The 57,671-nt window shown below is 70.9% G+C and carries 42 protein-coding genes, 1 tRNA gene and 1 pseudogene (1 of these 44 running past the window's edge); 24 read left to right on the top strand and 20 right to left on the bottom strand.

From position 1 onward, the window contains the following. Nucleotides 1-1,337, top strand: partial view of an ATP-dependent helicase HrpB gene (hrpB, locus tag AB0I83_RS22075; protein WP_363305838.1) — the 3' portion only. It extends 1,165 nt beyond the left edge of the window; 1,337 of the gene's 2,502 nt are visible here — the last part of the coding sequence; its start codon lies off the left edge, out of view; its stop codon occupies nt 1,335-1,337. A 125-nt stretch (nt 1,338-1,462) separates the two neighbouring features. Here the strand turns inward: hrpB and AB0I83_RS22070 are convergent, their stop codons facing one another. Continuing rightward, on the bottom strand, nt 1,463-3,148 hold the full coding sequence (locus tag AB0I83_RS22070) for a lytic transglycosylase domain-containing protein (protein ID WP_363305837.1): 1,686 nt from the start codon (nt 3,146-3,148) through the stop codon (nt 1,463-1,465). Between the two features lie 187 nt (nt 3,149-3,335). On the opposite strand from AB0I83_RS22070, the gene AB0I83_RS22065 reads away from it, so the two are divergent. Further along, nucleotides 3,336-4,214, top strand: a complete 879-nt coding sequence (locus AB0I83_RS22065; RefSeq protein ID WP_363305836.1) for a DUF4184 family protein — start codon at nt 3,336-3,338, stop codon at nt 4,212-4,214. Nucleotides 4,215-4,218: 4 nt separating this feature from the next. Here the strand turns inward: AB0I83_RS22065 and polA are convergent, their stop codons facing one another. Continuing rightward, nucleotides 4,219-6,930: a DNA polymerase I gene (polA, locus tag AB0I83_RS22060; RefSeq protein ID WP_363305835.1), complete on the bottom strand. Its 2,712-nt coding sequence runs from the start codon at nt 6,928-6,930 to the stop codon at nt 4,219-4,221. Between the two features lie 239 nt (nt 6,931-7,169). On the opposite strand from polA, the gene AB0I83_RS22055 reads away from it, so the two are divergent. The 7 genes from AB0I83_RS22055 (at nt 7,170) to AB0I83_RS22025 (ending at nt 16,366) form a co-directional block, all read left to right on the top strand. Next, entirely contained in the window at nt 7,170-9,446 is a 2,277-nt protein-coding gene (locus AB0I83_RS22055) for an FdhF/YdeP family oxidoreductase (protein ID WP_363305834.1), read from the top strand. A 93-nt stretch (nt 9,447-9,539) separates the two neighbouring features. Beyond that, on the top strand, nt 9,540-10,010 hold the full coding sequence (locus AB0I83_RS22050; protein WP_205019536.1) for a hotdog fold thioesterase: 471 nt from the start codon (nt 9,540-9,542) through the stop codon (nt 10,008-10,010). A gap of 608 nt (nt 10,011-10,618) precedes the next feature. Then, nucleotides 10,619-11,827, top strand: coding sequence for a branched-chain amino acid ABC transporter substrate-binding protein (locus tag AB0I83_RS22045; protein ID WP_356533784.1), 1,209 nt, complete (start codon nt 10,619-10,621; stop codon nt 11,825-11,827). Nucleotides 11,828-11,935: 108 nt separating this feature from the next. Further along, nucleotides 11,936-12,865 carry a branched-chain amino acid ABC transporter permease gene (locus AB0I83_RS22040; protein ID WP_356533692.1) on the top strand — a complete coding sequence of 310 codons (930 nt, stop codon included), beginning with the start codon at nt 11,936-11,938 and terminating at the stop codon, nt 12,863-12,865. Between the two features lie 5 nt (nt 12,866-12,870). Beyond that, nucleotides 12,871-14,679 (top strand): branched-chain amino acid ABC transporter permease, encoded by a 1,809-nt coding sequence (locus tag AB0I83_RS22035; protein ID WP_363305833.1) that lies wholly within the window; start codon nt 12,871-12,873, stop codon nt 14,677-14,679. A gap of 5 nt (nt 14,680-14,684) precedes the next feature. Then, a complete protein-coding gene (locus tag AB0I83_RS22030) occupies nt 14,685-15,653 on the top strand; it encodes an ABC transporter ATP-binding protein (protein WP_363305832.1) in 969 nt (322 codons plus the stop codon). Continuing rightward, nucleotides 15,650-16,366, top strand: coding sequence for an ABC transporter ATP-binding protein (locus AB0I83_RS22025; protein WP_356533687.1), 717 nt, complete (start codon nt 15,650-15,652; stop codon nt 16,364-16,366). Before AB0I83_RS22030 ends, AB0I83_RS22025 begins: the two co-directional genes overlap by 4 nt. A 78-nt stretch (nt 16,367-16,444) precedes the next feature. On the opposite strand, the gene AB0I83_RS22020 is transcribed toward AB0I83_RS22025, so the two are convergent. Then, the gene (locus tag AB0I83_RS22020; protein WP_356533686.1) at nt 16,445-17,101 is read right to left on the bottom strand and encodes a response regulator; all 657 of its coding nucleotides are present in this window, start codon (nt 17,099-17,101) and stop codon (nt 16,445-16,447) included. A 98-nt stretch (nt 17,102-17,199) separates the two neighbouring features. Between AB0I83_RS22020 and AB0I83_RS22015 the strand changes: the two genes are divergently transcribed. Together AB0I83_RS22015 and AB0I83_RS22010 are read left to right on the top strand one after the other, a co-directional pair. Continuing rightward, nucleotides 17,200-17,274, top strand: a tRNA-Leu gene (locus tag AB0I83_RS22015). A 109-nt stretch (nt 17,275-17,383) separates the two neighbouring features. Next, nucleotides 17,384-18,157 carry a helix-turn-helix domain-containing protein gene (locus tag AB0I83_RS22010; protein ID WP_363305831.1) on the top strand — a complete coding sequence of 258 codons (774 nt, stop codon included), beginning with the start codon at nt 17,384-17,386 and terminating at the stop codon, nt 18,155-18,157. 6 nt (nt 18,158-18,163) lie between these two features. Here AB0I83_RS22010 and pyk read toward each other — a convergent pair whose 3' ends face one another. Beyond that, nucleotides 18,164-19,597, bottom strand: a complete 1,434-nt coding sequence (pyk, locus tag AB0I83_RS22005) for a pyruvate kinase (protein WP_363305830.1) — start codon at nt 19,595-19,597, stop codon at nt 18,164-18,166. A gap of 271 nt (nt 19,598-19,868) precedes the next feature. Between pyk and AB0I83_RS22000 the strand changes: the two genes are divergently transcribed. Further along, nucleotides 19,869-21,680 carry a 5'-nucleotidase C-terminal domain-containing protein gene (locus tag AB0I83_RS22000; RefSeq protein ID WP_363305829.1) on the top strand — a complete coding sequence of 604 codons (1,812 nt, stop codon included), beginning with the start codon at nt 19,869-19,871 and terminating at the stop codon, nt 21,678-21,680. 185 nt (nt 21,681-21,865) lie between these two features. Here the strand turns inward: AB0I83_RS22000 and AB0I83_RS21995 are convergent, their stop codons facing one another. The 5 genes from AB0I83_RS21995 to AB0I83_RS21975 form a co-directional block, all read right to left on the bottom strand. After that, complete coding sequence (locus AB0I83_RS21995) at nt 21,866-23,296, bottom strand: SidA/IucD/PvdA family monooxygenase (protein ID WP_363305828.1); 1,431 nt, start codon at nt 23,294-23,296, stop codon at nt 21,866-21,868. Further along, on the bottom strand, nt 23,293-24,687 hold the full coding sequence (locus AB0I83_RS21990; protein WP_363305827.1) for an aminotransferase class V-fold PLP-dependent enzyme: 1,395 nt from the start codon (nt 24,685-24,687) through the stop codon (nt 23,293-23,295). Before AB0I83_RS21990 ends, AB0I83_RS21995 begins: the two co-directional genes overlap by 4 nt. 333 nt (nt 24,688-25,020) lie before the next feature. After that, nucleotides 25,021-27,573, bottom strand: coding sequence for an aminopeptidase N (gene pepN, locus AB0I83_RS21985; protein ID WP_363305826.1), 2,553 nt, complete (start codon nt 27,571-27,573; stop codon nt 25,021-25,023). Between the two features lie 188 nt (nt 27,574-27,761). Then, nucleotides 27,762-28,085, bottom strand: coding sequence for a chorismate mutase (locus tag AB0I83_RS21980; protein ID WP_356841247.1), 324 nt, complete (start codon nt 28,083-28,085; stop codon nt 27,762-27,764). A gap of 218 nt (nt 28,086-28,303) precedes the next feature. Further along, nucleotides 28,304-29,080 (bottom strand): serine protease, encoded by a 777-nt coding sequence (locus tag AB0I83_RS21975; RefSeq protein ID WP_356533673.1) that lies wholly within the window; start codon nt 29,078-29,080, stop codon nt 28,304-28,306. 250 nt (nt 29,081-29,330) lie between these two features. Here AB0I83_RS21975 and AB0I83_RS21970 point away from each other — a divergent pair, with 250 nt between their 5' ends. After that, nucleotides 29,331-30,245 (top strand): hypothetical protein, encoded by a 915-nt coding sequence (locus AB0I83_RS21970; protein WP_363305825.1) that lies wholly within the window; start codon nt 29,331-29,333, stop codon nt 30,243-30,245. A 38-nt stretch (nt 30,246-30,283) separates the two neighbouring features. Next, a complete protein-coding gene (locus AB0I83_RS21965; RefSeq protein ID WP_363305824.1) occupies nt 30,284-31,399 on the top strand; it encodes an ankyrin repeat domain-containing protein in 1,116 nt (371 codons plus the stop codon). 217 nt (nt 31,400-31,616) lie between these two features. On the opposite strand, the gene AB0I83_RS21960 is transcribed toward AB0I83_RS21965, so the two are convergent. The 4 genes from AB0I83_RS21960 to AB0I83_RS21945 all read right to left on the bottom strand — a co-directional run bounded on the left by AB0I83_RS21960 (nt 31,617) and on the right by AB0I83_RS21945 (nt 35,706). Next, nucleotides 31,617-33,296 carry a DEAD/DEAH box helicase gene (locus AB0I83_RS21960; RefSeq protein ID WP_363305823.1) on the bottom strand — a complete coding sequence of 560 codons (1,680 nt, stop codon included), beginning with the start codon at nt 33,294-33,296 and terminating at the stop codon, nt 31,617-31,619. Nucleotides 33,297-33,495: 199 nt separating this feature from the next. Further along, complete coding sequence (locus tag AB0I83_RS21955; RefSeq protein ID WP_015607926.1) at nt 33,496-33,699, bottom strand: cold-shock protein; 204 nt, start codon at nt 33,697-33,699, stop codon at nt 33,496-33,498. Nucleotides 33,700-34,216: 517 nt separating this feature from the next. After that, nucleotides 34,217-34,747: a pyridoxamine 5'-phosphate oxidase family protein gene (locus AB0I83_RS21950; RefSeq protein WP_363305822.1), complete on the bottom strand. Its 531-nt coding sequence runs from the start codon at nt 34,745-34,747 to the stop codon at nt 34,217-34,219. 215 nt (nt 34,748-34,962) lie between these two features. Next, complete coding sequence (locus AB0I83_RS21945; protein ID WP_363305821.1) at nt 34,963-35,706, bottom strand: VWA domain-containing protein; 744 nt, start codon at nt 35,704-35,706, stop codon at nt 34,963-34,965. A gap of 167 nt (nt 35,707-35,873) precedes the next feature. On the opposite strand from AB0I83_RS21945, the gene AB0I83_RS21940 reads away from it, so the two are divergent. Both AB0I83_RS21940 and AB0I83_RS21935 read left to right on the top strand, forming a co-directional pair. Further along, nucleotides 35,874-36,788: a rhomboid family intramembrane serine protease gene (locus AB0I83_RS21940; RefSeq protein ID WP_356533665.1), complete on the top strand. Its 915-nt coding sequence runs from the start codon at nt 35,874-35,876 to the stop codon at nt 36,786-36,788. Between the two features lie 135 nt (nt 36,789-36,923). Beyond that, nucleotides 36,924-38,177 carry an SLC13 family permease gene (locus AB0I83_RS21935; RefSeq protein ID WP_356841240.1) on the top strand — a complete coding sequence of 418 codons (1,254 nt, stop codon included), beginning with the start codon at nt 36,924-36,926 and terminating at the stop codon, nt 38,175-38,177. 146 nt (nt 38,178-38,323) lie between these two features. Here AB0I83_RS21935 and AB0I83_RS21930 read toward each other — a convergent pair whose 3' ends face one another. The 3 genes from AB0I83_RS21930 to AB0I83_RS21920 form a co-directional block, all read right to left on the bottom strand. Next, a complete protein-coding gene (locus AB0I83_RS21930) occupies nt 38,324-39,784 on the bottom strand; it encodes a glutamate synthase subunit beta (RefSeq protein WP_356533662.1) in 1,461 nt (486 codons plus the stop codon). Continuing rightward, complete coding sequence (gene gltB, locus AB0I83_RS21925; protein WP_363305820.1) at nt 39,777-44,345, bottom strand: glutamate synthase large subunit; 4,569 nt, start codon at nt 44,343-44,345, stop codon at nt 39,777-39,779. The genes AB0I83_RS21930 and gltB overlap by 8 nt, the downstream gene beginning before the upstream one ends. A 441-nt stretch (nt 44,346-44,786) precedes the next feature. Continuing rightward, a complete protein-coding gene (locus tag AB0I83_RS21920; RefSeq protein ID WP_363305819.1) occupies nt 44,787-45,518 on the bottom strand; it encodes a VIT1/CCC1 transporter family protein in 732 nt (243 codons plus the stop codon). 237 nt (nt 45,519-45,755) lie between these two features. On the opposite strand from AB0I83_RS21920, the gene AB0I83_RS21915 reads away from it, so the two are divergent. The 7 genes from AB0I83_RS21915 to AB0I83_RS21885 all read left to right on the top strand — a co-directional run bounded on the left by AB0I83_RS21915 (nt 45,756) and on the right by AB0I83_RS21885 (nt 53,593). Next, on the top strand, nt 45,756-46,883 hold the full coding sequence (locus AB0I83_RS21915; protein WP_363305818.1) for an ADP-ribosylglycohydrolase family protein: 1,128 nt from the start codon (nt 45,756-45,758) through the stop codon (nt 46,881-46,883). Nucleotides 46,884-47,026: 143 nt separating this feature from the next. Then, on the top strand, nt 47,027-48,202 hold the full coding sequence (locus AB0I83_RS21910; protein WP_363305883.1) for an ADP-ribosylglycohydrolase family protein: 1,176 nt from the start codon (nt 47,027-47,029) through the stop codon (nt 48,200-48,202). After that, nucleotides 48,147-49,334, top strand: coding sequence for an ADP-ribosylglycohydrolase family protein (locus AB0I83_RS21905; protein ID WP_356533654.1), 1,188 nt, complete (start codon nt 48,147-48,149; stop codon nt 49,332-49,334). Before AB0I83_RS21910 ends, AB0I83_RS21905 begins: the two co-directional genes overlap by 56 nt. Further along, nucleotides 49,331-50,698 carry an ADP-ribosylglycohydrolase family protein gene (locus AB0I83_RS21900; protein WP_363305817.1) on the top strand — a complete coding sequence of 456 codons (1,368 nt, stop codon included), beginning with the start codon at nt 49,331-49,333 and terminating at the stop codon, nt 50,696-50,698. Before AB0I83_RS21905 ends, AB0I83_RS21900 begins: the two co-directional genes overlap by 4 nt. Continuing rightward, nucleotides 50,695-51,579 (top strand): ribokinase, encoded by an 885-nt coding sequence (rbsK, locus tag AB0I83_RS21895; RefSeq protein ID WP_363305816.1) that lies wholly within the window; start codon nt 50,695-50,697, stop codon nt 51,577-51,579. The genes AB0I83_RS21900 and rbsK overlap by 4 nt, the downstream gene beginning before the upstream one ends. Then, nucleotides 51,576-52,784 (top strand): CoA transferase, encoded by a 1,209-nt coding sequence (locus AB0I83_RS21890; RefSeq protein WP_363305815.1) that lies wholly within the window; start codon nt 51,576-51,578, stop codon nt 52,782-52,784. Before rbsK ends, AB0I83_RS21890 begins: the two co-directional genes overlap by 4 nt. Then, nucleotides 52,781-53,593 (top strand): CoA ester lyase, encoded by an 813-nt coding sequence (locus AB0I83_RS21885; protein WP_363305814.1) that lies wholly within the window; start codon nt 52,781-52,783, stop codon nt 53,591-53,593. Before AB0I83_RS21890 ends, AB0I83_RS21885 begins: the two co-directional genes overlap by 4 nt. 126 nt (nt 53,594-53,719) lie before the next feature. On the opposite strand, the gene lgt is transcribed toward AB0I83_RS21885, so the two are convergent. The 4 genes and pseudogenes from lgt to trpB form a co-directional block, all read right to left on the bottom strand. Next, entirely contained in the window at nt 53,720-54,748 is a 1,029-nt protein-coding gene (gene lgt, locus AB0I83_RS21880) for a prolipoprotein diacylglyceryl transferase (protein ID WP_363305813.1), read from the bottom strand. 98 nt (nt 54,749-54,846) lie between these two features. Next, nucleotides 54,847-55,668, bottom strand: a complete 822-nt coding sequence (locus AB0I83_RS21875; protein ID WP_356533645.1) for a thioredoxin domain-containing protein — start codon at nt 55,666-55,668, stop codon at nt 54,847-54,849. Nucleotides 55,669-55,743: 75 nt separating this feature from the next. Continuing rightward, the gene (trpA, locus tag AB0I83_RS21870; RefSeq protein ID WP_356533644.1) at nt 55,744-56,556 is read right to left on the bottom strand and encodes a tryptophan synthase subunit alpha; all 813 of its coding nucleotides are present in this window, start codon (nt 56,554-56,556) and stop codon (nt 55,744-55,746) included. Further along, nucleotides 56,553-57,578: pseudogene (gene trpB / locus AB0I83_RS21865) on the bottom strand (tryptophan synthase subunit beta); the annotation flags it as partial. The pseudogene trpB and the gene trpA, both read right to left, overlap by 4 nt. Between trpB and AB0I83_RS21860 the strand changes: the two are divergent. Next, nucleotides 57,577-57,671: DUF397 domain-containing protein (locus AB0I83_RS21860; protein WP_363305882.1), on the top strand; the 95-nt coding region annotated here is incomplete at its 3' end. The pseudogene trpB and the gene AB0I83_RS21860 sit on opposite strands and share 2 nt — an antisense overlap.

The following is a 57,671-nucleotide window of genomic DNA, read 5'->3' as shown; positions in this document are numbered from 1 at the left end:
TCGCACTCCTGGACCCCCCGCCCGCCGGGGCCATGGGCGCGGCACGCGAGGTGCTGGGCGCGGTCGGCGCGGTGGACGCCGCGGGCCGGGCGACGGACCGGGGCGTACGGATGTCCCGGCTCGGCCTGCACCCCCGGCTGGCCCGGGCCCTCCTGGACGGCGCGGACGAGGTCGGCGGGCGCCGCGCGGCGGAGGTCGTGGCACTGCTGAGCGAGGAGCCCCCGCGCGACTACGGCGACGACCTGGCGCACGCGCTGCGCACGGCACGGCGCGGCGGGGACGGGTACGCGGCGCGGTGGCGCCAGGAGGTGCGGCGGCTCTCGCGGTCCCTCGGCCGCGGCGGGGGCGAGGGCGCCGGCACGGACGACTCCGCGGTGGGCGTGGTCGCGGCGCTGGCGTTCCCCGAGCGCGTGGCACGGGCCAGGGGCGACGGCACGTTCCTGATGGCGTCGGGCACGGGCGCCGAGCTCGGGAACGGCTCACGGCTGCGCAGCGCGCCGTGGCTGGCCGTCGCCGTCGCCGACCGGCCCGCCCACGCCGCCTCCGCGCGGGTGCGGCTGGCCGCGGTGATCGACGAGGACACGGCGCGACTGGCCGCGGGGCACCTGCGGTTCTCCGGCGATGAGGTCCGCTGGGCGGACGGCGACGTCGTGGCACGGTCGGTGGAGCGCCTCGGGGCCGTGGAGCTGTCGGTGCGCCCTCTGCGCAGGCCGGCCCCCGGGCTGGTGCGCGGGGCCCTCCTGGAGGGGCTGCGCCGCGAGGGGCCGGGACTGCTGCGGTGGACCAGGGACAGCGGGCAACTGCGGCTGCGGCTCGCGTTCCTGCACCGGGCGCTCGGCGCGCCCTGGCCCGACGTGTCCGACGGGGCGCTGCTCGCGCGGGCCGACGAGTGGCTGGAGCCCGAGCTGTCACGGGCCGGACGCCGCGCCGACCTGGCACGGATCGACGCCGGGCAGGCGCTGCGCAGGCTCCTGCCGTGGTCGACGGGGGACGCGGCCCGGCTGGACGAGCTCGCGCCGGAGCGGATCGAGGTGCCCAGCGGGTCCCGGATCCGTCTGGACTACGCGGGCGAGCAGCCCGTACTCGCGGTGAAGCTCCAGGAGCTGTTCGGCCTGCGCGAGACGCCCCGGGTCGCCGGGGTGCCGCTCCTGGTCCACCTGCTGTCGCCGGCCGGGCGGCCCGCGGCGGTGACGGCGGACCTGGCGTCGTTCTGGCGGGAGGGGTACAGGAGCGTGCGGGCGGAGCTGCGGGGCCGCTACCCGAAGCACCCGTGGCCCGAGGACCCGACGACGACGGAGGCGACCCGCTTCACCTCGGCACGGCTGCGCCGGGAGTAGGCCCCCGGTGCCGGGCCCGGCACCGGGGGCCTCACCGGGCGGCAGGCACGTGGCCCCGGGCCGGACGCCGGCCGAAGGGTGCCTGCCTGCCCCGGATCCGGCCGGCACCCCTGCTCTCGTACGGGTCAGGCCGCGGGTGCCGCCTCGACCTTGAGCTCGACGGTCAGCGTGACGCCGCTCGCGGTGGTGAGCCGCAGCTTGTACGTGCCCTCGGTGTCGTCGGCGAAGATCCCCGGGAGTTCGAGGAGCCCGTCGGCGCCCGTGGCCAGGTCGAGAGTGCGCACCGGCTCGCCCTCGGCATCCTTGAAGTACGGGCCCTTGTCGTTCTCGGCGGGCTTCTCCGCGTCGGTGATCATCGTGGCGGTGACCGCGGTGTCCGCGAGCCCCTTGCCCTTGTAGGTCGTCCGGATCTCGACGCGGTCGGCGAACTCCGCGCCCGGCGCGGCCGTCAGGGCCTTGTCGCCGGTCCGTACGACGGCGTCCGCCTGCCGGGCCGTGACGGTCGCCGCGTAGTTGAGGGTGCGCGGCTTGGCGGTGCCGGCGACGGCCGTCACCTTGAAGACACCGGCCTTCTCACCAGCCGTCAGGACCGGTGCGGTGACGGTGCCGTCGGCTCCGGTGCTCAGCGCGACCGTGGTCTTCCCGCCGGGGAAGCGGGCGTCCGTGTCGCCGACGACGGTAAAGGTGACCGGGGCCTTGGCGAGCGGGGCGCCGAGGGTGTTCCTGGCCCGGACCTTGACGCGCTGCGCGAACGCCTCGCCGGCGGTGGCCTTCAGGGGGGCGGTGCCGGCGTTCTCCAGGCTGCCCAGGGTCTGCGGCGGCGTGGGCGGAGTGGTCGGCGGCTCCGTCGGCGGCTTCGTCGGCGGGGGAGGCGTGGGGTCGGGGCTCGGTGTCGTACCGCCTCCGTGCGCCGGCGGCTTCGGCCCGGGGCTCGGCTTCGCGCCGCCGCCGCTGTGCTCGGGCGCGGGCGTCGGCGTGGGCGACGGGGTGGTGCCGCCCGTGCCGACCGGGAGGACGCCGGTGCCGTCGGGGACCTCGTGGGTGCCGCGGTTGTAGAAGGCGAACCAGGAGCGCACCGTGCGCAGGTACTCCGTGGAGTGGTTGTAGCTCAGCACCGCCCGGTCGAGGTCCGGGGCGAGCGACAGGTCGCGGGTGCCGGCGCAGAGGTAGCGCCCGGCGGCCAGCGCCGCGTCGTAGATGTTGTTGGGGTCCTTGCGTCCGTCGCCGTTGCCGTCCTGGCCCCAGGTCGCCCAGGTGGACGGGATGAACTGCATCGGGCCGACCGCACGGTCGTGGGTCGAGTCACCGTCGTACGCCCCGCCGTCGGTGTCCTTGATCAGCGCGAAGCCCTGGCCGTTGAGGGCCGGGCCGAGGATCGGGGAGAAGGTGGTGCCGTTCGCGTCGACCTTGCCGCCGCGGGCCTGGCCCGACTCGACCTTGCCGATCGCCGCGAGGAGCTGCCACGGCAGACGGCACGCGGCGTCGGTGCCCGCCAGACCCTGCTCGGCCTGCTTGTAGGCCGCCAGGATCGAGGCGGGTATACCCGATTCGGCACTTCCGGTCACCGGCAGATTCACGGACGACCCGGGCTTGTTGGGCGTATTGAGCGGCGGCAGGTCGGTGTGGTACGGCGAGTTGCCGGTGGCGGCGCTGTCGCCGGACGGAGTCGCACCGGCCGCGGTCTGGTCGCCCGCACCGTCGGGCTGCGGTGCGGCGGGGGCCTGCGAGGCGGAGAGAGCCGCCACGGCTGCCGCGGCGACCGCGGTGGTGGTGGCCCCCCTGCGCAGTCTGCGGCCGAATTGAGCTGCCATAGGTGTCGGTCCCTCCCCGTCGACGGCTGCCCGCGCTCCCCGCGCGAGGACTCAGGCGACCCTACGGCAACTCCCGCCGGCCGGACACCGGCCGCCGACCGGTTCTCACACATTCTTCAGCTTCGCGTCGCCAAGTCGTCAGGTCCGCCCCGGCGGATGACGCGGGGTCACCCGCATACTTGCCGCCATGCCCTTCACGCTCAGCCACGCCGCGGCGGTCCTCCCCGGCATCCGCCGGTCCGGCACGGGCCGCGGCCCACTGGTGGCATCAGCTCTCGTCGCCGGCTCCTTCGCCCCGGACCTGACCTACTACGCGGACACCGTCGTCCCCGGGGCCATGGAGTTCGGCGAGGTGACACACGCCGCGTGGGGGGTGTTCACCGTGGACGTCCTCGTCACGGGCGCCCTGGTGGCCCTGTGGCTGATGCTGCGCGAACCACTCGTCGCGCTGCTGCCCCGGGCGGCGCAGGGCCGCGTCCACACCTACGTACGAGGACAGCCCGGGGAGCCCGGCGCCCCGGCACTCCCCCGGGCTGCGTGGTTCGTCGTGTCCGCCGTCATCGGCTCGGGCACCCATGTCGTGTGGGACGCCTTCACCCACCACGACCGGTGGGGCACGGAGCTGATCCCCGCGCTCAGCCGGAGCGTCGGCGGGTTCCCCCTCTTCCAGATCGTGCAGTACGGCAGTTCGGCCCTGGCCCTGACGGTCCTGGCGTGGTTCGCGTACACGGGGCTGCGGAGCACCGGAGCCCTGGCGCCGCCGGAGTCCGTACCGGTGCTCGGCCGTGCCGAACGCGTGTGGGCGGGGTCGTTCCTCGGCCTGTGCGTCCTGCTGGGCGTCATCCACCGGTGCGCCCGCTGGTACGCCTACTTCGGGCGGATCGACACCCCGCTGGACATCATCCCGACGGCCTGCTTCGGCGCCGGGGCGGGCCTGGCGGCCGGCCTGGTGCTGTACGGGGCGTGGATGCGGCTGCGGAGGAAGCCGGCCGCCGCCCCCCGACCGCCGGAGGGGCCCGGTGCGGATACCGCACGGACCCCTCCGGCCGGCCGGGAGGCCGGCTGAGACCTCAGTGCGCGGCCGTCTCCCAGTCCGTGCCGACGCCGACCGAGACGTCCAGCGGTGCGCGGAGCTCCACCGCCGTGGACATCTCCCGGCGCAGGATCTCCTCGACCCGCTCCCTCTCGCCCTTCGCGATCTCCAGGACGATTTCGTCGTGGACCTGGAGCAGCATCCGTGACGTCAGCCCCGCCTCCGTCAGCGCCCGGTCGACGTTCAGCATCGCGACCTTCACGATGTCGGCGGCCGTGCCCTGGATCGGGGCGTTGAGCGCCATCCGCTCGGCCGTCTCACGCCGCTGCCGGTTGTCGCTGTTGAGGTCGGGGAGGTACCGGCGCCGGCCGAAGGCCGTCTCGGTGTAACCGGTGGACCTGGCCTCCTCCACCACCCGGTGCAGATAGTCGCGCACCCCTCCGAACCGCTGGAAGTAGGTGTCCATCAGCCCGCGCGCCTCACCGGCCTCGATGTTCAGCTGCTGGGAGAGGCCGAACGCCGAGAGCCCGTACGCCAGTCCGTAGGACATCGCCTTGATCTTGCGGCGCATCTCCGCGTCGACCGCGGACTTCTCGACACCGAACACCTGCGAGGCGACCGTCGTGTGCAGGTCCTCGCCCGAGGCGAACGCCTCGATCAGACCGGCGTCCTCCGAGAGGTGCGCCATCACCCGCAGCTCGATCTGGCTGTAGTCGGCCGTCATCAGCGTCTCGAAGCCCTCGCCGACGACGAAGCCCCGGCGGATCGCCCTGCCCTCGTCCGTACGCACCGGGATGTTCTGCAGGTTGGGCTCGGTGGAGGAGAGGCGGCCCGTCGCGGCGACCGTCTGGTTGAACGTGGTGTGGATACGGCCGTCCGCACCGATCGTCTTGACCAGGCCCTCGACCGTCACACGCAGCTTCGCCTGCTCACGGTGGCGCAGCATCAGCACCGGCAGCTCGTGCTCGGTCTGCGCCGCCAGCCACGCCAGCGCGTCCGCGTCCGTCGTGTAACCCGTCTTCGTCTTCTTCGTCTTCGGCAGGGCCAGCTCACCGAAGAGGACCTCCTGGAGCTGCTTGGGCGAACCGAGGTTGAACTCACGGCCCACCGAGGCGTGCGCCTCCTTCACCGCCTGCTGCACCGCACCGGCGAACTGCTGCTGCATGCCCTCCAGATGGGACCGGTCGGCGGCGATGCCGTGCCGCTCCAGACGGGCCAGCATGATCGACGTGGGCAGCTCCATGCCGTGCAGCAGCTCCGTGGCCCCGACCTCCCGCAGCCGGGCCGTGAACGCGTCGCCGAGATCCAGCACCGCCCTGGCCTGCGCCATCAGGGCGTCCGCCTCCGCACGGTCGTCCGCGCCGAAGGCCAGCTGCCCGTCCGACGAGGCCGCCGGTGCCAGCTCACGGCCGAGGTACTCGACGGCCAGCGCGTCCAGGGCGAAGGAACGCCGGCCCGGCTTGACGAGATACGCGGCGAGCGCGGTGTCCATCGTGATGCCGTCCAGCCGCCAGCCCTGCTCCGGGAAGACCCGCAGCGCGTTCTTGGCGTTGTGCATGACCTTGGGCCGCTGCGGGTCCGAGACCCACGCGGCGAACGCCCGCTCGTCGGCCTCGCCGAGCTCCGCCGGGTCCAGCCACGCGGCGGCCCCGTCCGCCGCGGCGAGCGCGACCTCCGTGACCGTGCCGGCGCCCAGCGACCAGGTGTCCACCGTCATCACACCGAGGGGCTGCCCGCCGTGCGCCTCCAGCCACGGGGCGACCTCGCCCGACCCCAGCACCACGCCGTCCAGCTCGATACCGGCCGCAGGCTCCGGGGGCGCCGCCTCCTGCGCACCGGGGTCCACGGCGAGGAGCCGCTCACGCAGACTCGGGTTACGGATCTCCAGGACGTCCAGCACACCCGTCACCGCAGTGCGGTCGTACGGCGCACGCTCCAGCTCGGACGGGACCTTCGGCAGCTCCACGTCACGGACCATCTCGGTCAGCACACGGTTCATCTTGACCGCGTCCAGGTGGTCCCGGAAGTTCTGACCGGCCTTGCCCTTGACCTCGTCGGCCCGCTCGACCAGCTCCGCGAACGAACCGAACTGGTTGATCCACTTCGCCGCCGTCTTCTCACCCACACCCGGGATACCCGGAAGGTTGTCCGACGGGTCACCGCGCAGCGCAGCGAAGTCCGGGTACTGGGCGGGCGTGAGACCGTACTTCTCCTCGACCTTCTCCGGGGTGAAGCGCGTCAGCTCCGAGACGCCCTTCGTCGGGTACAGCACGGTCACGTTCTCCGTGATCAGCTGGAAGGAGTCCCGGTCCCCCGTGACGATCAGGACCTCGAAGCCCGCCGCCTCGGCCTGCGTAGCCAGCGTCGCGATGACGTCGTCCGCCTCGAACCCGTCCACCGCGAACCGGTCCGCGTGCATCGCGTCCAGCAGCTCGCCGATCAGCTCGACCTGCCCCTTGAACTCGTCGGGGGTCTTGGAGCGGTTCGCCTTGTACTCGGGGAACTCCTGGGCGCGCCACGTCTTGCGGGACACGTCGAACGCGACCGCGAAATGCGTGGGCGCCTCGTCGCGCAGCGTGTTCGCCAGCATCGACATGAAGCCGTACACGGCGTTCGTCGGCTGCCCCGTCGCCGTCGTGAAATTCTCCGCGGGCAGGGCGAAGAACGCCCGGTACGCCAGGGAGTGCCCGTCCATGAGGAGCAGGCGCGGTCGGTTGTCTGCCGTCTTCTTCGATGCCGTCTCAGCCACGCCCCCGATCCTGCCACGTACCACCGACAATCCGGACCGGCCGCCGCTCGACCCCGGCTCGGGCGCCGCTCGACCCCTCCGGCGCACACACCCCGCACCGCCCTCCGCACCCGCCCGCCTCCCACCGGGACACCCCGGCACACGTGCATGACAGGATCGAAAGACAGCGAAGGCGTAGGCAGACGTGACAGGACGCGCACGCGGGACCACGCGCCCGCAAGCGCACGAAGGGGAGCACCATGGCCACCAAGCCCCCGACCGGTGACCCGGTCCAGGACGCGCCGCGGATCGACGCGGTCCAGCACTCCGCCGCCGGACTGCCCGCGGTCGCGCACACCCTGCGCATCGCACAGCAGCAGATGGGCGTGCGCCGCACCGCGCAGACCCTGCTCAAGGTCAACCAGAAGGACGGCTTCGACTGTCCCGGCTGCGCCTGGCCGGAGGGCGACAAGCGGCACACCGCCGAGTTCTGCGAGAACGGCGCCAAGGCCGTCGCCGAGGAGGCGACCCTGCGCCGCGTCACCCCGGACTTCTTCGCCGCGCACCCCCTCACCGACCTCGCCGACCGCAGCGGCTACTGGCTCGGCCAGCAGGGACGCATCACGCAACCCGTCTACCTGCCCGAGGGCGCCGACCGGTACGAGCCCGTGACCTGGGAGCGCGCCTTCGCGATCATCGCCGAGGAACTCACCGCGCTCGCCTCCCCCGACGAGGCACTCTTCTACACCTCGGGCCGCACCAGCAACGAGGCCGCGTTCCTGCTCCAGCTCTTCGCCCGGGAGTTCGGCACCAACAACCTGCCCGACTGCTCCAACATGTGCCACGAGTCGTCCGGCTCGGCCCTCACCGAGACCATCGGCGTCGGCAAGGGCAGCGTCAGCCTGGAGGACCTCCACCAGGCCGACCTGATCATCGTCGCCGGACAGAACCCCGGCACCAACCACCCCCGGATGCTGTCGGCCCTCGAACAGGCCAAGGCCTCCGGAGCGAAGATCATCTCGGTGAACCCGCTGCCCGAGGCCGGACTCGAGCGGTTCAAGAACCCGCAGACCGCCCGCGGCATGCTCAAGGGCGCCGCCCTCACCGACCTCTTCCTCCAGATCCGCATCGGCGGCGACCAGGCCCTCTTCCGCCTCCTCAACAAAATGATCATCGAGGCCGACGGCGCCGTCGACACCGATTTCATCGCCGAACACACCCACGGCTACGAGGAGTTCACCGAAGCCGCCCGCACCGCCGACTGGGACCGGACCCTCACCGCCACCGGCCTCGACCGCGACGCCATCGAACAGGCACTCGCCATGGTCCTCGCCTCGGAACGCACCATCGTCTGCTGGGCCATGGGCCTCACCCAGCACAAGCACTCCGTACCGACCATCCGCGAAGTGGTCAACTTCCTCCTCCTGCGCGGCAACATCGGCAGGCCCGGCGCGGGCGTCTGCCCCGTACGCGGCCACTCCAACGTCCAGGGCGACCGCACCATGGGCATCTTCGAACGCCCCGCACCCGCCTTCCTCGACGCCCTCGACCGCGAATTCGGCATCACCTCACCACGCCACCACGGCTACGACGTCGTACGGTCCATCCAGGCACTCCGCGACGGCGACGCCAAGGTCTTCTTCGCCATGGGCGGCAACTTCGTCGCCGCCACCCCCGACACCGCCGTCACCGAAGCCGCCATGCGCCGCGCACGGCTCACGGTCCACGTCTCGACCAAACTCAACCGCTCCCACGCCGTCACCGGCACCCGCGCCCTGATCCTGCCCACCCTCGGCCGCACCGACAAGGACGTGACCGCCTGCGGGAAGCAGTTCGTCACCGTCGAGGACTCCATGGGCCTGGTCCACCCCTCACGTGGCAACCTCACCCCCGCCGGCCCCCACCTGCTCTCGGAACCCGCGATCATCGCCCGCCTCGCCCGAGCCGTCCTCGGCCCCTCCTCCACCACACCCTGGGAGGACTTCGAGAAGGACTACGGCACGATCCGCGACCGCATCTCCCGCGTCGTACCCGGCTTCGAGGACTTCAACGCCCGCGTCGCACCCCCCGGCTCCGCAGGATTCACCCTCCCCCACGCACCCCGCGACGAACGCCGCTTCCCCACCGCCACCGGCAAGGCCAACTTCACCGCCGCACCGGTCGAACACCCCGAACTCCCCGAAGGCCGCCTGCTGCTCCAGACCCTGCGCTCCCACGACCAGTACAACACCACGATCTACGGCCTCGACGACCGCTACCGCGGCATCAAGGGCGGCCGCCGCATCGTCATGGTCAACCCCGAGGACGCCCACGACCTCGGCCTCGCCGACGGCTCCTACACCGACCTCGTCAGCGAATGGAAGGACGGCGTCGAACGCCGCGCCCCCGGTTTCCGCGTCGTCCACTACCCCACCGCACGGGGCTGCGCCGCCGCGTACTACCCGGAGACCAACATCCTCGTCCCCCTCGACGCGACCGCGGACACCAGCAACACCCCGGCCAGCAAGTCGGTCGTCGTCCGGTTCGAGACGGCCTGACCCGGACGAAGAACGGCTAAGCGCACGCTCAGCCGTTCTGATAAGAACAGTGCACACAGCAACGAACGACGCACACGATCGGAGCCGGACGCCATGGGCGAGCACACCGCACCCACGTTCCCCCAGGAGATCATCGACGAGTACGCCGCACTCGGCGTCGACCTCCCCGCACTCTTCTCCGCCGGACACCTCGGCGAGCGCATGGGCGTCACGATCGTCGAGGCCTCCGCCGAGCGCGTCGTGGGCACCATGCCCGTCGAGGGCAACACCCAGCCCTACGGACTGCTCCACGGCGGCGCGTCCGCCGTCCTCGCCGAGACCCTCGGCTCCGTCGGCACCATGCTCCACGGCGGCGCCACCAAGATCGCGGTCGGCGTCGACCTGAACTGCACCCACCACCGCGGCGTCCGCAACGGACTCGTCACGGGCGTCGCCACCCCCGTCCACCGCGGCCGCTCCACCGCCACCTACGAGATCGTCATCACCGACGAGCACGACAAGCGGGTCTGCACCGCCCGCCTCACCTGCCTGCTCCGCGACGCACCCCGCCCCGACGCGGGCTGACCCGACCCTGCGACACCCCACTGCCCGGCCGGAGAACGCACCGCGTTCCGGACCGGGCAGACCCATATCCGGAGCAATTCGCAGAAGTTGACGGACACGCTCGGTCAACACCCTTGACGGTAGAACCCGTTCAATGAGCCACTTCAACAGCCACACCACCCCCACGGCACTTCAAACACATCCCACGGATGTAACACTGCGTAACATGTGTGCAATACACGAAAAACCTCGCGAGCCGCACCCGCACACACCGCGCCGACTTCCGCCGTGCCCCATGCGCCCCGATTCGGGTGACAGCACCAAGATCACCCCAAGCCCCTTAGCAGAGCTGCGCGTTCTCACCATGCGGTCACTTCAGCCATCGGCGAAAAGCCGCACATGTCCACACAGCGACCACGAAGCCTTCCCCATGGCATAACAAGACAGTCACATCATCAGCGGACCCGTCCCGCACCCCCTCACCTGCCCATAGAGTCACGGCCAGTCACCGCGCCGCCGGGTGCGACCACTGCACCGCTCCGAAACGACCAGTACCGCCCGGCGACCGTCACGGCACCTCAGCAGAGGAGGCCGCGCCAGGGAAAGGACCTTTCGTGCGACACCGTTCTTTGCTCATCCTCACCACAGTGCTCACCACAGGCGCACTGACACTCACCGCCTGCGGATCGCGCGACGACGACACCAAGAGCAGCGGCGGCGGCGACACCCAGACCGTCGTCATCGGTGTCGACGCACCCCTGACCGGCGACCTCTCCGCCCTCGGCCTCGGCATCAAGAACTCCGCCGACCTCGCCGCCAAGACCGCCAACGCGGACAAGACGGTCCCCGGCATCAAGTTCGAGATCCAGGCACTCGACGACCAGGCCCAGCCCTCCGTCGGCCAGCAGAACGCCCAGAAGTTCATCGGCAACAAGGACCTCCTCGGCGTCGTCGGCCCGCTGAACTCCGGCGTCGCCCAGTCGATGCAGAAGCCCTTCACCGACGCCAAACTCACCCAGGTCTCCCCCGCCAACACCGGCACCGAGCTGACCCAGGGCAACAACTGGAAGACCGGCGACAAGAAGCGCCCCTACGCGGCCTACTTCCGCACCGCCACCACGGACGCGATCCAGGGCGCCTTCGCCGCGAACTACCTCTTCAAGAACGCCAAGGTCAAGGACGTCTACCTCATCGACGACCAGAAGCCCTACGGCGCAGGCCTCGCCGCCTCCTTCAAGGCGACCTTCACCGAACTCGGCGGCAAGATCGTCGGAACCGACCACATCAACCCCGACGACCGCGACTTCAACTCCGTCGTCACCAAGGTCAAGAGCTCCGGCGCCAAGGCCGTCTACTACGGCGGCGAGTACCCCGCCGGCGCACCCCTGAGCCAGCAGCTCAAGGACAGCGTCCAGATCCCCCTCATGGGCGGCGACGGCATGTACAGCGCCGACTTCATCAAGCTCAACAAGAAGGCCGAAGGCGACATCGCCACCTCCGTCGGCAAGCCCGTCGAAGAACTCGACTCCGCCAAGAAGTTCATCGCCGACTACAAGACCGCCGGCTACAAGGACGCCTACGAGGCCTACGGCGGCGGCACCTACGACGCCGCCTGGTCCGTCATCGAGGCCGTCAAGGCAGTCGTCGCCGACAACGACGGCAAGCTCCCCGACGACGCCCGCGCCAAGGTCCTCGAAGCCATGGCCAAGGTCAACTTCGACGGCGTCACCGGCCCCGTCTCCTTCGACCAGTACGGCGACACCACCAACACCCTGATGACCGCCTACCAGGTCACCGGCGGCAAGTGGACCTCCAAGCTCAGCGCAGCCGTCAAGTAGGTCCACCAAGGACCCCCACAGCAACACCCCACGTACACAACACCGCGCGGGAGCGCTACGAGCACTCCCGCGCGGCGCCATATCCGAACCACCCACGGAGGCCCTGCGGTGAACGAACTGCCGCAACAGCTGGCCAATGGACTCATCCTCGGCGCGATGTACGGTCTCATCGCGATCGGCTACACGATGGTCTACGGAATCATCCAGCTCATCAACTTCGCACACGGCGAGATCTTCATGATCGGGGGCTTCGGAGCCCTCACGGTCTACCTCGGGCTTCCGTCCGGACTCTCCCTGCTCGCTGCGATACCCCTCATGATCGCCGGCGGAGTCATATGCTCCGTCGCCGTCAGCGTCGCCGCCGAACGCTTCGCCTACCGCCCCCTGCGCAGCGCACCACGGCTGGCCCCCCTCATCACCGCCATCGGCCTCTCCCTCGCACTCCAGCAAGCCGTATGGATGTGGTATCCCGACGCCACCAAGGACCGCTCCTTCCCCCAGTTCAAGGGCGAAGCGATCGACATCTTCGGCGCCCACATCCAACGAGGCGACCTCTTCGTCCTCATCGCCGCACCCCTCTGCATGCTCGCCCTCGGCCTCTTCGTCTCCAAGACACGAGCCGGCCGCGGCATGCAAGCCACCTCTCAGGACCCCGACACCGCCAAGCTCATGGGCATCAACACCGACCGCATCATCGTCATGGCCTTCGCCATCGGTGCCGCGTTCGCCGCCGTCGCCGCCGTCGCCTACGGGCTCAAGAACGGCCAGATCGGCTTCCGCATGGGCTTCATCATGGGCCTCAAGGCCTTCACCGCAGCCGTACTCGGCGGCATCGGCAACATCTACGGCGCCATGCTCGGCGGAGTCGTCCTCGGCGTCGCCGAAGCCCTCGCCACCGGCTACATGAGCGACGTCCCCGGCATGGAACTCTTCGGAGGCGGAGCCTGGAAGGACGTATGGGCCTTCGTGCTCCTCATCCTCGTCCTCCTCATACGCCCCCAAGGCCTGCTCGGCGAACGCGTCGCGGACAGGGCGTGACCACCATGACCACCACGACCCCCGCCGCGCACAGCGCCACACTCCCCCTGCCCACCACAGCAGCCCGCGCCGCCACCACCACCGGCGCCGCACTCGCCCTCATCGGCACCTTCCTCGCCTGGACCTACACCGACACCTTCCCCGGCGACCTCACCGTCACCGGCTACCCCGGCGGCCTCCAGGTCCTCACCCTCATCACCTCAGCGCTCACCCTCCTCTTCGCCCTCGCCGGATACGGCATCAAGGGCCTGCGCTGGCTCACCCCCGGCGGCACCAACAGCCCCACCAGGCTCCTCGCCCTCGGCACCCTCATCACCACCGCCTACACCGTCATCGCCGTCGTCGTCACCAAAGACGACAACGGCAACCTCCTCGGACTGGTCGAACTCGAACCCGGAGCCTGGGTCAGCCTCACCGGCGCACTCGTCGCCACCGTCGCCTCCCTCGGACTCCCCAACGACCAGCCCCTCGACGACACCACCAAACCCAGCGCACTCAACCGATTCCTCGGCAGCCTCCGCGCACCGGCACCCGCCCGCGCCAAGGCACTCCCCTCCTGGGCCGAAATCCTCATCATCGCCGGAGCCTTCGGCGCAGCACTCGAAGTCTTCACCTACGGCATCGACACCGAATACGCCGAACTCTTCATCGGCTACGTCATCGCCGTCGCCTTCGGCTTCACCGCACTCACCCGGGCCGGACTCATCGCCCGCATCACCGCGCTGACCGCCAAACACCGCAACGTCACCCTGTGCGCCGCACTCGTCGCAGCCTTCTGCTTCCCCTTCACCCAGCAGAACGAGGAATACGCCCTCATCGGCGCCAATATCCTCATCTTCGCGACCGTCGCACTCGGCCTCAACGTCGTCGTCGGCCTCGCCGGACTCCTCGACCTCGGCTACGTCGCCTTCCTCGGCGTCGGCGCCTACGCCGCGGCACTCGTCTCCGGCAGCCCCCTCTCCCCCGTCGGCGTCCAGTTCCCCTTCTGGGCCGCCGTCCTCACGGGAGCAGCGGCATCACTCGTCTTCGGCGTCGTCATCGGCGCCCCGACACTCCGCCTCCGCGGCGACTACCTCGCCATCGTCACCCTCGGATTCGGAGAGATCTTCCGACTCACCGTCAACGCCCTCAACGGCGTCAGCGGACCCGACCTCACCAACGGCTCCCAGGGCATCCCCAGCATCCCCGACCTCAAGCTCCTCGGCTTCGACTTCGGACTCAGCCACGACGTCGGCGGCTTCACACTCGGCAGATCAGCCAACTACTACCTGCTGATGCTCGTCTTCACCGCCGTCGTCGTCCTCGTCTTCCGACGCTCCGGAGAATCCCGCATCGGCCGCGCCTGGGTCGCCATCCGCGAAGACGAAACCGCAGCCACCGCCATGGGCATCAACGCCTTCCGGCTCAAACTGCTCGCCTTCGCCCTCGGCGCCACCCTCGCCGGACTCGCCGGAACCGTGCAGGCACACGTCTCCTACACGGTCACCCCCGAGCAGTACCAGTTCGCCGGATCCGTACCCCCGAACTCCGCGTTCCTCCTCGCCGCCGTCATCCTCGGCGGCATGGGAACCCTCAGCGGCCCCCTCGTCGGAGCCGCACTGCTCTACCTCATCCCGGCCAAGCTCCAGTTCATGCAGGACTACCAGCTCTTCCTCTTCGGAATCGCACTCATCCTCCTGATGCGCTTCCGCCCCGAAGGCCTCGTCGCCGACCGCAGGAAGCAGCTCGAATTCCACGAGACCGGCCAACTCGACGTACCACCCGACACACCACTCACCGACACGGCCGCCGGCACCACGAAGGCGGGGGCGTGACCACCATGACCACAACAGACACACCCACCACCGGCACCATCGTCCTCGACGCCAGCGGCGTCACCATGCGTTTCGGCGGCCTCACCGCCGTACGCGACGTCGACCTCACCGTCAACGCGGGCGAGATCGTCGGCCTCATCGGACCCAACGGCGCCGGCAAGACCACCTTCTTCAACTGCCTCACCGGCCTCTACGTCCCCACCGAGGGCAAGGTCAGCTACAAGGGCACCGTCCTGCCGCCCAAGCCCCACCTCGTCACCCAGGCAGGCATCGCCCGCACCTTCCAGAACATCCGCCTCTTCGCCAACATGACCGTCCTGGAAAACGTCCTCGTCGGACGCCACACCAGGACCAAAGAAGGCCTCTGGTCCGCCCTCCTGCGCCTCCCCGGCTACAAGAAGGCCGAGAACGCCAGCCGCGAACGCTGCATGGAACTCCTGGAGTTCATCGGCCTCGCGGACAAGGCCGACCACCTCGCGCGCAACCTCCCCTACGGAGACCAGCGCAAGCTCGAAATCGCCCGCGCCCTCGCCAGCGACCCCGGCCTCCTCCTCCTGGACGAGCCCACCGCAGGCATGAACCCCCAGGAAACCCGCGTCACCGAAGAACTCATCTTCGCCATCCGGGACCAGGGCATCGCCGTACTCGTCATCGAGCACGACATGCGGTTCATCTTCAACCTCTGCGACCGGGTCGCCGTCCTCGTCCAGGGCGAAAAACTCGTCGAGGGCACCGCACCCGTCGTACAGGGCGACGAACGCGTCGTCGCCGCCTACCTCGGCACCCCCTTCGAAGGCGCCCCCGGCGCCGAAGAAGCCGCCGAAGTCGCAGCAGCCGAAGCCACCGCCGCAGGCACAAGCACAGGCACAGGCACAGGCACAGGCAAGGCAGACGCACCGGCCCCGGAACCGGACAGGACAGGCACCACCCACAACACCGACACCACCCGCACCGAGGAGGAGGACACCCGATGACCGCACTGCTCGAGGTCGAAGACCTCCGCGTCGCCTACGGCAAGATCGAAGCCGTCAAGGGCATCTCCTTCACCGTCGAAGCCGGCCAGGTCGTCACCCTCATCGGCACCAACGGCGCAGGCAAGACCACCACCCTGCGCACCCTGTCCGGACTCCTCAAGCCCGCCGGCGGCCGCATCCTCTTCGAGGGCAAACCGCTCACAGGCATCCCCGCACACAAGATCGTCTCCCTGGGCATCGCCCACTCCCCCGAGGGACGCCACATCTTCCCCCGGCTGACGATCGCCGAAAACCTCCTCCTCGGCGCCTACCTCCGCAGCGACAAGGCAGGCATCGCCAAGGACGTCCAACGCGCCTACGACCTCTTCCCCATCCTCGGGGAACGCCGCAAGCAGGCCGCGGGAACCCTCTCCGGCGGCGAACAGCAGATGCTCGCCATGGGACGCGCACTCATGTCCCAGCCCAAACTGCTCATGCTCGACGAGCCCTCCATGGGCCTCTCACCGATCATGATGCAGAAGATCATGGAGACCATCGTCGAACTCAAGGCGTCGGGCACCACCATCCTGCTCGTCGAGCAGAACGCCCAGGCAGCCCTCTCCCTCGCGGACCAGGGCCACGTCATGGAGGTCGGCAAGGTCGTCCTCTCCGGCACCGGCGGCGACCTCCTCCACGACGAGTCGGTACGCAAGGCCTACCTCGGCGAGGACTGAGCACCACCCACGCGCACGGAAAGAGCCCGCCCCCGGCCGGACACCGGGGACGGGCTCTTTCCGTATCCGCTCACAGGACTACTCGGCAGCCTTCTTCTTCTCCTCGGCGTCCTCGATCAGCGCCTCCGCCAACTGCTGCATCGACATACGCCGGTCCATCGACGTCTTCTGGATCCAACGGAACGCGGCCGGCTCGGAGAGCCCGTAATCCGTCTGCAGGATGCTCTTCGCCCGGTCCACCAGCTTCCGGGTCTCGAGCCGCTGCGAAAGATCCGCGATCTCGCTCTCCAACGCCTTCAGCTCCGCGAACCGGGACACCGCCATCTCGATGGCCGGCACCACGTCGCTCTTACTGAACGGCTTCACCAGATACGCCATCGCCCCGGCGTCCCGGGCCCGCTCCACGAGGTCGCGCTGCGAGAACGCGGTGAGCATCAGAACCGGGGCGATCGACTCCTCGGCGATCTTCTCGGCCGCCGAGATCCCGTCCAGAACCGGCATCTTCACATCGAGGATCACCAGATCCGGCCGGTGCTCCCGAGCCAGCTCGACGGCCTGCTGCCCGTCCCCGGCCTCACCGACGACCGAGTAGCCCTCCTCCTCCAGCATCTCCTTGAGGTCGAGGCGGATGAGCGCCTCGTCCTCGGCGATGACGACGCGGGTCGTCAGCGGCGGGACGTGCGACTTGTCGTCGTCGGCGGCGTCTACGGGCTGGGGCGACTCGGGGGTGGTCACGGGGGCTCCTTGTTTCAGGGCAGGTACAGCTCCCACGAGCCTACCTAGCTGCGATATGGTGACACTACGCAGGTCAGCTTCCGCCCTACGTTTCCAAGGCCCCAGTACTCCAACTGGTTAGAGAGGCCGCTCTCAAACAGCGGACAGTGTGGGTTCGAATCCCACCTGGGGCACTTTTCCTTAGATTCCAAGGCGTTGCGGGAACGATGAAATTTCACATGAACGTGTGAACAACGATGTATCCCGGATCAGGGTCAGCGCGGCGCGACAAAGATCGCCAGTATGTACGACCTTGATACGCGAAAGCGTGCTCTGACGCTGGTGGCTCAGGGCTTCAGCCAGAACTCCGTCAGCAAACAGACCGGCATATCGCGAGCCGCGATCCGATCCTGGCTGAAACGACTGGAGCCTCTCGGCTGCAACCGTGCTGCCGATTGCCCTCGGTGCGATACCGCAAGCCCTCCCGCAGACCCCGCCTCGTACTCCTACCTCCTCGGTCTCTACTTGGGGGATGGCTGCATCAGCTCGGCAAAACGGGGCGTCTACTCCCTCCGTATCGCGTGCGCCAACGCTTGGCCTGGCCTTATCGACGACTGCGTCGCAGCTGTCCAGCGTGCTCGCCCGGGCAACAAGGTATGTCGGGTGCAGGGCAAGGGCTGCCAGTACGTCACAAGCTTCAGCAAGCACTGGCCCTGCCTCTTTCCGCAGCATGGGCCCGGCAAGAAGCACGACCGCGAGATCGCACTGGAACCCTGGCAGCGGCAGATCGTGGACGCCCACCCGTGGGAATTCATCCGTGGCCTCATCCACTCCGACGGCTGCCGGATCACCAACTGGACCACCCGCCTCGTCCGTGGTGAACGGAAGCGCTACGAGTACCCCCGGTACTTCTTCACCAACAAGTCCGACGACATCCGCAAGCTGTTCAGCGACACGCTCACTGCCGTAGGTGTCGAGTGGACGACCCTCGCTCGCAGGAGCGACCCGTACAACATCTCCGTAGCCCGACGGGCGTCCGTGGCTCTCATGGACACTCACGTCGGGCCGAAGTACTGACGACCGCTACTTCGGGCTGTCGTCCTCGCCGATGTGGTGCACCCGTACCAGGTTCGTGGAGCCGGCGACCCCGGGCGGCGAGCCCGCCGTGATCACCACGACGTCGCCCTTCTTGCACCGACCGATCCGCAGCAGTTCCTCGTCCACCTGCGCCACCATCGCGTCCGTCGAGTCCACGTGCGGCCCGAGGAACGTCTCCACACCCCACGTGAGGTTCAACTGCGCGCGGGTGGCCTGGTCCGGGGTGAAGGCGAGGAGCGGGATCGGGGAGCGGTAGCGGGAGAGGCGCTTGACGGTGTCGCCGCTCTGGGTGAAGGCCACCAGGAACTTGGCGCCGAGGAAGTCGCCCATCTCGGCTGCCGCGCGGGCTACGGCGCCGCCCTGGGTGCGGGGCTTGTTGCGGTCGGTGAGGGGCGGGAGGCCCTTGGCGAGGATGTCCTCCTCTGCCGCTTCGACGATGCGGGCCATGGTGCTGACGGTCTCGACGGGGTATTTGCCGACGCTGGTCTCGCCGGAGAGCATGACGGCGTCGGTGCCGTCGATGACGGCGTTGGCGACGTCGGAGGCCTCGGCGCGGGTGGGCCGGGAGTTGTCGATCATCGAGTCGAGCATCTGGGTGGCGACGATGACGGGCTTGGCGTTGCGCCTGGCGAGTTTGATGGCGCGCTTCTGGACGATGGGGACTTGTTCGAGGGGCATTTCGACGCCGAGGTCGCCGCGGGCGACCATGATGCCGTCGAACGCGGCGACGATGTCGTCGATGTTGTCGACGGCTTGGGGCTTTTCGACTTTGGCGATGACGGGGAGACGGCGGTCCTCCTCGTCCATGATGCGGTGGACGTCGTCGATGTCGCGTCCGGTGCGTACGAAGGAGAGGGCGATGATGTCGGCGCCGGTCCGGAGGGCCCAGCGGAGGTCGTCGATGTCCTTTTCGGAGAGGGCGGGGACGGAGACGGCGACGCCGGGGAGGTTGAGTCCTTTGTGGTCGGAGACCATGCCGCCTTCGATGACGGTGGTGTGGACGCGGGGTCCGTCGATGCCGGTGACTTCGAGGGTGACGCGGCCGTCGTCGATGAGGATGCGTTCGCCGGTGGTGACGTCGGAGGCGAGTCCGTCGTAGGTGGTGCCGCAGGTGGTGCGGTCGCCTTCCATGGGTTCGACGGTGATGGTGAAGTCGTCGCCGCGTTCAAGGAGTACGGGGCCTTCGGCGAAGCGGCCGAGTCGGATCTTCGGGCCTTGTAGGTCGGCGAGGATTCCTACGCTGCGGCCGGTTTCCGCGGAGGCTTTGCGTACGTGGTGGTAGCGCTCTTCGTGTTCGGCGTAGGTGCCGTGGCTGAGGTTGAGGCGGGCGATGTCCATTCCCGCTTCGACGAGTGCCTTGATCTGCTGGTACGTGTCGGTTGCGGGGCCCAGGGTACAAACGATTTTTGCTCGGCGCATGGTTCGAGCCTAGACCTTACCTGTGGGTAGGGATTTGTCTCCGCGTGACTGTCCAACAGCCTTTGGATGAAGGGTTATTGACAACTGTTGAATTGTGCGGCGGTGCGCTCCGATGAGCGTGCGGGGGTGGTCGGGTGCGGTCGGGCGGGTGGGTGGGCGGGGGTTGCGGGCGGGGTTCTGGTCATCAGATCGAAACCTGTCGGGGGTGTTGCGGGTGGGGGTGGCTGGGCCAGAATCTACGCGCGTTGTTCGCAGACACGAGGAGTCAAGGATGCCGTTGAACCGTAGGACGTTTCTGGGCCGGTCGGCTGTCGCCGGTGCGGGTGTGGCGCTGGCCGGAGGGGCCGGTACCGGGTCGGCCGCGGCATCGGAGTCGCGGGGGCACGGTCACGGCCGGCCGGCGAAGCGGTACTCGTTCACCGTGATGGGGACGACGGACCTGCACGGGAACGTCTTCAACTGGGACTACTTCACGGACAAGGAGTTCGACGACACGGCGCACAACGACGTGGGGTTGGCGAAGATCTCGACGCTGGTGGACCGGATCCGTGAGGACCGGGGCCGTCGTAACACCTTGTTGATCGATGCGGGTGACACGATCCAGGGCACTCAGTTGTCGTACTACTACGCGAAGATCGATCCGATCACGGCGAAGCGTGGCCCTGTGCATCCGATGGCGCAGGCGATGAACAAGATCGGTTATGACGCCGCGGCGCTCGGTAACCATGAGTTCAACTACGGCATTCCGGTGCTGCGTAAGTTCGAGGAGCAGTGCGATTTCCCGTTGCTGGGTGCGAACGCGTTGGATGCGAGGACGTTGCGGCCGGCGTTCGCTCCGTACGTGATCAAGCGGGTTCGTACGCCGCATGGTCGCGATGTCCGGGTGGCGGTGCTGGGGTTGACGAATCCGGGTATCGCGATCTGGGACAAGGCGAATGTGGGCGGGAAGATGGTGTTCCCGGGTCTTGAGGAGCAGGCGGCGAAGTGGGTGCCGAAGCTTCGTTCGATGGGTGCGGATGTGGTGATCGTTTCGGCGCATTCGGGTTCGTCGGGTACGTCGTCGTACGGGGATCAGTTGCCGTATGTGGAGAACGCTGCGGGTCTGGTGGCGGAGCAGGTGCCGGGGATCGATGCGATTCTGGTGGGTCACGCACACTCGGAGATTCCTGAGTATTTCGTGACGAACAAGGAGACGGGTAAGCAGGTTGTTCTCTCGGAGCCGTTGAAGTGGGGGCAGCGGCTGACGCTGTTCGATTTCGATCTGGTGTGGGAGAAGGGCCGTTGGGTGGTCGAGAAGGTCGGTGCCTCGGTGCTGAACTCGAACACGGTGGAGGAGGATCCGCGGATCGTGTCGATCCTCGGGGACGAGCACAAGAAGGTTGTGGCGTATGTGAATCAGGTGATCGGTACGTCGGTGGCCGCGATGTCGACGGTGGATGCGCCGTGGAAGGACGAGCCGGTCATCGATCTGATCAACCTGGTGCAGGCGGAGACGGTGAAGGCGGCGTTGGCGGGCGGGGAGTACGCGGCGTTGCCGGTGCTGTCGCAGGCGGCGTGCTTCTCGCGTACGGCGGCGATTCCTGCGGGTGAGGTGACGATCAAGGATGCGGCGGGGTTGTATCCGTTCGAGAACACGTTGGAGGCGCGGCTTCTGACGGGTGCGCAGCTGAAGGATTATCTGGAGTATTCGGCGAGGTACTACGTGCAGACGGCTGCGGGGGCGCCGGTGGATACGTCGAAGTTGACGAATGCGGAGAATATTCCGGATTACAACTATGACGTGGTGTCGGGGGTGTCGTACGAGATCGATATTGCGAAGCCGGTGGGTTCGCGGATCGTGGGGTTGTCGTTCGATGGGGTTCCGGTGGATGGGGCGGCGCAGTTCGTTTTTGCGGTGAACAACTATCGGGCGAGTGGTGGGGGCAACTTCCCGCATGTGCCGGGTTCGAAGCAGTTGTGGGCGAATTCGGATGAGATCCGGAACACGATCATCGGGTGGGTTCAGGCGAAGGGTTCGGTGGATCCGGCGGAGTTCGCGTCGGTGGACTGGCGTCTGACGCGTGATGGTGTGCCGGTGTTCTAGCGGTTGGCGGGGCCCGGCGTGGACGCGCCGGCCGTGTGCCGGTGAAGGTGTCGTTGCGTGTGCCGGTGAGGTGTGTTTGCCGGTGCACGGGCGGTGGTCGGTGCCGGTCGGGTGTGCCGGTGGTCTTTTCGGTTGGTGGGTGTGGCGGCCGTTCCTGTTTCTGGGGGGCGGCCGCCTTTGTGTTGTCAGTGGTCCTGTGTGAAGGGGGCGAGGGGGGTGTGTTGGCCCGGTACGGCGGGTGCGGGGTGGGGGGTGAGGCCGAAGGTGGTGAAGGCGGTGCGTTGTGGGAGGGGGTAGGGGGTGGTGCCGGTGAGGTTGTTGAGGATGGTGGCGCTGCGCCAGGCGGCGAGGCCGAGGTCGGGGGCGCCGACTCCGTGGGTGTGGCGTTCGGCGTTCTGGACGTAGATGTTGCCGGTGAGGGCGGGGTCGAGGTCGAGGCGGAAGTCGGTGTGGATGCGGGGGCGTCCTTGGGTGTCGCGGCGGATGTGGGGGGCGATGCCGGTGAGGAGGGTGTCGAGGGGGCGTTCGCGGTAGCCGGTGGCGAGGACGACGGCGTCGGTGGTGAGGCGGCTTCGGGTGGCTTGTTGGGTGTGTTCGAGGTGGAGTTCGATGCGGTTGCCGGTGCCGGTGAGTCGGCCCGCGGTGCGGACGCTGACGCCGGGGGTGAGGGTGGCGTCGGGCCAGCCGCCGTGGAGGGTGCGTCGGTAGAGCTCGTCGTGGATGGCGGTGATGGTGTCGGTGTCGATGCCTTTGTGGAGTTGCCATTGCTGGGGGACGAGTGTGTCGCGTACGGGTTCGGGGAGTGCGTGGAAGTAGTGGGTGTAGTCGGGGGTGAAGTGTTCGAGGCCGAGTTTTGAGTACTCCATGGGTGCGAAGGCCTGGGTGCGGGCGAGCCAGTGGATTCTTTCGATGCCTCGGGGGCGGGCGCGTAGGAGGTCGAGGAAGATCTCGGCGCCTGACTGGCCGGAGCCGATGACGGTGATGTGGTCGGCGTCGAGGAGCTGTTCGCGGTGGTGGAGGTAGTCGGCGGAGTGGATGACGGGGACGCCGGGGGCTTCGGCGAGGGGGCGGAGTGGTTCGGGGATGAAGGGGGCGGTGCCGACGCCGAGGGCGATGTGGCGGGTGTGGGTGCGGCCGGGGGTTCGGGTTTCGCCGTCGGGGTCGTGGCGGGTCCAGTGGACTTCGTAGTGGGAGTGGTCGGTGTTCCAGTGGATGGAGTCGACCTGGTGGTTGAAGTGGATGGTGGGGAGTTGTTCGCTGACCCAGCGGCAGTAGGCGTCGTATTCGGTGCGGTGGATGTGGAACTGCTCGGCGAAGTAGAAGGGGTAGAGGCGGTCGCGGGTGCGGAGGTAGTTGAGGAAGGTCCAGGGGCTGGTGGGGTCGGCGAGGGTGGTGAGGTCGGCGAGGAAGGGGACTTGGAGGGTGGCGCCTTCGATGAGGAGGCCGGGGTGCCAGTGGAAGGCGGGGCGTTGTTCGTAGAAGGCGGTGGTGAGGGGTCGGCCGGGGGTGGTGGGAATGCCGTGGGCGAGGGCGGCGAGGGAGAGGTTGAAGGGGCCCAGGCCGATGCCGGTGAGGTCGTGGGTCCGGTCGCCGTGGGGGGTGGTCCGGTCGGTCATCGGGGTGTGCTGCCTTCCGTGGTGGCACTGGTGTGGGTGACGAGGGCGAGGAGGCGTTGGAGGTCGGCGGGGGTGGTGTGGGGGTTGAGGAGGGTGGCTTTGAGCCAGAGGCCGTTGTGGGTGCGGGCGCGGCCGAGTACGGCGTGGCCTCGGTCGAGGAGGGTGCGGCGGATGGTGGCGACGGTGGTGTCGTCGGTGTGGGTGGGGCGGAAGAGGACGGTGCTGATGGTGGGGCGGGCGTGGAGGTCGAGTGCGGGGTGTTGGTCGATGAGGTCGGCGAGGTGGTGGGCGGTGGCGAGGGTGCGGTCGATGAGGTCGGCGAGTCCGTCGCGGCCGAGTGCTTGGAGGGTGACGGCGATTTTGAGGGCGTCGGGCCGGCGAGTGGTGCGCAGTGAGCGGCCGAGGAGGTCGGGGAGGCCGGCGTCGGTGTCGTCCTGGGCGTTGAGGTAGGGGGCGTGGTGGTGGAGGGGGGTGAGGTCGTGGTGGTGGGGGACGGCGAGGATGCCGGCTGATGCGGGCTGCCAGCCGAGTTTGTGGAGGTCGAGGGTGACGCTGTGGGCGCGGTGGAGGCCGGTGAGGGTGTGGCGGTGGGTGGGGCTGAAGAGGAGGGGGCCGCCGTAGGCGGCGTCGATGTGGAGTTCGGCGCCGTGGGTGGTGGTGAGGTCGGCGATGTGGGTGAGGGGGTCGATCTGTCCGGTGTCGGTGGTGCCTGCGGTGGCGGTGACGAGGAGGGGGCCTTGGAGTCGGGTGAGGGTGTCGTGGAGTGCGGTGGGGTCCATGACGCCGGTGGGGGCGGGGATGACGACGGGTTGGGGAAGGCCGAGGAGCCAGGCGGCGCGGGTGATGCTGTGGTGGGCGTTGGCGGCGCAGACGGTCTGGACGGGGCCGTGGCGTTCGCGGGCGAGGAGTAGGGCGAGTTGGTTGGCTTCGGTGCCGCCGGTGGTGACGAGGGCGTCGGGGTGGGGGGTGTGGGGGTAGATCTCGGCGGCGAGTGCGTTGGTGAGGGTGGTTTCGAGGGCGGAGGCGGCGGGGGCTTGGTCCCAGGAGTCCATGGAGGGGTTGAGGGCCGATGCGGCGAGGTCGGCTGCTGCGGCGAGGGCGAGGGGTGGGGTGTGGAGGTGGGCGGCGCAGTGGGGGTGTGCGGGGTCGGCGGCGCCTTCGGCGAGGGCGGTGACGAGGGTGCGGAGGGCGTGGTGGGGGCCGGTTCCGTGGTCGGGGATGAGGGGGCCGGTGGTGTGGTGGAGGTGGTGGGTGAGGGTGTCGGGTCCGCCGGGGGGCAGGGGGCCGTTGCGGCGGGTGGCGCCTTCGTGGAGTGCGGTGAGGACGGTGTCCAGGAGGGGGCGGAGGTGGGTGGGGCCGGCGGTGCCTCCGGCGAGGGGTGGGGTGGGCATGGGTGGTGTGGTCCTTCGGGTGTGCGGGCGGTGGTGTCAGCTTGTCCGGATTGTGGTGGAGGCGGCCGAAGAGCCCAACGATCCGAACCCGAAAGGGGTACTGCTGTGCGGTGCGGGTGGGGTGGGGGGTGGGGGGCTGGTATTGGGGCTTGCGGTGCGCATGGCTGTGCCCGGCCCTTCGGGTGGAGGGCCGGGCACGGTCGTGGGGGTGGATCGGCGGTGTGGGTGGTGGCGGTGGGGCGGGTGTGCCTCGCGGTGCGCTGGTTGGGTGGTGCGTATTGGCCGGTGGGTGGTGCGCCGTGGTCTGTACGCCGTGGTCTGTAGGTGGGGGGCTCAGTGGGCGTCGCGTACGGCGAGGGCGCGGCGGAGGTCGTCGAGCTGGTCGGCGAGTTTGCGTCGTAGTGCGGGGGTGAGTGCCTGGTCGTCGAGGGCGTCGGTGCCGAGGCGGAGGGTGTGGGGGTCGATGGCGTAGGTGGGGAAGGCGTGGCGTCCGGCGGCTTCGGCGATGGCGGGGCCGCGGCGTGCGGCGAGTGCGGTGGCGTCGGGGTAGTAGCGGGGGACGTAGTCGCCGAGGAGGTCGGCCTGTTCGGGCTGCCAGAAGCCTTGGGCGGTGGCGGTGAAGAGGTAGTTGGACAGGGTGTCGTCGGTGAACATGGCCTGCCAGGCGGCGGCTTTGGCTTCGGGGGTGGGGAGGGCGGCGCGGCAGCGGGCGGCGCCTTCCTGTCCGGTGGCGCTGGGGTCGCTGTCGAGTTCGCGGGCGATGGCGGTCTCGTCGATGGCGCCGAGGACGGCGAGGCGGGTGAGGATGCGCCAGCGGAGTTCGGGGTCGAGTTCGGGTCCGCCGGGGACGGTGCCGTCGCCGAGCCAGTCCTGGATGGCGTCGGGTTGGGTGGCGGCGTCGATGAAGTGGCGTACGGCGGTGAGGCGGAGGCCGGGGTCGGGGCTCGGGGGGTTGTTGCCGTCGTGGCCTGGTTCCCAGTCCTTGGGGGTGAGGCCTTCGGTACGGCGCAGGAGGTCGCGGCAGAGGGTGGTCAGGGTGGTGAGGGCGGTGTGGCGGTCGTCGGGTGGGAGGTAGCGGTCGGTGATGTGGTGGGCGGCGAAGTCGAGGACGCCTTGGACGAGGGCGAGGTCGGTTTCGTAGGGGAGGTGGGTGCGGGCGGCGGTGAGGTAGGCGGTGGGGTGGAGTTCGCCGTCGCGGACCATGTCGCGGGCGGTGTTCCAGAGGAGGGCGCGGGTGAGGGCGTCGGGGATGCCCGAGAGGTGGGTGAGGGCGGTGTTCCAGGAGTCGGGGTCGAGGCGGATCTTGGCGTAGGTGAGGTCGTTGTCGTTGAGGACGACGAGGTCGGGGCGGTTGCCGGGCTGGGTGGTGGGGGTGGTGTCCTGCGGGATCTCGAGTTCGAAGCGGGCGCGCGGGATGAGCTGTTCGGTGCCGGTCTGGGTGTCGAGGCTGTGGTCGTAGGTGCCGACGGTGATGCGGTGGGGGCGGTTGCCGGTGTGGTCGACGGTGAGGTTCCAGCTGTGGCCGGTGTTTTCGACGTGGGCGGTGAGGGTGTCGATGCCGGTGGTGCGGAGCCAGGCGGTGGCCCAGGTGTGGACGTCGCGGTCGGTGGCGGTGGCGAGGTTGTCGATGAAGTCGGCGAGGGTGGCGTTGGCGAACTTGTGCCGGGCGAAGTGGGTGTTGATTCCGGCGAGGAAGTCCTTTTCGCCGAGCCAGGCGACGAGTTGGCGTAGCGCGGAGGCGCCCTTGGCGTAGGAGATTCCGTCGAAGTTGAGGAGGGCGGACGCGGTGTCGGGGACCGCGTCGGGGTCGGGGGCGACCGGGTGGGTGGTGGGGCGTTGGTCGGCGTCGTAGCCCCAGCCCTTGCGGGCGACGCCGAATTCGGTCCAGGTGTCGGTGAAGCGGGTGGCTTCGGTGAGGGTCTGGTAGCCCATGTACTCGGCGAAGGACTCGTTGAGCCAGATGTCGTCCCACCAGGTGAGGGTGACGAGGTCGCCGAACCACATGTGGGCCATTTCGTGGGCGATGACCATGGCGCGGGTCTGGCGTTCGGTGTCGGTGACGGCGGAGCGGTAGACGAAGTCGTCGCGGAAGGTGACGAGTCCGGGGTTCTCCATGGCGCCGGCGTTGAATTCGGGGACGAAGGCCTGGTCGTAGGAGTCGAAGGGGTAGGGCTCGTCGAACTTCTCGTGGTAGCGGTCGTAGCAGGCGCGGGTGATGCCGAGGATCTCGTCGGCGTCGGTGTCGAGGTGGGTGGCGAGGGAGCGGCGGCAGTGGATGCCGAAGGGGAGGCCGGCGTGGTGGGTGGTCACCGAGTGCCAGGGGCCTGCGGCGACGGCGACGAGGTAGGTGGAGATGGGTGGGGTGGGGGCGATGGACCAGCGGTCTTCGGTGGTGCGGGTGGTGGTGCCGTTGCCGAGGACGGTCCAGGTGGGGGGTGCGGTGACGGTGATGTCGAAGACGGACTTGAGGTCGGGTTGGTCGAACGCGGCGAAGACGCGTTGGACGTCGTCCATGAAGAGCTGGGTGTAGACGTATGTCTCGCCGTCGGCGGGGTCGGTGAAGCGGTGCATGCCTTCGCCGGTGCGGGAGTAGTGCATGGCGGCGTCGACGGTGAGTTCGTGGGTGCCGGCGGTGAGGCGGGCCAGGGGGTAGCGGTTGCCGTCGAGGCGTTCGGGGTCCAGCGGTTGTCCGTCGAGGCCGATGGAGCGCAGGGTTTCCGGCTTGATCTCCACGAAGGTGTCTCCGGCCGCGTGGGCGGTGAACCGGATGACGGTCCGGGAGCCGAAGGTTTCCTCGCCCGTGGTGAGGTCGAGGTCGACGGTGTACCGGTCTACGTCGATGAGCTGGGCGCGGGTCTGCGCTTCGTTGCGCGTCAGTACGGACATGGCGCCCATGCTGCCGTACGGGTGCGGGGCTGTGCAGTGGGGTTCTCGCAGGGCTGACGGAGGGCGGGGCAGTGGTCCGGGTGTGCGTGTCGGCACGGTGGGTGCCACCGGGGGTGGGCCGCTTCCGGCACGGGGCGGGACGCTTCCGGCACGGGGCGGGCCGCGGCTCCGGGCGGGCCCGGTGGGGGTCAGTCCTCGGTGCCGGCGGACTCCTCGGCGATGCGCTCGTGGTGGCGGATGACCTCGGCCACGATGAAGTTCAGCAGTTTCTCGGCGAACGCGGGGTCCAGCCTGGCGCTTTCGGCGAGCTGCCTGAGCCGGGCGATCTGGCGTGCTTCGCGGGCGGGGTCGGCCGGTGGCAGGTGGTGTTCGGCTTTGAGGTGGCCGACCTGCTGGGTCGCTTTGAAGCGCTCGGCGAGCATGTGGACGACTGCGGCGTCGATGTTGTCGATGCTTTCGCGCAGCCGGGTCAGTTCGGCGGTGACGTGCGCGTCGGTGTTGCTCGTGGTCATGGTCAGCGAGCTTAGACGCCCGGGGGCGGGGTGTGCTCACGGGCGGTGCACGCCGTGGGCGCGCGGCAGGTCGCCCGGGCCCGACGCCCTGGCGCCCGTCCGGTCCCTTCGCGTCGGGGCCGGGCGGGCGCGGGTGGCGTGGCCTGTGCGTGGAAGCGGCCCGGGGGCGCCCGTCAGGTCGGGCGCCCCCGGGGGCGTCGGCGGTGCGGTGTGCGGTGTCAGAGGGTCGCGGCGGCCGATGCGATGGCGGAGGCGAAGGTGGACACCTGGGTGTACACGCCGGGGTAGCCGGGGCGGGCGCAGCCTTGGCCCCAGCTGACGATGCCGACCTGGATCCAGGCTCCGGCGTTGTCCTTGCGGAACATGGGGCCCCCGGAGTCGCCCTGGCAGGTGTCGACGCCACCGGTGCTGACGTATCCGGCGCAGATCTCCTCGCTGGCTACGAGGTCGCTGCCGTAGGCCTGTCGGCAGGCGGTGTCGGAGACGAAGGGGACGGTGGCCTTGAGGAGGTAGCGCTGCTGGCCGCCGCCCTCGGTGGCGGCGCCCCAGCCGGCGATGGTGAAGGTGCCGGTGTCGTAGGCGGTGGTGGTGGCGAGCTTGAGGGTGGGCTGGTTGATGGGCTGGGCGAGTTTGATCAGGGCCCAGTCCTTGCCGGTGCCGTTGTAGCCGGGTGCCTGGAGGACCTTGGTGGAGCGGACCTTGACGGCGGCGGACGACTGGAGGTCGACGACGCCGCCGGTGGCGGTGATGGAGGTGTTGTTGCCGGATCCGCTGACGCAGTGGGCGGCGGTGAGCACGACGGTGGGGCTGTAGAGGGCGCCGCCGCAGCCCATGGAGAGGCGGACCATGAAGGGGAACTCGCCTTGGGCGGCGCGGGTGCCGCCGACGACGGGGGCGGGCGCGGCGGAGGCGTTCGAGGGTTGCATGCTGAGCGTGGCGAGGGCCACGGCGGCGATGACGGAACATCTCTTGAGGGTGCGCAGAAGCTGCTTCACGGGGTGTGCCTGCTTTCGGGTGGGGGGTCGGAGGGTGCTGCAGGCGTGCGGGCGTGCTTGTCCTGGTCAGGAGCACCGTCGCGTCATTCTCGACATGCCCCCGACAAGAACGATCCGATTATCGGGAGGCGCTCACCGCTGCCACAAGGCAGGGTTTCCAGCCAAGATCGTCTTCTGTCCGCGCACCGCTCTCCCCCACGGACCGGCCTACAGTGGGGGTCCGTTGAGCGTCGTCGATGGGGGTACGGACGTGAGTGACGGCAGCGGCGGAAGTGGCGGAGGCGGTCCGGTCGTCCATGGGTTTCCGCACCTGGACGCCGTGAGGTCGGCGATCACCGCGCTCTACCGGCGGGTCTCCCCCGACGGTGTACACGCGTACGCCACCAGCCTCGCGCCGTCGGACGCGGCCTTCTCCGACCTGGACGATCTGCATCCGGGTGCCCAGCGGGTGGCCGGCGCGATCGTGCGGCACCTGCGTCTGCCGCAGGCCCGCGTCGTCGTCGGCTTCCGGCGGATGGAGCACGCGGCGAGCGTCGAACTCACCGCGGGCCCGGAGTACTTCATCGAGCTCAACGACCGCTTCCGCACGCACCGCAGGGACATCGGCGCGGCGCTGGCGCACGAGATCACCCATGTCCTGCTGCACCGGCTCGGCCTGGAACTGCCCGGCACCCGCGACAACGAGATCCTCACCGACACGGTGACGGCGTACCTCGGCGCGGGCTGGCTCCTGCTGGACGCCTTCCGCCAGGACGCGGTCTCCAGCCAGAAGCTCGGCTACCTCACCCCGGAGGAGTTCGGGTACGTACTCGCGAAGCGGGCGCTGGTCTTCGGCGAGGACCCGTCCGTGTGGTTCACCAGCCCCCAGGCGTACACGGCGTACGCCGAGGGGCGGGCCGAGGCCCTGCGGGATCTGCGGCGGGCGCCGCTGGCGGGCGCGGGGTGGGCGGGGCGGCGCCGCTACGCGAAGGACCGCCGGCACGCGGGGGAACACCCGGGCGGCGTCCGGGACCCGGCGGTGCCGTACGCGTTCGAGGACGGGGCGGACGGGCCGCGGGTGTCCTTCCCGTGCCCCACCTGCCACCAGCGCGTACGGGTCCCGGTCCGGGGCAGGACGCGGGCCAGGTGCGGGCTGTGCCGCACGGTCCTGGAGTGCGACACCTGACCCGACGGCCGTGGCCGGGGCGCCCGTAGGGTCGGGGTATGACGAACGGTCCGGCCGAGGGTGCGAGCAGCGTCTTCGACGCGTTGTACGAGAACGACGACGCGGTCGTGCGGGCGCTGCGCGCGGGCGCGTCCGCCGAGTCGAGCGACGAGGAGGGGACGACCGCGCTGTATCTGGCGGCCGTTCAGGACCTGCCCGGCACGGTCAGGTTGCTGCTGGCGGCCGGCGCCGATCCGAACCGGGCCAGTGGCCCGGAGGCGGGTGACCTTCCGCTGTGCGGGGCGGTGTGCGGCGGCCATGCCGAGGTCGTCACGGCGCTGCTGGCTGCGGGGGCGGACCCCGGTCTGCGCGAGGAGTTCGGCTTCACCGCGCTGCACTGGGCGTCCGATCTCGGCCGGGCCGAGATCGCGGAGATCCTCCTCGCCCACGGCGCCGATCCGGACCTGCCGGGACCGCGCGAGGAGGCGCCGCTGGTCGTCGCGGCCCGGCGTGGCTCCGCGCGGACGGTGCGCTCGCTGCTCAGGCACGGCGCGCGCGCCCTGTCCCCCGCGCTGGACGAGGCCAGGCGCGTGCTGGAGCTCGACGTGGAGCAGGAGCTGCGGAAGGCGTTGGGTGCACTGTACGGCGGCGAGGGCCACGAGACGGTGGTGAGTCGCGCCCCGGTGGACGGTGGGGTGACCGTCACCGTCGAACTGCGCCGGGGAGGTGAGCCGTTCGCCGCCCAGGAGCGGCAGACGGGCCACGGCGCGGTAGCGACGCTCCTGGAGCAGGAGCTCGGACTACGGGCCCCGTTCGAGGAGTTGGCGGTCAGGGCGCTGCGGGACGGTGACCCGGACTTGGACAACTGGCAGGTAGCGGTGGGGGCGTTGTGGCTGCGCGGCGACGAGGAGACGTTCCAGGCCGCTGTCGCGTGGACGGCGGGGGAGGATCCGCTGCGGCGGGTGTTCGGTGTGGACGTGCTGGCGCGGCTGGGATTCGGGACCGGCGGGAAACCGTTCGCGGATCGGGCGGTTCCGCTGCTGCGGGAGCTGGCGCGGTCCGGGGATCCACGGCTGGCCGGTGCGGCGGAGCGTGCTCTCGTCGAGTACGGAGCGGCGCCCGCGGAGTGGCCCGAACGGGGTGACGCGCCCACGGAGTGGCCTGCGCGGCAGTGACACCGGCGACGGCGTGACCTGCGCGGGTGGCACTGACATCGGCCGTGACATGCGGGGCCTCACATCGCGGGCCCTGACCCACATCGGCCGTGACGCGCGGGGCCTGACATCGCGGGTGCGGCGCGCCCGTGGGACGGCCTGCGCGGCGAGTGACGCGCCGCGGGTGAGGGCGCGCGGGGCGCGGTGACCGGCGTCGGCCGGTCACCGCGTCCTTCGGTTACGCGGCCCGGCGGCCACGTCCGGGCGCGCTGCCGCGCCCGGTGCCACCGGCTGCCCGGCCCGACCCGGCGCCGCGGGCGGAGCCGCCGCCCGTGGACCCGGCTCCGCCGCGGGCCGCACCGGCGCCACCGCGTGCTCCGGCGCCGCCACGGTTCCCACCGCTGCCGCCGCCGGCCGGTGCGGCACCCGAACCCGTGCCCGTACCACCGCGTCGGCCGCGGCCCCTGCTGCCCGAGCGGAAGGCTCCGCCGCCGGCCGCGCCGGAGCCCTGGCTTCCGCCGCGCGTACGCGGCTTGGGCTGCGTCGGCTGCGGTACCTCGATGACGACGGCGACACCGGAGGGTTCACGGGCTCCCGTGATCCGGCTGAGCTCCTCGTCGCTGGACTTGATCCGGGCGGTGTGCGGCGCGATGCCCGCGTCCGCCATCAGCCGGGTCATGTCGCGCTTCTCCTCGGGCAGCACGAGCGTGACGACGCTGCCGGACTCCCCGGCGCGCGCCGTGCGCCCGCCGCGGTGGAGGTAGTCCTTGTGGTCGGTCGGCGGGTCCACGTTGACGACCAGGTCGAGGTCGTCGATGTGGATGCCGCGGGCCGCGACGTTCGTCGCGACGAGCGCGGTGACCTCACCGGTCTTGAACTGGTCCAGCGTCCTGTTGCGCTGCGGCTGCGAGCGTCCGCCGTGCAGGGCCGCGGCGCGCACGCCGCTGGCGAGGAGCCGCTTGGCGAAGCGGTCGGCGGCGCGCTTGGTGTCCACGAACATGATCACCCGGCCTTCGCGGGCGGCGATCCGGGTCGCGACGGCCTTCTTGTCGGTCTCGTCCGCCACGTGCAGCACGTGGTGCTCCATGGTGGTGACGGCACCGGCGGTCGGGTCGACGGAGTGCACGACCGGGTCGGTGAGGAACATCTTGACGAGCCGGTCGATGTTCTTGTCGAGGGTCGCGGAGAACAGCATCCGCTGCCCGTCGGCCTCGACCTGCTTGAGGAGCGCGACGACCTGCGGCATGAAGCCCATGTCGGCCATCTGGTCGGCCTCGTCGAGGACGGTGATGGAGACGGCGTCGAGCCGGCAGTCGCCGCGCTCGATGAGGTCCTTGAGGCGGCCGGGGGTAGCGACGAGCACTTCGGCGCCGCGGCGCAGCGCGCCGGACTGCCTGCTGATCGACATGCCGCCGACGACGGTGGTGACGCGCAGGTTCACGGCCGTGGCGTAGGGGGTGAGGGCGTCGGTGACCTGCTGGGCGAGCTCACGGGTGGGGACGAGCACGAGCGCGAGCGGGGCGTGCGGCTCGGAGCGGCGGCCGGCGGTGCGGGCGAGCAGGGCCAGGCCGAAGGCCAGGGTCTTGCCGGAGCCGGTGCGGCCGCGGCCGAGGATGTCCCGGCCGGCCAGCGAGTTCGGCAGGGTGGCGCCCTGGATGGGGAACGGCTGGGTGACGCCCTGGGCCGCGAGGGTCTTCAGCAGCGCGGCGGGCATGTCGAGCGCGTCGAACGACTCGACGGCGGGAAGCGCCGGGGTGAGGGTCTGCGGGAGGGCGAATTCGCCGCCCTGGGACGGTGCCGGCTTGCGCCGTGCCGGAGCCCTGCCGGCTCCTCGGGTGTTCGCCTGCGGCCGGTCCGCGCCGCGCCCCTTTATCGGGCGGCTGCGGGTAGGTCGGTCCTGGCGTTCGGAGCGGGTCATACGGAATTGCCCTCCTGGGGGATTCCTGGGATCACTGCCGACTGCTGCGGACCTGCTGGGTCTGTGCGCCCCAGGATGCATGCACAGAACAGGTGTCCCGGTGGCGGAGCCTACGGGGACGGGAAAAGTCGGAAAAAGCACAAACCGGGGCCCGCACCTTGACGGTGCGGGCCCCGGCTGCGAGGTACGCGTCCGGAGATTAGGCCGGGACGATGTTCTCCGCCTGCGGGCCCTTCTGGCCCTGCGTGACGTCGAAGGAGACCTTCTGGCCCTCCTGGAGCTCACGGAAGCCCTGGGTGGCGATGTTCGAGTAGTGGGCGAAGACGTCGGCGCCGCCGCCGTCCTGCTCGATGAAGCCGAAGCCCTTTTCCGAGTTGAACCACTTCACGGTTCCAGTAGCCATGTCATTCTCCTAAAAGAGGTGCAGTGCCGGAAATCCGCACTTTACGAATTCCAAGTCGCCGCATTGAGCCCCATCCGGAGAAAGCCGGAAAACAATAAAGCGCCTGAGGAGGGTTCCCGTCAGGCGCACATAAAGTTCATGGGTACCAAAACTGCAACTGGGCAACCGTAGCACGTTCTGTCGGCGGACGGCAGATCATCCCGCCGTCGGCGCGTCGGCGGATCGGCCGGCCGGGGCGGGGCGCCGGGGTCGTCCACCTGGGGTTCCGAATCCGTTCCCGGAGGCTTCTCGTGCCGCTCCCCCAAGGGCCGCGCACCCTCGGCGGCCCACCGGAGGCACGCCTTCCACCGGACTGCCGACGGAGGGCGGTCCGGGGCGCGGGGCGCCGGTTCACCTGGACGCCGTACCGGCGCCGGAGGCCTGGGAGCGGCGAACCGGTTTCGGCGCGCTGGGCCGCCCGGGTGGCCCGGCGGGTGCGTCCCGGGCGTCAGAACCGCGGAGAGGTGGCCGGTGCGGGTCACACCTCGCGGACCGGGCTCGCGTCGGCGCCTCTGCGCATGGTGCGCAGCGGGTGGCCGGGCCGCCACACCTGTACGACGAGGTCGTCGCCGTCGAGCCCGGTGCGGACGACCTCGGTGGGGTCGGCGCGGAAGAGGAGGAAGGGCTCCGGTGGTGTCACCTCCTCGACGAAGCGGGCGCGGACGGCGGGGTCGGTGACCTCCAGGGCGCGGCCGGAGACGCGGACGTCCCCGTGTGCCATCTCGGCGTCGGGCCCGGGGTTGGCCTGGATGGCGAAGCGGGGGTCGCGCCGCAGGTCGAGTGCCTTGCGGGAGTCCGGCATCATGCCGAACCACAGGGTGTCCATCCGGAACTCCACCTCCAGGCCGGTGACCCGGGGCGAGCCGTCCTTGCGCAGGGTCGAGAGGACGTGGTGCTTGTACTGCTGGAACCGTTTCCGGACGGTGTCGGCGAAGTCCGGTTCCGCGGTGCGGAAGTCGTGCCAGGTACTCGGGGCGGGGTTCGGTGTCGTGGGTGTCATGGGTGTCATCGAACCCCGTGATCACGACACCTTCTGTCGGGTTTTCCCGCGCTTCACCGGATCGGATGCCGTCCGGAGGCCGGGCGGACCAGCCGGCCGGTCGTCTGCGCACCGTGGCCCGCACCTCGTCGCGCGCCCTGCCTCCCGGCCCGTCCGCGCGACCCGCCGCGCCGCCCGGCCCGTCCGTGCCGCTCGGCGCGCGTACCCGGACGGTGGCACCCGGTTCACCCGACGAGCCCCTGGGCCCTGGCCGCCGCCAGCCACTGCGGGAACTCGCCCAGGAGCCGGTCGTAGAGCTCTGAGTCCGGCACGGCTGCCGGGTCGGTTCCGGCGTGGAAGAAGCCGGCGTTGTCGATGGGGCGCTTGGCCGGTACGGCGAGTTCGTCGAGCCTGCGCAGGAAGTCGAACTGTGAGCTGCGCTTGTTGCCGAAGCCGATGAACTGCCAGAACAGCGGAAGTCTCGCCGCCTTGCACAGGTAGCGTTCCGCCGCGTGCTTGCTGGTCGGGCCGCCGTCGGTCTGGAAGACGACGAGGGCGGGTGCGGTCGAGCCGCTGTCGAGGTAGTGGTCGATGACGGCGTCCATGGCCAGGTGGTAGCTGGTCCTCCCCATGTGGCCGAGGCCCGCCACGATCGCGTCGATGCGGCCGTGGTGGTTGTCGAGGGCGATGTCGGTGACGGCGTCGACGTCCGTGGAGAAGAGGACGACGGGTACCCGTCCGTCGTCGTCCAGGTGGGCGGAGAGCCCGAGCACCCGGTCGGCCAGGGCCTGGACGCTGCCGTCCCTGTAGTACTCCCGCATGGAGCCGGAGTGGTCGAGCACCAGGTAGACGGCGGCCCGCCCGCCGCTCATGCCGTGCTTCTCCAGCGACACCTGGGCGCTCCGGTACGCGCCGGCGATCGCGGGTGCCTGTTCCTCCACCTTGCGCAGGCTGACGGCCGGGCCTGCGGCGAGGGGCGAGCCGGTCATGTCGGTCTCCGATCCGGGTGCGGGCCACCGCCGGTGCGGCAGAGGGGGGTTCGAGCGTATAGGCCGTCCCGGCACCCAGGTGAGCCGCTCCTCGCGGTCGTTCGCTATCTTGAGCGCCGCCGCCCCGAGGGGTCGCTCCTGCCCGTCCACGAGTGAAGGAGCCGGCCATGGAGGCCGCCGCCACCACGTGTTACCGCCACCCGTCGTACGAGACGTACGTGAGCTGCACGCGCTGCGAGCGCTACATCTGCCCCGACTGCATGCGGGAGGCGGCCGTCGGCCATCACTGCGTGGAGTGCGTGAAGGAGGGGCAGCGCTCGGTCCGCCGGCCCCGCTCGCTGTTCGGCGGCGAGGTGCCTACCGCGGCGGCGCCGGTCGTCACGTACGTGCTGATGGTGCTGAACGTCCTCGCGTACGTCGTCGAGGTCGCCGTGCCGCGGACGGTGGAGCGGTTCGGGACGCTCGGGGCGGTGCTGGTCGGTCCGGACGGCGGGCAGTACTACTACAGGGGGGAGACGTTCCCGGGTTTCGAGCTGACGGGGGTGGCGGGCGGGGAGTGGTACCGGCTGTTGACGGGGGCTTTCCTGCACCTGCCGCCGGACACCTCGTTCGGGGTGATGCACCTTCTCTTCAACATGCTCGCCCTGTGGAACCTCGGCCGGGTCGTGGAGGGCCAGCTGGGCCGGGCACGGTATCTGGCGTTGTACCTGCTGTCGGCGCTGGGCGGTTCGGTGCTGGTCTACCTGGTCTCGCCGGAGACCACGGCGGTGGGAGCCTCGGGGGCGATCTTCGGGCTGGCCGCGTCGTTCTACGTCATCAACCGGCGTCTGGGGCGGGACATGCGGGCGGTCAACCGCTTCATGGCGGGTTTCCTGATCTGGATGGTGCTGTCCGCCGCCTTCACCTCGTGGGAGGGGCACCTCGGCGGGCTGGTGACCGGCGGGCTGGTGACGTACGGCCTGGCCTACGCGCCGGCGAGGCTGCGGACCTCGGCGGCGCAGCTGGCTGGCGGGGCGTTGCTGGTCGCGCTGCTGGCGGTGGTGGTGTTCGTACGGACCGCGGCGCTGACCGGGGCCGTCTGAACCGCCGGCCCGGCCGCCGGGTTCCGGCGGGCGGTGCAGCCGGGCCGGGCGCGTGGGTCGGCGGGCGTACCCGGCGGGCTCGGACGCGGACTCGCCTGCCGCTGAAACCGTTTCACGGTCTGACACCATCGTCTCATGGTCAGACGTTTCTCATTGCGGCAGCTGTCGTCCGCAGGACCCGGGGGTGACGGGCCGAAAGGTGTCGTACGGAGGCTGCATCCGCTCGACTGGCTCGCGGGCGGTCTGCTGGCGCTCGGGCTGCTGGCTGTGGTCACCGGGCTGCTGCCCGCTGATCCGGCCGAGGAGCAGATGCGGCGTGTCGGGCCGCTGGTGGTGTTCCTCGGCACCGTGATCGTGATGGCCGAGCTGACGAGCCGGGCTCAGGTCTTCGACGTGGTGGCCGCCTGGGTGGCTCGGGCGGGTCGCGGGCGTTACGCGCTCCTCTTCGCGCTGTGCGTGCTGTTCGCCTCGCTGACCACGATCACGCTGAACCTGGACACGACGGCGGTGCTGCTCACCCCGGTCATGCTGGCGCTGGCCACCCGGGCGGGTATCGCGGCGGTCCCGCTGGCGATGACGACGGTGTGGCTCGCCAACACCGCGAGTCTGCTGCTGCCGGTGTCGAATCTGACGAACCTCCTGGCGGCGGACCGGGTGGCGTTGTCGCCGTCGGGTCTCGCCGCGGTGATGTGGCTGCCCCAGCTCGCGGCGATCGGGGTGACGGCGGCGTGTCTGTGGGCGTTCTACTGGCGGCGCGGCCGGCGTGGTCAGGACCGGTACACCCCGCCGTCCGCCCCGGTGGCGGAGGATCCCGTCCTGCTGCGGATCTGCGCGGTGGCCTGTGCGGGGTTCCTGCTGGCGATCCTGGTCGCGGACGTTCCGCTCTGGTCGGCGTCGCTGACCGCGATGGTGGTCGTGGTGGTGGCGTTCGCCGTGCGGGGGCGCGGGAGGGAGCTGCGGCCGTCGTTGGTGCCGTGGCGGCTGCTGGTCCTGGTGCCGGGGATGTTCCTGGTGGTGGAGACGGTCAACGCGCACGGTCTGCACGAGCTGCTGGAGTGGGCGCTGGGTTCGGACAACGGTTTCGCGGGGATGGTGCGGTCGGCCGCGGTGGGCGCGGGGATGTCGAACGTCCTGAACAACCTGCCGGCCTATGTGGCAGGCGAGGCGGTCGTCCCGGCGGGGAACCAGGAGCAGTTGCTGGCGCTGCTCATCGGCGTCAACGTGGGCCCGCTCATCACCCCGTGGGCCTCGCTGGCGACGCTGTTGTGGTTCGAGCGGTGCCGGTGGCACGGGACGCGGATCGGCATGGGCCGGTTCCTGTGGACGGGGTTGGTGCTGTCGGTGGCGGGGACGTCGGCCGCGGTCTGCGCCCTGTGGCTGACCGGCTGACCGGCTGACCCGGGGACCGGCGGGCCGGGGCCCGGTCGTGGCGCGCGGCCCCGGACGCGCCACGGCGCCCACCGGTCCGGTCGGGGACTGGGCGGGCGCCGCGTTCAGTTCCGTACGCCGTTGTACGGGACGTCTGTGTGCCGTGATCAGACCAGCAGGGAGCGGTCCGTCGGGCGGATCGGGGCGTGCAGCGCGCTCGTCCCGGTGAGGAAGCGGTCCACTCCGCGGGCGGCGGAGCGGCCCTCGGCGATGGCCCACACGATGAGGGACTGGCCTCGGCCGGCGTCACCTGCGACGTAGACGCCGTCGACGTTGGTCGCGTAGTTCTCGTCGCGCGCGACGTTGCCGCGCTCGTCGAGGTCGAGGCCGAACTGCTGGACGAGGCCGTTGGCCTGGTCGGTTCCGGTGAAGCCCATGGCCAGGGTGACGAGCTGGGCCGGGATGACGCGCTCGGTGCCGGCCTTCTGCTCCAGCTTGCCGTCCTTGAACTCCACCTCGATGAGGTGGAGGGACTGGACGTTGCCCTCCTCGTCGCCCTCGAAGTGGGTGGTGGAGACGGAGTAGATCCGCTCGCCGCCCTCCTCGTGCGCGGAGGTGACCTTGTAGAGCATGGGGAACGTGGGCCAGGGCTGGTTGGCGTTACGCTCCTCGCCCGGCTGCGGCATGATCTCCAGCTGGGTGACGGACGCGGCGCCCTGGCGGTGGGCGGTGCCGACGCAGTCGGCGCCGGTGTCGCCGCCGCCGATGACGACGACGTGCTTGCCCTCGGCGGTGATCGGGGAGACCGTCAGGTCTCCCTCCTGCACCTTGTTGGCGAGGGGGAGGTACTCCATCGCGAAGTGCACGCCGTTCAGCTCACGGCCGGGGACGGGCAGGTCGCGGGAGACGGTGGCACCGGCGGCGATGACGACCGCGTCGTAGCGGCGGCGGAGCTTGGCGGCGTCGATGTCCTTGCCGATCTCCACCTCCGTACGGAACTTGGTGCCTTCCGCGCGCATCTGCTCGATGCGGCGGTTGATGTGCGACTTCTCCATCTTGAACTCGGGGATGCCGTAGCGGAGAAGGCCTCCGATGCGGTCCGCGCGCTCGTAGACGGCGACCGTGTGGCCGGCCCGGGTGAGCTGCTGGGCGGCGGCGAGTCCGGCCGGGCCGGAGCCGATGACGGCCACGGTCTTGCCGGAGAGGCGCTCGGGCGGCTGCGGGGTGACGTCGCCGCGGTCCCACGCCTTGTCGATGATGGAGACTTCGACGTTCTTGATGGTGACGGCCGGCTGGTTGATGCCGAGCACGCACGCCGACTCGCACGGGGCGGGGCAGAGCCGCCCGGTGAACTCCGGGAAGTTGTTCGTGGCGTGCAGGCGCTCGGACGCGGCCGTCCAGTCCTCGCGGTAGGCGTAGTCGTTCCACTCGGGGATGAGGTTTCCGAGCGGACAGCCCTGGTGGCAGAACGGGATGCCGCAGTCCATGCAGCGGCCGGCCTGCTTGCTGATGATCGGGAGCAGCGAGCCCGGAACGTAGACCTCGTTCCAGTCCTTGACGCGCTCGGCGACGGGGCGGGTCTGGGCGACCTCGCGTCCGGTGGTCAGGAAGCCCTTGGGGTCAGCCATTGGTCGCCGCCTCCATCATCTTCTCGGTGGTCTCCTGCTCGGAGAGACCGGCGAGCTCGGCGGCGTCCTTGGCTGCGAGCACTGCCTTGTAGGTGGACGGGATGATCTTGCTGAAGCGGGCGGCGGCGGTGTCCCAGTCGGCCAGGAGCTTCTCGGCGACCGTGGATCCGGTCTCCTCCTGGTGGCGGCGCACGGCGTCGTGCAGCCACTGCCGGTCGGTGTCGTCGAGGGTCTCGACGGCGCCGACGTTGCCGGTGTTGACGTTGTCGAGGTCGAGGTCGATGACGTACGCGACACCGCCCGACATGCCCGCGGCGAAGTTGCGTCCGGTCTCGCCGAGTACGACGGCGCGACCGCCGGTCATGTACTCGCAGCCGTGGTCGCCCACGCCTTCCGAGACGACCGTGGCACCGGAGTTGCGGACGCAGAAGCGCTCGCCGGTACGGCCGCGGAGGAACAGTTCGCCGGCGGTCGCCCCGTAGCCGATGGTGTTGCCGGCGATGGTGGAGTACTCGGCGAGGTGGTCGGCGCCGCGGTCGGGGCGGACGATGACGCGGCCGCCTGAGAGGCCCTTGCCGACGTAGTCGTTGGCGTCGCCTTCCAGGCGCAGTGTCACGCCGCGCGGCACGAACGCGCCGAACGACTGTCCGGCGGACCCGGTGAAGGTGATGTCGATGGTGTCGTCGGGCAGGCCCGCACCGCCGAACTTCTTGGTCACCTCGTGGCCGAGCATGGTGCCGACGGTGCGGTTGATGTTGCGGATGGCGATCTGCGCGCGGACGGGCTGGGCCGCCTCGGCGGTGTCGGCGCCCAGGGCGTCGGAGGCGAGCTTGATCAGCTCGTTGTCGAGTGCCTTGGCCAGGCCGTGGTCCTGCTCGGCGATCTGGTGGCGCACCGCGCCGTCGGGGAGTTCGGGCACGTGGAAGAGGGGCTCGAGGTCGAGGCCCTGGGCCTTCCAGTGGGTGACGGCCCGCTCGGTGTCGAGGAGTTCGGCGTGGCCGACGGCCTCCTCGATGGTGCGGAAGCCGAGCTCGGCGAGGATCTCGCGGACCTCTTCGGCGATGAACTCGAAGAAGTTGACGATGTACTCGGCCTTGCCGGAGAACCGCTCGCGCAGGACGGGGTTCTGGGTGGCGATGCCGACCGGACAGGTGTCGAGGTGGCAGACGCGCATCATGACGCAGCCGGAGACGACGAGGGGGGCGGTCGCGAAACCGAACTCCTCGGCGCCGAGGAGCGCGGCGATGACCACGTCGCGGCCCGTCTTGAGCTGGCCGTCGGTCTGGACGACGATGCGGTCGCGCAGACCGTTTAGCAGCAGGGTCTGCTGGGTCTCGGCGAGGCCGAGCTCCCAGGGGCCGCCCGCGTGCTTGAGCGAGGTGAGCGGGGAGGCGCCCGTGCCGCCGTCGTGGCCGGAGATGAGTACGACGTCCGCGTGGGCCTTGGAGACACCGGCCGCGACCGTGCCGACGCCGACCTCGGAGACCAGCTTCACGTGGATGCGGGCCGCCGGGTTGGCGTTCTTGAGGTCGTGGATCAGCTGAGCCAGGTCCTCGATGGAGTAGATGTCGTGGTGCGGCGGGGGTGAGATCAGGCCGACACCCGGGGTGGAGTGCCTGGTCTTGGCGACCCACGGGTAGACCTTGTGGCCGGGCAGCTGGCCGCCCTCGCCGGGCTTCGCGCCCTGCGCCATCTTGATCTGGATGTCGTCCGCGTTGACCAGGTACTCGCTGGTCACGCCGAAGCGGCCGGAGGCGACCTGCTTGATGGAGGAGCGGCGCGCGGGGTCGTAGAGGCGCTCGGCGTCCTCGCCGCCCTCACCGGTGTTGGACTTGCCGCCCAGCTGGTTCATGGCGACGGCGAGCGTCTCGTGCGCTTCCTGGGAGATGGAGCCGTAGGACATGGCGCCGGTGGAGAAGCGCTTGACGATGTCCGCGGCGGACTCGACCTCGTCGATGGAGATCGGCTCGCGGCCGTCCTTGAAGCCGAACAGTCCGCGCAGCGTCATCAGGCGCTCGGACTGCTCGTTGACCCGGCCGGTGTACTTCTTGAAGATGTCGTACCGGCGGTTGCGGGTGGCGTGCTGGAGGCGGAAGACCGTCTCCGGGTCGAACAGGTGCGGCTCGCCCTCGCGGCGCCACTGGTACTCGCCGCCGATCTCCAGTGCGCGGTGCGAGGCGGCGATGCCGGAGGCGGGGTACGCCTTGGTGTGCCGGGCGGCGACCTCCTTGGCGACGATGTCGAGTCCGGCGCCGCCGATCTTGGTGGCGGTGCCGTTGAAGTACTGGGAGACGAAGGCCTCTTCGAGGCCGACGGCCTCGAAGACCTGTGCGCCGCGGTAGGAGGCGACGGTCGAGATGCCCATCTTGGACATGACCTTGAGGACGCCCTTGCCGAGGGCGTAGATCAGGTTGCGGATGGCCAGCTCGGCGTCGATGTCCTCGATGAACGTGCCGGCGCGGACGAGGTCCTCGACGGACTCCATCGCGAGGTACGGGTTGACCGCGGCGGCGCCGTAGCCGATGAGCAGCGCGACGTGGTGGACCTCGCGGACGTCGCCGGCCTCGACCAGCAGGCCCACCTGGGTGCGCTGCTTGGTGCGGATGAGGTGGTGGTGGACGGCCGAGGTGAGCAGCAGCGACGGGATCGGCGCGTGCTCGGCGTCGGAGTGGCGGTCGGACAGGACGATCAGGCCGGCACCGTCCTCCAGGGCGGCGTCGACCTCGGTGCAGATCTGCTCGATCCGGGCTGCCAGGGCCTCGCCGCCGCCGCTGACGCGGTAGAGGCCGGAGAGGGTGGCGGCCTTCATGCCCGGCATGTCGCCGTCGGCGTTGATGTGTATGAGCTTGGCCAGCTCGTCGTTGTCGATCACCGGGAAGGGCAGCGTGACGCTGCGGCAGGTGGCGGCGGTCGGCTGCAGGATGTTGCCCGCAGGGCCGAGCGAGGAGCGCAGCGAGGTGACGAGCTCCTCGCGGATGGCGTCCAGCGGCGGGTTGGTGACCTGGGCGAACAGCTGGGTGAAGTAGTCGAAGAGCAGCCGGGGGCGCGCGGACAGGGCGGCGATGGGCGAGTCGGTGCCCATGGAGCCGAGGGGTTCGCCGGCGGTGCGGGCCATCGGGGCGAGGAGGACGCGGAGCTCTTCCTCGGTGTAGCCGAAGGTCTGCTGGCGGCGGGTGACCGAGGCGTGGGTGTGCACGATGTGCTCGCGCTCGGGGAGGTCCTCGAGCTCGATCTCGCCGGTTTCCAGCCACTCCTGGTACGGGTTCTCGGCGGCCAGGGACGCCTTGATCTCGTCGTCCTCGATGATGCGGTGTTCGGCGGTGTCGACGAGGAACATCCGGCCGGGCTGGAGGCGGCCCTTGCGGACGACCTTGGCCGGGTCGATGTCGAGGACGCCGACCTCGGAGGAGAGGACGACGAGGCCGTCGTCGGTGACCCAGTAGCGGCCGGGGCGCAGTCCGTTGCGGTCGAGGACCGCGCCGACCTGGGTGCCGTCGGTGAAGGTGACGCAGGCCGGTCCGTCCCAGGGCTCCATCATCGTGGAGTGGTACTGGTAGAAGGCGCGGCGTGCCGGGTCCATGGAGGCGTGGTTCTCCCACGCCTCGGGGACCATCATCAGGACCGAGTGGGGCAGCGAGCGTCCGCCGAGGTGGAGCAGCTCCAGGACCTCGTCGAAGGAGGCCGAGTCGGAGGCGTCCGGTGTGCAGACGGGGAAGATCCGGTCGAGCTGCGCCGCGCCGAAGAGGCCGGAGGCGAGCTGGGACTCGCGGGCCTTCATCCAGTTGCGGTTGCCCTTGACCGTGTTGATCTCGCCGTTGTGAGCGACGAAGCGGTACGGGTGGGCGAGCGGCCAGCTCGGGAAGGTGTTGGTGGAGAAGCGGGAGTGGACCAGCGCGACCGCGGTGGCGAAGCGGCGGTCGGAGAGGTCCGGGAAGAACGGCTCCAGCTGGCCGGTGGTGAGCATGCCCTTGTAGACGATCGTGCGTGCGGAGAGCGAGGGGAAGTACACCCCGGCCTCGCGCTCGGCGCGCTTGCGCAGGACGAAGGCCTTGCGGTCCAGCGCGATGCCGGACTCGGCCTGGGAGGTGCTCCCGGCGACGAACAGCTGGCGGAACTCCGGCATGACGGCGCGGGCGCCGTTGCCGAGGATGTCCGGGGTGACCGGGACCTGGCGCCAGCCGAGGACGTCGAGGCCCTCTTCGGCGGCGATCTTCTCGATCTCCTGGACGGCGCCGGTGGAGTTCTCGGCGGGCAGGAAGGCGATGCCGACGGCGTACGAGCCGGCCTCGGGGAGGTCGAATCCGGCCTCTTCGCGGAGGAAGGCGTCCGGGACCTGAAGGAGAATGCCGGCGCCGTCACCCGAGTCGGGCTCGGATCCTGTGGCGCCGCGGTGTTCGAGGTTGCGCAGTACGGTCAGCGCCTGCTCGACCAGCTCATGGCTGGCCACACCGGTCAGAGTGGCCACGAACCCGACGCCACAGGCGTCGTGCTCGTTACGGGGGTCGTACATCCCCTGCTGGGCGGGGCGACCGTCCATGGGCGACCAGGCGTGGATGCGCATCGGCTCTCCCGTCGTCGTCGTGGCATGTGCTGTGCCGAGGGACGACGCTGGCCCTCTGCGAAATTTCGTGCAGGTTACATGATGGAACGCTTCTCAAAAAGCGGATAGGTCGTTCCAGCATGCGGACACCACGGAGTCCTGGTGCCGGTGGGTCACGATTGGACGGATCATTGTGGATCACTGTCCTGGGAGACCGCAGAGAGCGGGCGTCGTTGCCCGCGATGTCTACGGCTCTTGCCCGGCGGTCATGGAATCGAAACCGCCGAGTAACGGCTACTTATGTGTAGGTCCGCATAGCGTCTCACTTTACGGGGGGCCGGCTCCCCCGCCCAGTGACGTGTGTCAGGACGTACGTCACACCGGTGCGACGCCGCAGCGTACCCGTGAGGTCCCGGCCCTCCGGCCGCGGGCCCGTGGACACACTCGCGGAGGGCGCCGGCCTCAGCCCGCGGCGACGCCGAACAGGGTGCCCAGACCGTACGTGAGCGCGGCGGCGGCGCCGCCGAGCAGGAGCTGGCGCAGCCCGCTGAACCACCAGCTGCGGGCCGTCACCCTGGCCACCACCGCACCGCAGGCGAAGAGGCCGACGAGGGCGAGCAGCACCGCGGGCCACAGGGCGGCGGCGCCGAGCAGGAAGGGCAGCACGGGGAGCAGGGCGCCGAGTGCGAAGGCCCCGAAGGACGAGACGGCGGCGACGAGCGGCGAGGGCAGGTCGCCGGGGTCGATGCCGAGTTCCTCGCGGGCGTGTATCTCCAGGGCCTGGTCGGGATCCCTGGAGAGCTGGCGCGCGACCTCCGAGGCGAGCTCCGGCTCGACGCCCCGGGACTCGTACAGGGCGGCGAGCTCCGCCATCTCGTCGGCGGGGTGCTTGCGCAGCTCGCGCCGCTCCACGTCGAGCTCCGCCTCGACGAGCTCGCGCTGCGAGGCGACGGAGGTGTACTCCCCCGCGGCCATCGAGAACGCGCCTGCGGCCAGTCCCGCCAGGCCCGTGATCACGATCGTCCGGTGGGAGACGGCACCACCGGCGACGCCCGTCATCAGCGCGAGGTTGGAGACGAGACCGTCCATGGCGCCGAAGACCGCGGGACGCAGCCAGCCACCGTTGACATCGCGGTGGGTGTGGTTGTCGCGGTGGGCCTCGTGCAGTACGGCGTCGGTCTCGATGATGGACACAGCTCTCCCCTTTTTCCGGGGCGGGCCCAGAACGTTGCGATCTCCCGCTCCACACACTCGAAAGTACGCACGAAACAAGCCCCTCGCCAGCAAGGAAGGCCGAACTTACCTGGCCTGGGAGCGTCACTCGGGCGGCCGATTTATACCAGTAACGAGCCTCTCTTCGGCCGATGCGTGGAATCAACTGCTATCCGGTCTCATCCGTTCGTTTCCGGGTGCGAGTGAAGGGGCGACACGATGGAGCTCATGGCGGACAGTGCGGCGGGCACCGGTGACCGGGCCAGGGGCGCGTTGCTGGGGCTCGCGGTGGGGGACGCGCTCGGGGCCCCCGCGGAGAACATGCGCCCGTCGGAGATCCGCCGCCGCTGGGGCCGGATCGAGGGCTTCGTCAGCGACGATCCGGCGGGGACCGACGACACCGAGTACGCGATCTTCTCCGGGCTGCTGCTGGCGAGGCACGGTTCGGCGCTGACCGTCTCGCACGTCGAGCGGGCCTGGCACCACTGGATCGCCGACCTGGACGAGGGCCCCTTCCGGGGTGCGGGGTTCAGCGAGCGCGGAACGCTGGAGAACCTCCGGCGGGGTCTCGCCGCGCCGATCTCCGCCCAGCACAGGCACGCCTGGAGCGACGGTCTCGCGATGCGCGCGGCGCCGTTCGGTGTGTTCGCGGCGGGCCGGCCCGCCGAGGCCGCCCGCCTGGTGGCCGTGGACGGACGGGTCAGTCACGACGGGGAGGGCATCTACGGCGGCCAGGCGGTCGCGGCCGGGGTGGCGGCCGCCATGGTCGGGGCGGGGCTCGCGTCGGTGATCGCCGCGGCGCTCTCGGTCGTACCGATGGACTCCTGGACGGCCCGCTCGCTGCGCCGCGCGGTCACCGCCGCGCAGCGCTCGTACCCGGACCGGCTGACGGCGGAGCGCGCGGTGCGCTCCGCCGTGGTGATCGGCGGCTACCCGTGGACGGACCTGGCACCGGAGGCGGTGGGCCTGGCGTTCGGGGCCTTCACGGCGGCCCGCGGCGACTTCCGTACGGCGGTGCTCACGGCGGTGAACATGGGCCGCGACGCCGACACGACCGCGGCAGTCGCGGGGGCGCTCGCCGGGGCCCTGCACGGGGCGTCGGCGATCCCCCGGGACTGGGCGTCGGCGATCGGCCCGGTCCGCGGCAGCTGCCTGCCGTCGATGCGCGGCTACCACGTGCTGGACATCGCGGAGCTGCTGACCCCGGACGAGGGCGAGGATCCGCCGGGGGCACCGACCGCCCCGGACCGGGAGCCCGTCTTCGCCCGAGCGTCCGGTGCGGTGCGGCGGCACGCCCCGGCGCCCGCCGCGCCCGCCGCGCCCGGGGCCCGCGGGGCCGGCCGGTGACGGCCGCCCGGCGCGCTCCCCGGAGCGCGCCCACCGTGGCGGACGAGCCGGCCGCCCCACGTGTGGCCATCCGCATCACCGCGGAGCAGCCGTCCCGTGCGACTCGGGACGCGGGCGCCGAGTGGCCCGGCAGGCGCGTCAGGATCGAGGGGCTGCTGCTCGGGCTGGCCGCCGGGGACGCGGCCGGGTGGCCGGCGGCACGCCACCGGGCCGCCCGGATGCCCGAGTGGACCCGGCGGCTGACCCGCGAGCTGGACACCTTCGCGGAGCAGAACGCGACGACGACGCTCCCGGTGCCGATCGCGCTCAACCAGCCGCCGGAGCCGCTCCGGCTCGGGCCCTCGGACGACGCCGAGTGGGCGGCGTTCACGGCCCGTACGGTGCTGGCCGCAGCGGCGGACCACGCGCCCGGCCTCGCTCCCGGCCACCGGGTGCGGGACGCGATCGACCGGTCGTGGAACGCGCTGGCGGCGAAGGTGGCCGCCGCGAGTGCCCGCGCGCCCGAGGTCGAGTCCGCCGTCCTGCCGCTCCGGGCCCGGATCTCGGTGCGGGCCGGGCTGGGCAACCTGGCGGCCGGGCTGCGCCCGCCCGCCACCGGTCACGACAACCCGCACTACTTCGACGACGCCGCCTGTGTGCGGGCCGCCGTCCTCGCGGTGGTGCATCCCGGGGACCCGTCGGCGGCGGCGGAGCTCGCCGAGTTCGACGCCCGGTACACCCAGGACGGTGACGGGGTGCACGGTGCGCGGGCCGTGGCCGCCGCGATCGCCGTGGCACTCGCGGGGGCGGACGTCGACACGGTGGTGGACGCCGCGCTGGACCAGTTGCCCGACGGCACGGAGATCGCCCGCAACGCGGTCCACGCCGTGCGGCTGGCCCGGGAGTTCACCGACGAGCCGGCGGGCGCCTTCGCGCTCGTCCCCGTCCTGGAGCACCAGATCGTGGACCACGTCTACAGCTACGGGATCGCCGCCGCCGAGACCGTGCCGGTCGCCCTCGCGCTGACGGCCGCCGCCCGGGGTGAGATCGCGCAGGCCGTGCCCGCCGCGGCCTGCCTGTCCCGGGTCGCCGATTCGGCACCGGCCCTCGCGGGTGCGCTGACCGGGGCGCTCGGCGGGGCGGGCACCGTGCCGGCGGGCTGGCGGGAGGCCTGCCGCACCCTGGCCGGGTGCGCCCTGCCCCTGCTTGCGGGTACCGATCTCATCGAACTCGCCGGGCTGCTGGCAGCCACGGATCCGGCCACCCCGGGTGGACAATTCCGGCATGACACCCAAAGCAACCGCAGGGGCCGCGGCCACCACGACGCTCACCCTGGATGAACGCATCACGGGAGCCCTGGTCGGGGCAGCGGTCGGGGACGCGCTCGGCGGTCCCGTCGAGGGCTGGACCCCCGAGCAGATCGCGGAGCGGCACGGCGGCCGGGTGGGCGGCGTCGTCGGCCCCTGGTACGGCGAGGACTGGCGCACCGCACGGCCCATCGCGCCTTACCACAAGGGCGACGGGCACGTCACCGACGACACCCTGATGACCCATGCGCTGGTGCGGGTGTACGAGACGGTCCGCGGCCACCTGGACGCGTACTCGGTCGCCGACCACCTCGTACCGGACCTGATGTCGCGGCCCCGCTGGATCCCGGAGCTGGAGGCCGAGGCGCTGCCCCTGCAACGGATCTTCCTCGCCGAGAAGTGGATCGTCACCCGGCTGCACTACGGGCACGCCGACCCTCGCGAGGCGGGCTCGGGGAACATCGTCAACTGCGGGGCGGCGATGTACATGGCCCCGGTCGGCCTCGTGAACGCGGCGCACCCGGAGGCCGCCTACGCGGAGGCGCTGGACGTCGCGGGGGCGCACCAGTCCTCGTACGGAAGGGAGGCGGCCGGGGTGCTGGCGGCCTCCGTCGCCGCCGCCTGCGTGCCGGGGGCCACACCGGCCTCCGTCGTGGAGGCCGCCCTGGCCCTCGCCAAGGACGGCACCCGGTCGGCGATCGAGGCGGTGTGCGAAGTGGCCTGCCGCCACACGGACTTCGAGTCCGCCCTGGCGCCACTTCGCGCGGCCGTCGCCCCGTTCGACACGGTGGGTCCCCACTACCGGGAACCCTCGCTCGGCGCCCGCAGGCCCTCCCGGCTGCACTCCATCGAGGAGCTGCCGGTCGCGCTCGGCATGCTCCTGGTCGGCGGCGGCGACTACCGGCACACGGTCCTCGGTTCGGTCAACTACGGCCGTGACTGCGACTCGATCGCCACGATGAGCGGGGCCCTGGCGGGTGCACTGCACGGCGAGGAGGCCGTACCCGTCGACTGGGTGAAGACGGTCGCCGAGGCGAGCCGCCTCGATCTGCACGCCCCGGCAAGGGCCTTGGCCGAGGTCACCCGCGAGGTCTTCGCGCGGGACACGGCACGGCGTCGCACACACGAGGCCGCGTTCGCCGTGCTGACGGGCGACGGTCGGTGACCGTGCGCCTGACCTGGGTCCAGCCCGAGGACCTGGTGGGCCACGAGCTGCGCCAGGCCGCACAGGACGGCCGGGACGCGGGAGACGTCGCGGGGCGGTGGCACGCGGCGGGCGGCGCCCCGGCCCCTGAGCGGGCGGGTGCCTCCGAGCCGCCCGCGCCGCCCGGGCTGCGCCCGCTCGCCGAGCGGCTGCTGGACGAACTCGGCGCGCTGGAGTGCCCGTCGGCCCGGGACGAGCCGACCGGCCTGTCCGCGATCAGGGCCGCGTGCCCCCGCTGGCCGGCGTCCCGGCCCCGCGCGGTGTCCCCCGGCCCCGACCGCCTGCACGCCGCCTGGCTGGGCCGCGCGGTGGGCTGCCTGCTCGGCAAGCCGGTCGAGAAGCTCCCGCTGGACGGCATCAGAGCACTGGCCCGCGCGACCGATAACTGGCCTCTCACCACCTGGTTCACGGCCCGGGGACTGCCGGCGGAACTCGCCGCCGCGCACCCGTGGAACCGTCGTTCCGCGCCCACCTCCCTCGCCGAGAACATCGACGGCATGCCGGAGGACGACGACCTCAACTACCCCTTGCTCGCCCTGCTGTTGCTCCGGCGCCACGGCAGGGACTTCACCACGGACGACGTCGCCCGCCTCTGGCTGGACGAGCTGCCCGCCGGCCGGGTCTTCACCGCCGAACGCGTCGCCTACCGCAATCTGCTCGACGGCCTCGAACCACCGGACACCGCCCGCCACCGCAACCCCTTCCGGGAGTGGATCGGCGCCGCGATCCGGGCGGACGTGCACGGCTGGACGCACCCGGGCGACCCGGCGGCCGCCGCCGCGCAGGCCCATCGCGACGCGGTCCTGACCCACACGGCCAACGGCGTGTACGGCGCGATGTTCACCGCCGCCGCGCTGGCGGAGGCCGCGGGCGGCGAGACGGACGTGCACGGGTGTGTCGCGGCGGGGCTCCGCGTGGTCCCGCCCCGCTCCCGGTACGCCGGAGCGGTCCGGCTGGGCGTCGCGACGGCCCGCGCGGAGCCGGACTTCGACGCGGTCGTCGACCGGCTCCACGCCGTCTACGCGGCCACCCACCACTGGGTGCACGTCCTGCCCAACGCGGCGCTGCTGGCCGCCGCCCTGACCCGCGCGGACGGCGACTTCACCCGCTCCGTCTGCCTCGCGGTGTCGGGCGGCTGGGACACCGACTCCAACGGCGCGACCGCCGGTTCGCTCGCCGGCCTGCTCGCCGGGCGGGCCGACGCGCTGCCCGGCCACTGGACGGCGCCGCTCAAGAACCGGCTGGCCACGTCCGTGTCCGGCTTCGACTCCGTCGGCTTCGACACCCTCGCGGAACTGACCCACCAGGAGGTACGCCGCCCATGACAGCGATCGCGGTGCTCGGCAGCACCAACATGGACCTTGTCGCCTACGTCCCCCGGGCGCCCGGACCCGGGGAGACCGTCACCGGAAGCGAGTTCAGGACCGTCCCCGGCGGCAAGGGCGCCAACCAGGCCGTCGCCGCGGCCCGCGCGGGAGGCGAGGTGGTGATGATCGGCGCGGTGGGCACCGACGAATACGGCTCGCGCCTCCGGACGAATCTGGAGCACGCGGGCGTGGACACGGAACTCCTGCACACCGCCGCGGGCCCGAGCGGCACCGCGCACATCGTCGTCGACGGCGACGGGGCCAACTCGATCGTGGTGATCCCCGGAGCGAACGCCACCGTGACCACGCTGGGCGCCGGCGAGGACGCCGCGATCGCCGCGTCCTGCCTGCTGCTCCTGCAACTGGAACTCCCGCTCGCCGTCGTGACCGAGGCGGCGCGCACCGCGAAGGCGCGGGGCGTGCGGACGATCCTCACGCCCTCGCCCGTGCAGCCGCTGCCGTCCGAACTCCTGGACGCCGTCGACCTGCTGGTCCCCAACGAGCACGAGGCCGCGGCGCTCACCGGCTACGACGAACCGCACGCGGCGGCGCAGATCCTTCTGCGGCAGGTCCCGGAGGTCGTGATCACACTCGGCCGGAAGGGCTGCCTGTACGCGGCCCGGGGTGGCGAAGCGGTGCTGTTCCCGGCGCCCGAGGTCACCGCGGTCGACACGACGGGGGCCGGGGACACCTTCGTCGGCACACTCGCCGTGGCCCTCGGCGAGGGCAGGTCCGTACCCGAGGCGCTGGCCTGGGCGTCCTCGGCTGCGGCGCTGTGCGTACAGCGGGCGGGCGCCTCGACGTCGATGCCGTACCGCAGCGAGATCGATGCCGTATGAGCGAAACCGGAACGGATGCGCCGTCACCGCTCGCGGGACTGCGGGTCCTGGACATCGCCACACTCTTCGCCGGGCCGCTCGCGGCCACCATGCTCGGGGACTTCGGGGCCGAGGTCATCAAGGTCGAGCACCCGCGCAAACCAGACCCCTCGCGCGGCCACGGCCCCTCCAAGAACGGGATCGGCCTGTGGTGGAAGCTGCTCGGCCGCAACAAGCGGACGCTGACGCTGGACCTGTCCAGCCCCGGAGGCCGGGACGTGCTGCTGCGGCTGGCCGCGGACACCGACGTGATCATCGAGAACTTCCGGCCCGGGACGCTGGAGCGCTGGGGCCTGGGCTGGGAGGAACTGCGTGCGGTCAACCCGCGGCTGGTGCTGGCCCGGGTCACGGGCTTCGGCCAGACCGGTCCCTACGCGCACCGGCCCGGCTTCGGCACGCTCGCCGAGGCGATGAGCGGCTTCGCCGCGGTCACCGGGGAGCCGGACGGCCCGCCTACCCTGCCGCCGTTCGGGCTCGCCGACTCGATCGCGGCACTCGCCACCGCGTACGCGGTGATGACAGCCCTGGCCGGACGTGACCGCACCGGCGGTGGCCAGGTGGTGGACCTGGCGATCATCGAGCCGATCCTCACCGTGCTGGGTCCGCAGCCGCTCTGGTACGACCAGCTCGGCCATGTCCAGCCGCGTACCGGCAACCGGTCCCGGAACAACGCCCCCCGCAACACCTATCGCACGTCCGACGGCCACTGGGTCGCCGTCTCGACCTCCGCCCAGTCGGTGGCGGAGCGCGTGATGCGCCTGGTGGGACGCCCCGAACTGATCGACGAACCGTGGTTCGGCGCGGGGAGCACACGGGCCGAACACGCCGACGAGCTCGACGAGGCGGTGGGCCACTGGATCGCCCGGCGCACCCGGGAGGAGGCCGTGGACGCGTTCGAGAAGGCCGAGGCGGCGATCGCGCCGATCCAGGACGTGCGGGACGTGATGGAGGACCCCCAGTACCGGGCCCTGGGCACGATCACCGAGGTCGACGACCCGGAGCTCGGGCCGCTGCGGATGCAGAACGTGCTGTTCCGGCTCTCGGAGACGCCGGGGGCGATCCGCTGGGCGGGCAGGCCGCACGGGGCCGACACGGAGGAGATCCTGACGGCGCTGGGCCTCTCCGCGCCGAGGATCGCGGAACTGCGGGAGGAGGGCGCGCTGTGAACGCGGTGGCGCTGACCTGGCTGTACGTGCCCGGGGACCGGCCCGGTGTGGTCCACAAGGCCCTCGGGTCGGGTGCGGACGTGGTGATCGTCGACCTGGAGGACGCGGTCGCGCCGGACCGCAGGGAGTACGCGCGGTCGGCGACGGTGGAGCTGCTCTCCGATCCGGCGGCACTCGGCACCCGGGCCGTCCCGGTCCACGTCAGGGTCCACGGCGAGGACGACGTCAGGGCTCTGGCGGCTCTGCCGGGGCTGTCCGGGATGCGGCTTCCCAAGATCACCCATGCGGCGTCCGTACACCATGTCGCGGCCCTCGCACCGGGCGTGCCGTTGTATCCCCTGCTGGAGTCGGCGCTGGCGATCGAGCACGCGTACTCGATCGCCGGGGCTCATCACGACGTACGGGGCGTCGCGCTGGGCGAGGCCGACCTCCGGGCGGATCTGGGGGTGCGGGACGACGCCGGGCTCGACTGGTCGCGCAGCCGTGTGGTGATCGCGGCGCGGGCGGCCGGGCTGGACCCGCCCGTCATGTCGGTGTTCCCGGACGTCCGGGACCTGTCCGGGCTGCGGTCGTCCTGCGCGCACGGGCGGGACCTGGGCCTGCTCGGGCGGGCTGCCATCCACCCACGGCAGCTACAGGTGATCGAACGGGCGTTCCGGCCGACGTCGCGTGAGGTCGAGTCGGCGGAGCAGGTCTTGGAGGCGTTCAGGAGCCAGGAGGGCGCCCAGGCCCTGCCCGACGGGAGGTTCGTGGACGCGGCGGTGGTGGCGAGCGCGGAACGCACGCTCGCCCTGGCACGCCGACGCTGAGACGACGCCCCGGACCGGTGGCCGGTCCGGGGTGCGGGACCCGTGCGGTCACCAGGCTCAGAGGGGACACGCGAAGGGGCCGCCGGACCCGTGGTGCGGTCCGGCGGCCCTGAGGTCGTCGTGGGGTCAGCTCCGGTCGGCCTTCTGCGGGGCCGCCCCGTCGCCCTCCGGGTCCTTCGCCCCGGCTGCGGGGGCGTCGGACGCCTCGTCGGAGGGCGTGCCTTCCGAGGGCGTGCCTTCCGAGGGGGCGTTGTCGGAGGGCGCGTCGTCGTCCGGGGTGGTGCCGTCGGAGGAGCCGGTGTCCACCTCGTCCTCGGCGCCGTCCTCGGCGCCGTCTGCCGGCAGGTCGGGCTCGACGACCTCCTCGCGGCCCGGGCGCACCTTCGCCGAGATCACGATGTAGGTCACCGCGAGCACGAACATGACGATCGCGGTCCACACGTTGAGCCGGAGGCCCAGCACGTGGTGCGCCTCGTCGACGCGCATGTACTCGATCCACCCGCGTCCGACGCAGTAGGCCGCGACGTAGAGCGCGAACGCCCGGCCGTGGCCCAGCTTGAAACGGCGGTCCGCCCAGATCACCAGCAGCGCGACACCGACGCACCACAGCGACTCGTAGAGGAAGGTCGGGTGGTAGGTGCCCGCGACCCGGTTCGTGCCCTCACTGATCTTCAGCGCCCAGGGCAGGTCGGTCGGCTTGCCGTAGAGCTCCTGGTTGAACCAGTTGCCCCAGCGGCCGATCGCCTGGGCGAAGGCGAGGCCGGGTGCCAGGGCGTCGGCCCAGGCGGGGAGCGGAATCCCCCGGCGGCGGCAGCCGATCCAGGCACCGACCGCGCCGAGCGCGACAGCACCCCAGATGCCGAGGCCGCCCTCCCAGATCTTGAAGGCGTCCACCCAGTCCTCACCGTCGCTGAAGTACAGCTGGTAGTCGGTGATGACGTGGTAGAGCCTGCCGCCGACGAGGCCGAAGGGCACGGCCCAGACGGCGATGTCGGCGACTGTGCCGGCTTTGCCGCCCCTGGCGATCCAGCGCTTGTTGCCGAACCAGACGGCGACGAAGACACCGATGATGATGCAGAACGCGTAGCCGCGGAGCGGGATCGGGCCGAGCTCGATCACGCCGGTCGACGGGCTGGGAATGAAGGCAAGGTTCATGACGGGGTCGACGCTACCCTGCCGGACGGGACGTACGGCAAGCCGTCCGGCAACTTCTGGGTAACGGGGTCGGCCCGGAGCACCGTCCGGGACCGTCGTCAGGGGGAGGGTGTCGCTCCGACCGTGCCCGGCTTCTTGCCCTTGTTGGCGTCGGCCACCCACTTCTTGAGGTTGGCCTCGGAGATCTGCTCGTCCCCCTTCTTCGGGAAGACCGACTCGCCGTTGAGCAGGGCCGTCGGAGTCCCCTCGAAGCCGCCCTCGCCGAACGCCTTGTTCGACTTCTCGACCCAGCTGTCGTGCGTGCCGTCCTCGACGCAGCTGCGGAAGGCGGGGGTGTCCAGGCCGTCCACCGAGCCCGCCAGCTCGATCAGCTTGCTGTTCTTGCTGAAGGCGTCGTCGGTCTCGGCGGGCTGGTTGCTGAAGAGCTCGTCGTGGTACGGGGCGAACTTGCCGGCGTCCTGGGCGCAGGCGGCGGCGTTGGCCGCACGCAGGGAGCCGGTGCCGCCGACGTTGCCGTCGATGATCGTGGCCAGGTGGTACTGCACCCTGAGCTGTCCGCTGTCGGCCAGCTCCGTGACGGTGTCCCGGAAGGCGTTCTCGAACTGGGCGCAGACCGGGCAGCGGAAGTCCTCCCAGATCGTGAGCGTGGACGGGGCGTCGTCCGCGCCGACCTGGAGGGCGAGTCCGTCCTCGCCCATCGCTCCGGACGGGGTGACGGCTGGTCCGGCCTCGGCGTCCTGGCCGTCCTTGCCCGCGTTGGCCGCGATCAGGCCGATCACGGCGGCCAGCGCCAGCACCCCCACCACGGCCGTCGAGACGATCAGCGTGCGGCGGCGGCGCTCCCGCGCCCTGTCCTGCTCACGCTCGTGGACGAGCCGGTCGCGCGCGGCCCTTTTTCGGTCTTGGTTCTTCTCGCTCACACCGCGCAAACGAACCGGGGAGGCACGTCAGTGCCTCCCCGGTCCCATGTCCACCCATACGGATGACGAGCGCGGTCAGCGCTTTCGAACGCCTTCGGCCAGCTCGGCCGCCAGCGCGCGGACGGCGGCGAGGCCGGAGGCCTCGTCCGGGGCGTCGAGCATCCGCTTGACGAAGGCCGAACCGACGATCACTCCGTCGGCGAAGGACGCGACCTGGCGGGCGTGCTCGGCCGTGGACACCCCGATGCCCACGCAGACCGGCAGGTCGGTGGTGGCGCGGGTACGCCGCACCAGCTCCTGGGCCTGCTCGCCGACGGACTCACGGGTGCCGGTGACGCCCATCAGCGACGCGGCGTACACGAAGCCGGAGCCGGCCGCCGTGATGGTCGCGAGGCGGGCGTCCTTGCTGCTCGGAGCGACGACGAAGACGGTGGCGAGACCGTGCTTGTCGGCGTACTCCCGCCACATGGCGGACTCCTGGACCGGCAGGTCGGGCAGGATGCACCCGGCACCGCCCGCCTCGGCCAGTTCGGCGGTGAAGCGTTCCACGCCGTACCGGTCGATGGGGTTCCAGTACGTCATGACGAGGATCGGCGCGCCCGTCGCCTCGTGCGCCTCGCGGACCGTGCGCATGATGTCGGCGATCTTCACGCCGCCGCGCAGGGCGATGTCGTCGGCGGTCTGGATGACCGGCCCGTCGAGCACCGGGTCGCTGTGCGGGAGGCCCACCTCGATGACGTCGGCGCCGCCGGCGACGGCCGCCTTGACGGCCTCGATGCCGCCGTCGACGGTCGGGAAGCCGCCGGGCAGGTAGGCGATCAGTGCCGCCCGGTCCTCGGCGGCCGCCCGGGCCAGTGTGGATTCGAGGAGCTCTCGGTTGCCGCTCACTTGGTGACCTCCACCTCTCCGTCGGCGACGTCGGCCTCGACGACCGCGTCCGCCCCGTCGTACAGGCCGAAGTAGCGCGCGGCCGTGTCCATGTCCTTGTCGCCGCGGCCGGACAGGTTGATCAGGATCAGTCCGTCCTCGCCGAGCTCCCGCCCGACCTCCAGCGCTCCGGCCAGCGCGTGCGCGCTCTCGATGGCCGGGATGATCCCCTCGGTCCGGGAGAGGAGGCGCAGGGCCTGCATGGCGGCGTCGTCGGTGACCGCCCGGTACTCGCCGCGGCCGACGTCCTTGAGGTAGGCGTGCTCGGGGCCGATGCCCGGGTAGTCCAGGCCGGCCGAGATCGAGTACGGCTCGGTGATCTGGCCCTCCTCGTCCTGGAGGACGTACGACCGGGAGCCGTGCAGGATTCCGGGCTCGCCCGCGGTGAGGGTCGCCGCGTGTTCGCCGGTCTCCACGCCGTGCCCGGCGGGTTCGCAGCCGATCAGCCGGACGTCCGCGTCCGGGATGAAGGCGTGGAAGAGGCCGATGGCGTTGGACCCGCCGCCGACGCAGGCGACCGCGGCGTCCGGGAGCCGGCCCGCGCGCTCCAGGATCTGGCGCCGGGCCTCGACGCCGATCACCCGGTGGAAGTCGCGGACCATCGCGGGGAAGGGGTGCGGGCCGGCGACCGTACCGAAGAGGTAGTGGGTGCGGTCCACGTTGGCGACCCAGTCGCGGAACGCCTCGTTGATGGCGTCCTTGAGGGTCCGGGAGCCGGACTTCACGGCCACGACCTCGGCGCCGAGCATCCGCATGCGCGCCACGTTCAGCGCCTGCCGCTCGGTGTCGATCTCGCCCATGTAGATGGTGCACTCGAGCCCGAAGAGGGCGCAGGCGGTGGCGGTGGCGACACCGTGCTGGCCGGCCCCGGTCTCGGCGATGATGCGGGTCTTGCCCATACGCCTGGTGAGGAGGGCCTGCCCGAGCACGTTGTTGATCTTGTGTGAGCCGGTGTGGTTGAGGTCCTCGCGCTTGAGGAAGATGGCTATTCTTCAGGGCGCTACCGACAACTGGACGAAGTCGTCGTACTCCGGCGGCAACGGCGCGTGCGTCGAGGTGAAGTCGCCCGTCACCCA

It is taken from the genome of Streptomyces sp. NPDC049970 (assembly GCF_040660235.1).
Taxonomy (GTDB): Bacteria; Actinomycetota; Actinomycetes; order Streptomycetales; family Streptomycetaceae; genus Streptomyces.
Note: the sequence above shows the minus strand (reverse complement) of the source record. Positions and strands in the feature narration are given on the sequence as shown.

Excerpts from the sequence above, each read along its gene's own strand:
- AB0I83_RS21995 (WP_363305828.1), bottom strand. The coding sequence starts at position 23,296 with ATGACCGACCGGACCACCCCCCACGGCGACCGGACCCACGACCTCACC.
- AB0I83_RS21890 (WP_363305815.1), top strand. The coding sequence starts at position 51,576 with ATGAGCGAAACCGGAACGGATGCGCCGTCACCGCTCGCGGGACTGCGG.
- AB0I83_RS22025 (WP_356533687.1), top strand. The coding sequence starts at position 15,650 with ATGACCGCACTGCTCGAGGTCGAAGACCTCCGCGTCGCCTACGGCAAG.
- rbsK (WP_363305816.1), top strand. The coding sequence starts at position 50,695 with ATGACAGCGATCGCGGTGCTCGGCAGCACCAACATGGACCTTGTCGCC.
- AB0I83_RS21960 (WP_363305823.1), bottom strand. The coding sequence starts at position 33,296 with ATGACCCGCTCCGAACGCCAGGACCGACCTACCCGCAGCCGCCCGATA.
- AB0I83_RS21915 (WP_363305818.1), top strand. The coding sequence starts at position 45,756 with ATGGAGCTCATGGCGGACAGTGCGGCGGGCACCGGTGACCGGGCCAGG.
- pepN (WP_363305826.1), bottom strand. The coding sequence starts at position 27,573 with ATGTCCGTACTGACGCGCAACGAAGCGCAGACCCGCGCCCAGCTCATC.
- AB0I83_RS22050 (WP_205019536.1), top strand. The coding sequence starts at position 9,540 with ATGGGCGAGCACACCGCACCCACGTTCCCCCAGGAGATCATCGACGAG.
- AB0I83_RS21940 (WP_356533665.1), top strand. The coding sequence starts at position 35,874 with ATGGAGGCCGCCGCCACCACGTGTTACCGCCACCCGTCGTACGAGACG.
- AB0I83_RS21950 (WP_363305822.1), bottom strand. The coding sequence starts at position 34,747 with ATGACACCCATGACACCCACGACACCGAACCCCGCCCCGAGTACCTGG.
- AB0I83_RS21980 (WP_356841247.1), bottom strand. The coding sequence starts at position 28,085 with ATGACCACGAGCAACACCGACGCGCACGTCACCGCCGAACTGACCCGG.
- AB0I83_RS21990 (WP_363305827.1), bottom strand. The coding sequence starts at position 24,687 with ATGCCCACCCCACCCCTCGCCGGAGGCACCGCCGGCCCCACCCACCTC.
- AB0I83_RS21945 (WP_363305821.1), bottom strand. The coding sequence starts at position 35,706 with ATGACCGGCTCGCCCCTCGCCGCAGGCCCGGCCGTCAGCCTGCGCAAG.
- AB0I83_RS21965 (WP_363305824.1), top strand. The coding sequence starts at position 30,284 with ATGACGAACGGTCCGGCCGAGGGTGCGAGCAGCGTCTTCGACGCGTTG.
- AB0I83_RS22070 (WP_363305837.1), bottom strand. The coding sequence starts at position 3,148 with ATGGCAGCTCAATTCGGCCGCAGACTGCGCAGGGGGGCCACCACCACC.
- AB0I83_RS22055 (WP_363305834.1), top strand. The coding sequence starts at position 7,170 with ATGGCCACCAAGCCCCCGACCGGTGACCCGGTCCAGGACGCGCCGCGG.
- AB0I83_RS22030 (WP_363305832.1), top strand. The coding sequence starts at position 14,685 with ATGACCACAACAGACACACCCACCACCGGCACCATCGTCCTCGACGCC.
- AB0I83_RS22065 (WP_363305836.1), top strand. The coding sequence starts at position 3,336 with ATGCCCTTCACGCTCAGCCACGCCGCGGCGGTCCTCCCCGGCATCCGC.
- gltB (WP_363305820.1), bottom strand. The coding sequence starts at position 44,345 with ATGCGCATCCACGCCTGGTCGCCCATGGACGGTCGCCCCGCCCAGCAG.
- lgt (WP_363305813.1), bottom strand. The coding sequence starts at position 54,748 with ATGAACCTTGCCTTCATTCCCAGCCCGTCGACCGGCGTGATCGAGCTC.
- AB0I83_RS22010 (WP_363305831.1), top strand. The coding sequence starts at position 17,384 with ATGTACGACCTTGATACGCGAAAGCGTGCTCTGACGCTGGTGGCTCAG.
- AB0I83_RS21930 (WP_356533662.1), bottom strand. The coding sequence starts at position 39,784 with ATGGCTGACCCCAAGGGCTTCCTGACCACCGGACGCGAGGTCGCCCAG.
- AB0I83_RS21955 (WP_015607926.1), bottom strand. The coding sequence starts at position 33,699 with ATGGCTACTGGAACCGTGAAGTGGTTCAACTCGGAAAAGGGCTTCGGC.
- AB0I83_RS22035 (WP_363305833.1), top strand. The coding sequence starts at position 12,871 with ATGACCACCACGACCCCCGCCGCGCACAGCGCCACACTCCCCCTGCCC.
- AB0I83_RS22000 (WP_363305829.1), top strand. The coding sequence starts at position 19,869 with ATGCCGTTGAACCGTAGGACGTTTCTGGGCCGGTCGGCTGTCGCCGGT.
- AB0I83_RS21935 (WP_356841240.1), top strand. The coding sequence starts at position 36,924 with ATGGTCAGACGTTTCTCATTGCGGCAGCTGTCGTCCGCAGGACCCGGG.
- pyk (WP_363305830.1), bottom strand. The coding sequence starts at position 19,597 with ATGCGCCGAGCAAAAATCGTTTGTACCCTGGGCCCCGCAACCGACACG.
- AB0I83_RS21905 (WP_356533654.1), top strand. The coding sequence starts at position 48,147 with ATGACACCCAAAGCAACCGCAGGGGCCGCGGCCACCACGACGCTCACC.